Source organism: Shinella sp. HZN7 (assembly GCF_001652565.1).
In the GTDB taxonomy this organism is placed as follows: Bacteria; Pseudomonadota; Alphaproteobacteria; order Rhizobiales; family Rhizobiaceae; genus Shinella; species Shinella granuli.
In genome coordinates, this window is the sequence record NZ_CP015736.1 from 57,672 (window position 1) to 113,803 (window position 56,132).

Annotated in this window: 54 protein-coding genes, 2 tRNA genes and 1 pseudogene (2 of these 57 cut by a window edge); 34 read left to right on the plus strand and 23 right to left on the minus strand. The window is 64.4% G+C overall.

The window, feature by feature from the left end; all coding sequences use genetic code 11:
• From dapE to dapD, 3 genes are all read right to left on the minus strand, one after another.
• Positions 1-235, minus strand: the beginning of a protein-coding gene (dapE, locus tag shn_RS00280; protein WP_064328658.1) for a succinyl-diaminopimelate desuccinylase. Its footprint begins 959 nt before the window's first position; only the first 235 of its 1,194 coding nucleotides appear in the window; the start codon lies at positions 233-235; the stop codon falls past the left edge of the window.
• 90 nt (positions 236-325) lie between these two features.
• On the minus strand, positions 326-712 hold the full coding sequence (locus shn_RS00285; RefSeq protein WP_064328659.1) for a DUF805 domain-containing protein: 387 nt from the start codon (positions 710-712) through the stop codon (positions 326-328).
• Between the two features lie 3 nt (positions 713-715).
• On the minus strand, positions 716-1,573 hold the full coding sequence (gene dapD, locus shn_RS00290; RefSeq protein ID WP_064328660.1) for a 2,3,4,5-tetrahydropyridine-2,6-dicarboxylate N-succinyltransferase: 858 nt from the start codon (positions 1,571-1,573) through the stop codon (positions 716-718).
• Positions 1,574-1,760: 187 nt separating this feature from the next.
• On the opposite strand from dapD, the gene shn_RS00295 reads away from it, so the two are divergent.
• Positions 1,761-2,654, plus strand: coding sequence for an LOG family protein (locus shn_RS00295; RefSeq protein ID WP_064328661.1), 894 nt, complete (start codon positions 1,761-1,763; stop codon positions 2,652-2,654).
• Between the two features lie 229 nt (positions 2,655-2,883).
• Here shn_RS00295 and shn_RS00300 read toward each other — a convergent pair whose 3' ends face one another.
• Both shn_RS00300 and shn_RS00305 read right to left on the minus strand, forming a co-directional pair.
• The gene (locus tag shn_RS00300) at positions 2,884-3,837 is read right to left on the minus strand and encodes an EF-hand domain-containing protein (RefSeq protein ID WP_168168882.1); all 954 of its coding nucleotides are present in this window, start codon (positions 3,835-3,837) and stop codon (positions 2,884-2,886) included.
• Between the two features lie 138 nt (positions 3,838-3,975).
• Positions 3,976-4,671, minus strand: a complete 696-nt coding sequence (locus shn_RS00305) for a pyrimidine 5'-nucleotidase (RefSeq protein WP_064328663.1) — start codon at positions 4,669-4,671, stop codon at positions 3,976-3,978.
• A gap of 103 nt (positions 4,672-4,774) precedes the next feature.
• Here shn_RS00305 and shn_RS00310 point away from each other — a divergent pair, with 103 nt between their 5' ends.
• On the plus strand, positions 4,775-5,677 hold the full coding sequence (locus shn_RS00310) for an EamA family transporter (protein ID WP_064328664.1): 903 nt from the start codon (positions 4,775-4,777) through the stop codon (positions 5,675-5,677).
• A gap of 33 nt (positions 5,678-5,710) precedes the next feature.
• On the opposite strand, the gene argB is transcribed toward shn_RS00310, so the two are convergent.
• Positions 5,711-6,598, minus strand: a complete 888-nt coding sequence (gene argB, locus shn_RS00315; RefSeq protein WP_064328665.1) for an acetylglutamate kinase — start codon at positions 6,596-6,598, stop codon at positions 5,711-5,713.
• Between the two features lie 288 nt (positions 6,599-6,886).
• Between argB and shn_RS00320 the strand changes: the two genes are divergently transcribed.
• Entirely contained in the window at positions 6,887-7,600 is a 714-nt protein-coding gene (locus shn_RS00320; RefSeq protein ID WP_245337343.1) for an anti-sigma factor domain-containing protein, read from the plus strand.
• A 3-nt stretch (positions 7,601-7,603) separates the two neighbouring features.
• On the opposite strand, the gene yihA is transcribed toward shn_RS00320, so the two are convergent.
• From yihA to rpmH, 5 genes are all read right to left on the minus strand, one after another.
• A complete protein-coding gene (gene yihA, locus shn_RS00325; protein ID WP_064328667.1) occupies positions 7,604-8,257 on the minus strand; it encodes a ribosome biogenesis GTP-binding protein YihA/YsxC in 654 nt (217 codons plus the stop codon).
• 52 nt (positions 8,258-8,309) lie between these two features.
• Positions 8,310-9,221, minus strand: a complete 912-nt coding sequence (locus tag shn_RS00330) for a DMT family transporter (RefSeq protein ID WP_084437677.1) — start codon at positions 9,219-9,221, stop codon at positions 8,310-8,312.
• A 218-nt stretch (positions 9,222-9,439) separates the two neighbouring features.
• Entirely contained in the window at positions 9,440-11,236 is a 1,797-nt protein-coding gene (gene yidC, locus shn_RS00335) for a membrane protein insertase YidC (RefSeq protein ID WP_206362194.1), read from the minus strand.
• Positions 11,236-11,628, minus strand: a complete 393-nt coding sequence (gene rnpA, locus shn_RS00340; RefSeq protein WP_064328669.1) for a ribonuclease P protein component — start codon at positions 11,626-11,628, stop codon at positions 11,236-11,238. The genes yidC and rnpA overlap by 1 nt, the downstream gene beginning before the upstream one ends.
• 33 nt (positions 11,629-11,661) lie before the next feature.
• A complete protein-coding gene (rpmH, locus tag shn_RS34820; RefSeq protein ID WP_037405882.1) occupies positions 11,662-11,799 on the minus strand; it encodes a 50S ribosomal protein L34 in 138 nt (45 codons plus the stop codon).
• A gap of 418 nt (positions 11,800-12,217) precedes the next feature.
• Here rpmH and shn_RS00345 point away from each other — a divergent pair, with 418 nt between their 5' ends.
• The 4 genes from shn_RS00345 (at position 12,218) to shn_RS00360 (ending at position 17,598) form a co-directional block, all read left to right on the plus strand.
• Positions 12,218-14,224 carry a methyl-accepting chemotaxis protein gene (locus shn_RS00345; RefSeq protein ID WP_064328670.1) on the plus strand — a complete coding sequence of 669 codons (2,007 nt, stop codon included), beginning with the start codon at positions 12,218-12,220 and terminating at the stop codon, positions 14,222-14,224.
• A 241-nt stretch (positions 14,225-14,465) separates the two neighbouring features.
• On the plus strand, positions 14,466-15,911 hold the full coding sequence (locus shn_RS00350) for a HAMP domain-containing sensor histidine kinase (protein ID WP_245337344.1): 1,446 nt from the start codon (positions 14,466-14,468) through the stop codon (positions 15,909-15,911).
• A gap of 135 nt (positions 15,912-16,046) precedes the next feature.
• Positions 16,047-16,123: transfer RNA gene (locus tag shn_RS00355), tRNA-Arg, on the plus strand.
• A 227-nt stretch (positions 16,124-16,350) separates the two neighbouring features.
• Complete coding sequence (locus shn_RS00360) at positions 16,351-17,598, plus strand: alpha/beta hydrolase (protein ID WP_064328672.1); 1,248 nt, start codon at positions 16,351-16,353, stop codon at positions 17,596-17,598.
• Positions 17,599-17,652: 54 nt separating this feature from the next.
• Here the strand turns inward: shn_RS00360 and shn_RS00365 are convergent, their stop codons facing one another.
• Positions 17,653-18,288 (minus strand): DUF1236 domain-containing protein, encoded by a 636-nt coding sequence (locus shn_RS00365; protein ID WP_064328673.1) that lies wholly within the window; start codon positions 18,286-18,288, stop codon positions 17,653-17,655.
• A 121-nt stretch (positions 18,289-18,409) separates the two neighbouring features.
• The gene (locus shn_RS00370; RefSeq protein WP_064332369.1) at positions 18,410-19,216 is read right to left on the minus strand and encodes a phosphodiesterase; all 807 of its coding nucleotides are present in this window, start codon (positions 19,214-19,216) and stop codon (positions 18,410-18,412) included.
• Between the two features lie 153 nt (positions 19,217-19,369).
• Here shn_RS00370 and shn_RS00375 point away from each other — a divergent pair, with 153 nt between their 5' ends.
• The gene (locus shn_RS00375; RefSeq protein ID WP_064328674.1) at positions 19,370-20,404 is read left to right on the plus strand and encodes a proline racemase family protein; all 1,035 of its coding nucleotides are present in this window, start codon (positions 19,370-19,372) and stop codon (positions 20,402-20,404) included.
• A gap of 9 nt (positions 20,405-20,413) precedes the next feature.
• Here shn_RS00375 and shn_RS00380 read toward each other — a convergent pair whose 3' ends face one another.
• Entirely contained in the window at positions 20,414-21,442 is a 1,029-nt protein-coding gene (locus shn_RS00380; protein ID WP_064328675.1) for a tetratricopeptide repeat protein, read from the minus strand.
• Positions 21,443-21,703: 261 nt separating this feature from the next.
• On the opposite strand from shn_RS00380, the gene shn_RS00385 reads away from it, so the two are divergent.
• Positions 21,704-22,342 (plus strand): FecR domain-containing protein, encoded by a 639-nt coding sequence (locus shn_RS00385; RefSeq protein ID WP_064332370.1) that lies wholly within the window; start codon positions 21,704-21,706, stop codon positions 22,340-22,342.
• A gap of 24 nt (positions 22,343-22,366) precedes the next feature.
• Here shn_RS00385 and shn_RS00390 read toward each other — a convergent pair.
• The 3 genes and pseudogenes from shn_RS00390 to shn_RS00400 form a co-directional block, all read right to left on the minus strand.
• Positions 22,367-24,207 (minus strand): annotated as a pseudogene (locus shn_RS00390) (CHASE2 domain-containing protein).
• A 24-nt stretch (positions 24,208-24,231) separates the two neighbouring features.
• Positions 24,232-24,936 (minus strand): Crp/Fnr family transcriptional regulator, encoded by a 705-nt coding sequence (locus shn_RS00395; protein ID WP_064328676.1) that lies wholly within the window; start codon positions 24,934-24,936, stop codon positions 24,232-24,234.
• A 135-nt stretch (positions 24,937-25,071) separates the two neighbouring features.
• Positions 25,072-25,260 (minus strand): hypothetical protein, encoded by a 189-nt coding sequence (locus shn_RS00400; protein ID WP_064328677.1) that lies wholly within the window; start codon positions 25,258-25,260, stop codon positions 25,072-25,074.
• A 194-nt stretch (positions 25,261-25,454) separates the two neighbouring features.
• Between shn_RS00400 and shn_RS00405 the strand changes: the two genes are divergently transcribed.
• The 4 genes from shn_RS00405 (at position 25,455) to shn_RS00420 (ending at position 28,954) form a co-directional block, all read left to right on the plus strand.
• On the plus strand, positions 25,455-25,898 hold the full coding sequence (locus shn_RS00405; protein ID WP_064332371.1) for a DoxX family protein: 444 nt from the start codon (positions 25,455-25,457) through the stop codon (positions 25,896-25,898).
• Between the two features lie 147 nt (positions 25,899-26,045).
• Positions 26,046-26,744: an orotate phosphoribosyltransferase gene (locus shn_RS00410; protein ID WP_064328678.1), complete on the plus strand. Its 699-nt coding sequence runs from the start codon at positions 26,046-26,048 to the stop codon at positions 26,742-26,744.
• Between the two features lie 63 nt (positions 26,745-26,807).
• The gene (locus shn_RS00415) at positions 26,808-27,737 is read left to right on the plus strand and encodes a carbohydrate kinase (RefSeq protein ID WP_064328679.1); all 930 of its coding nucleotides are present in this window, start codon (positions 26,808-26,810) and stop codon (positions 27,735-27,737) included.
• 131 nt (positions 27,738-27,868) lie between these two features.
• Positions 27,869-28,954, plus strand: a complete 1,086-nt coding sequence (locus shn_RS00420; protein ID WP_084437679.1) for a glycosyltransferase family 1 protein — start codon at positions 27,869-27,871, stop codon at positions 28,952-28,954.
• A 1-nt stretch (position 28,955) separates the two neighbouring features.
• On the opposite strand, the gene pgi is transcribed toward shn_RS00420, so the two are convergent.
• A complete protein-coding gene (gene pgi / locus shn_RS00425; RefSeq protein WP_064328680.1) occupies positions 28,956-30,581 on the minus strand; it encodes a glucose-6-phosphate isomerase in 1,626 nt (541 codons plus the stop codon).
• Between the two features lie 114 nt (positions 30,582-30,695).
• A complete protein-coding gene (locus tag shn_RS00430; protein ID WP_064328681.1) occupies positions 30,696-32,396 on the minus strand; it encodes a long-chain-fatty-acid--CoA ligase in 1,701 nt (566 codons plus the stop codon).
• A 301-nt stretch (positions 32,397-32,697) separates the two neighbouring features.
• Here shn_RS00430 and shn_RS00435 point away from each other — a divergent pair, with 301 nt between their 5' ends.
• From shn_RS00435 to shn_RS00495, 14 genes are all read left to right on the plus strand, one after another.
• Positions 32,698-33,888: an AI-2E family transporter gene (locus shn_RS00435; RefSeq protein ID WP_084437681.1), complete on the plus strand. Its 1,191-nt coding sequence runs from the start codon at positions 32,698-32,700 to the stop codon at positions 33,886-33,888.
• A gap of 94 nt (positions 33,889-33,982) precedes the next feature.
• Positions 33,983-34,219, plus strand: a complete 237-nt coding sequence (locus tag shn_RS00440; RefSeq protein ID WP_064328682.1) for a DUF4189 domain-containing protein — start codon at positions 33,983-33,985, stop codon at positions 34,217-34,219.
• A 93-nt stretch (positions 34,220-34,312) separates the two neighbouring features.
• On the plus strand, positions 34,313-35,482 hold the full coding sequence (locus shn_RS00445; RefSeq protein WP_064328683.1) for a DUF3095 domain-containing protein: 1,170 nt from the start codon (positions 34,313-34,315) through the stop codon (positions 35,480-35,482).
• 197 nt (positions 35,483-35,679) lie between these two features.
• Entirely contained in the window at positions 35,680-36,876 is a 1,197-nt protein-coding gene (locus shn_RS00450; RefSeq protein WP_064328684.1) for a site-specific integrase, read from the plus strand.
• Between the two features lie 93 nt (positions 36,877-36,969).
• Positions 36,970-37,665: a hypothetical protein gene (locus shn_RS35665; protein ID WP_145925837.1), complete on the plus strand. Its 696-nt coding sequence runs from the start codon at positions 36,970-36,972 to the stop codon at positions 37,663-37,665.
• Positions 37,666-37,836: 171 nt separating this feature from the next.
• Complete coding sequence (locus shn_RS00455) at positions 37,837-38,049, plus strand: AlpA family transcriptional regulator (RefSeq protein WP_064328685.1); 213 nt, start codon at positions 37,837-37,839, stop codon at positions 38,047-38,049.
• Positions 38,050-38,059: 10 nt separating this feature from the next.
• On the plus strand, positions 38,060-38,278 hold the full coding sequence (locus shn_RS00460; RefSeq protein WP_064328686.1) for a hypothetical protein: 219 nt from the start codon (positions 38,060-38,062) through the stop codon (positions 38,276-38,278).
• Complete coding sequence (locus shn_RS00465; RefSeq protein ID WP_064328687.1) at positions 38,275-38,571, plus strand: hypothetical protein; 297 nt, start codon at positions 38,275-38,277, stop codon at positions 38,569-38,571. The genes shn_RS00460 and shn_RS00465 overlap by 4 nt, the downstream gene beginning before the upstream one ends.
• A complete protein-coding gene (locus shn_RS00470) occupies positions 38,572-41,097 on the plus strand; it encodes a DnaB-like helicase C-terminal domain-containing protein (RefSeq protein WP_064328688.1) in 2,526 nt (841 codons plus the stop codon).
• A 29-nt stretch (positions 41,098-41,126) separates the two neighbouring features.
• Complete coding sequence (locus shn_RS37555) at positions 41,127-41,246, plus strand: DUF5681 domain-containing protein (protein ID WP_371328582.1); 120 nt, start codon at positions 41,127-41,129, stop codon at positions 41,244-41,246.
• Positions 41,247-41,476: 230 nt separating this feature from the next.
• Positions 41,477-42,190 (plus strand): hypothetical protein, encoded by a 714-nt coding sequence (locus shn_RS00475; RefSeq protein WP_064328689.1) that lies wholly within the window; start codon positions 41,477-41,479, stop codon positions 42,188-42,190.
• Complete coding sequence (locus shn_RS00480; protein ID WP_064328690.1) at positions 42,187-42,534, plus strand: STAS-like domain-containing protein; 348 nt, start codon at positions 42,187-42,189, stop codon at positions 42,532-42,534. The genes shn_RS00475 and shn_RS00480 overlap by 4 nt, the downstream gene beginning before the upstream one ends.
• Positions 42,535-42,604: 70 nt before the next feature.
• Positions 42,605-43,824, plus strand: a protein-coding gene (locus shn_RS00490) for an IS3 family transposase (protein ID WP_145925838.1) whose coding sequence is annotated in 2 segments (ribosomal slippage) — positions 42,605-42,941 and positions 42,941-43,824 — 1,221 coding nt in all. Because the reading frame shifts where the segments join, the coding sequence is not laid out codon by codon here.
• A gap of 33 nt (positions 43,825-43,857) precedes the next feature.
• Positions 43,858-44,316, plus strand: coding sequence for a hypothetical protein (locus shn_RS00495; protein ID WP_064328693.1), 459 nt, complete (start codon positions 43,858-43,860; stop codon positions 44,314-44,316).
• 353 nt (positions 44,317-44,669) lie between these two features.
• Here shn_RS00495 and shn_RS37560 read toward each other — a convergent pair whose 3' ends face one another.
• The 3 genes from shn_RS37560 to shn_RS00505 all read right to left on the minus strand — a co-directional run bounded on the left by shn_RS37560 (position 44,670) and on the right by shn_RS00505 (position 46,638).
• Positions 44,670-45,164, minus strand: a complete 495-nt coding sequence (locus tag shn_RS37560; RefSeq protein WP_371328583.1) for a helix-turn-helix domain-containing protein — start codon at positions 45,162-45,164, stop codon at positions 44,670-44,672.
• A 176-nt stretch (positions 45,165-45,340) separates the two neighbouring features.
• A tRNA-Thr gene (locus tag shn_RS00500) sits at positions 45,341-45,416 on the minus strand.
• A 259-nt stretch (positions 45,417-45,675) separates the two neighbouring features.
• Positions 45,676-46,638, minus strand: coding sequence for a nitronate monooxygenase family protein (locus shn_RS00505; protein ID WP_064328694.1), 963 nt, complete (start codon positions 46,636-46,638; stop codon positions 45,676-45,678).
• Positions 46,639-47,350: 712 nt separating this feature from the next.
• On the opposite strand from shn_RS00505, the gene shn_RS00510 reads away from it, so the two are divergent.
• Positions 47,351-48,514: a hypothetical protein gene (locus tag shn_RS00510; protein WP_064328695.1), complete on the plus strand. Its 1,164-nt coding sequence runs from the start codon at positions 47,351-47,353 to the stop codon at positions 48,512-48,514.
• A 12-nt stretch (positions 48,515-48,526) separates the two neighbouring features.
• On the opposite strand, the gene ppk2 is transcribed toward shn_RS00510, so the two are convergent.
• Positions 48,527-49,408 (minus strand): polyphosphate kinase 2, encoded by an 882-nt coding sequence (gene ppk2 / locus shn_RS00515; protein WP_064328696.1) that lies wholly within the window; start codon positions 49,406-49,408, stop codon positions 48,527-48,529.
• Positions 49,409-49,554: 146 nt separating this feature from the next.
• Here ppk2 and phoR point away from each other — a divergent pair, with 146 nt between their 5' ends.
• From phoR to phoU, 6 genes are all read left to right on the plus strand, one after another.
• On the plus strand, positions 49,555-50,850 hold the full coding sequence (phoR, locus tag shn_RS00520) for a phosphate regulon sensor histidine kinase PhoR (RefSeq protein WP_084438239.1): 1,296 nt from the start codon (positions 49,555-49,557) through the stop codon (positions 50,848-50,850).
• 189 nt (positions 50,851-51,039) lie between these two features.
• Positions 51,040-52,074, plus strand: a complete 1,035-nt coding sequence (locus tag shn_RS00525; RefSeq protein WP_064328697.1) for a substrate-binding domain-containing protein — start codon at positions 51,040-51,042, stop codon at positions 52,072-52,074.
• Positions 52,075-52,245: 171 nt separating this feature from the next.
• A complete protein-coding gene (gene pstC / locus shn_RS00530) occupies positions 52,246-53,730 on the plus strand; it encodes a phosphate ABC transporter permease subunit PstC (protein WP_064328698.1) in 1,485 nt (494 codons plus the stop codon).
• Positions 53,727-55,055, plus strand: coding sequence for a phosphate ABC transporter permease PstA (gene pstA, locus shn_RS00535; RefSeq protein WP_064328699.1), 1,329 nt, complete (start codon positions 53,727-53,729; stop codon positions 55,053-55,055). Before pstC ends, pstA begins: the two co-directional genes overlap by 4 nt.
• A gap of 13 nt (positions 55,056-55,068) precedes the next feature.
• Entirely contained in the window at positions 55,069-55,884 is an 816-nt protein-coding gene (gene pstB, locus shn_RS00540; protein ID WP_064328700.1) for a phosphate ABC transporter ATP-binding protein PstB, read from the plus strand.
• Between the two features lie 48 nt (positions 55,885-55,932).
• Positions 55,933-56,132 carry the 5' portion of a phosphate signaling complex protein PhoU gene (gene phoU / locus shn_RS00545; protein WP_064328701.1) on the plus strand. Its footprint extends 529 nt past the window's final position, so the window shows 200 of its 729 coding nt (coding positions 1-200); it begins with the start codon at positions 55,933-55,935; the stop codon falls past the right edge of the window.

Below are 56,132 nucleotides of genomic sequence, written 5' to 3' on the forward strand. Positions count from 1 at the left end.
CGGGCACGACATCCGTGTGGCCGGCGAACATCAGGTGCGGCCCCTCGGTGCCGATGCGGGCATAGAGGTTCTCGATGTCGGGCATGCCGGGCTCGCGCGCCGTCATGCGCTCCACTGTGAAGCCGAGCGGCTCCAGCATGGCGGCGAGCGCCGTCAGCGCCCCGCCCTCGGCAGGGGTGACGGAGGGGCAGCGGATGAGCGTTGCAAGATTGGCGATCGGATCGGCGGAGGTCATGGACATGCGGTCACGGCACGAAAGGGAGGAAGGAGAATCGAGATTTAGCCGATCGGCCGTGCGCTGTCACGCGCCCCCGAAGCGCGCCTCTCAGTCTTTCGGCCGGTTGGGCAGGCGGCCGTAGTCGTTCGGCCCGTTCGTGCCCGGCCAGACCATGAAGGCGAAGAGCGCGAAGAAGGAGATGGCCGGGATGAACAGGCAGATGATCAGCGGCAGCGGCAGGTTCATGTCGTGCAGCCGCTTGACCGTCAGCAGGACGGAGGACACCGTGGAAACGAGCGCCACGCCGACGAAGACGAAGGACCAGAAGAGGAAGGAGGGATCCTCCTTCGGCACGATGATGATGCGGGCGAGCGCGGCCGAAAGCAGCATCAGCCAGAAGGCCCAGCCGAGCGCGAAGGGCACCCGGCTGACCCGGCCGGACCAGCCGAAGAAGAGCCAGGCGAGGCTCGGCCTCTGCTCTTCCACGACCGCCATGGCTCAATCCCGAAGCAGTTCGTTGATGCCGGTCTTCGAGCGGGTCTGCGCGTCGACACGCTTGACGATGACGGCGCAGTAGAGCCCCGGCGCCGGCAGGCCGTTCGGCATCACCTTGTCCGACGGCATGGAGCCGGCGACGACGACGGAATAGGGCGGCACTTCGCCATAGGTCACCTCGCCCGTCGCGCGGTCGACGATCTTGGTCGACTTGCCGATGAAGACGCCCATGCCAAGCACGGAGCCCTCGCGCACGATGCAGCCCTCGACGACCTCCGAGCGGGCGCCGATGAAGCAATTGTCCTCGATGATCGTGGGACCTGCCTGCATCGGCTCCAGCACGCCGCCGATGCCGACGCCGCCGGAAAGATGCACATGCTTGCCGATCTGCGCGCAGGAGCCCACCGTCGCCCAGGTGTCGACCATCGTGCCCTCGCCGACATAGGCGCCGAGATTGACGAAGGAGGGCATCAGGATGGCGTTCGGCGCGATATAGGCGGAACGGCGCACCACGCAGTTGGGCACGGCGCGGAAGCCGGCCTTCTCGAATTCGTTGACGCTCCAGCCGTCGAACTTGGAGGGCACCTTGTCCCACCAGGACGAGTCGCCCGGGCCGCCCTTGACGATCTCCATCGGGTTGAGGCGGAAGGAGAGGAGAACGGCCTTCTTCAGCCACTGGTTCACCGTCCAGGTGCCGTCCTCGCCGCGCTGGGCGACGCGTACCTTGCCGGTGTCGAGCAGGTTGAGGGACGTCTCCACCGCATCGCGCACTTCGCCGCGCGTTCCGGTGTTGATGCCGTCCCGTTCCTCGAAGGCGCGCTCGATGGTGGCGGAAAGGGTGGCGAGGTCAGGCAGGCTCATCGGAATTCCTTAAACTTCGAGGCTTATTTTCGATTGTCGGGATGCCGGAAGGTTGATTTCATCAATCTGCAAAATGCTCTAGAGCAAGTGCCGGAAAAGATGAAGCCCCTTTCCGGCAGATACTGTCGCACGGGCGCAATGGTAATCCCGTGGGGCCGGAAAGCAGGCCAGCAAGCAGGAAAATGACATGGCAAGACTGAAGAAGAAGAATCTGCGCCGCAAGGACGGCGTCTGGGATCCGTTGGCCGACAGCGCGCAGGACAAGCACCGCGCCGCCGTCGTGCCGCAGACGCCGCAATCGGCCCATCCGGCCTACCGGCTTGCCTATGTCGACGACGACTTCCTCTGCCGCGAGGAGCTGCGCCCAGTGCGCCTGCAGCTCGAATTGCTGAAGGTCGAGATGATGCTCGCCGAGCGCGGCATCAAGTCGACCGTCGTGATGTTCGGCGGCGCGCGCATTCCCGCCCCCGGCCAGGAGGCCTGGGCGGCGCGCAACGAGACGCAGCGCCTCAATCTCGAAGCCGCCTCGGTCTATTACGAGGAAGCGCGCAAATTCGCGCGCATGTGCTCGGAGAAATCCGCGGAACTCGGCTTCAAGGAATATGTCGTCGTCACCGGCGGCGGGCCGGGCGTCATGGAGGCGGGCAACCGCGGGGCGGCCGATGTCGGCGCGCCGTCGATCGGCCTCAACATCGTGCTGCCGCACGAGCAGGCGCCGAACCCCTATGTGACGCCGGAGCTCAGCTTCAACTTCCACTATTTCGCCATCCGCAAGATGCATTTCCTGCTGCGCGCCAAGGCCGTGACGGTGTTTCCGGGCGGCTTCGGCACGCTGGACGAACTGTTCGAGACGGTCACGCTGATGCAGACGGGCCGCATGGCGCTGGTGCCGCTCATCCTGTTCGGCAAGGAATTCTGGCGCAGGATCATCGATTTCGACGCGCTCGCCGCCTTCGGGACGATCGCGCCCGGCGATGTCGAGCTGATGCAGTTCGTCGAGACGGCCGACGAGGCCTGGGACATCATCGTGAAGTTTTACGAGAAGCTGGAGGCCGAGCAGGCGGCGGCCGCGCTCGGTTGATGTAAGGACGATTACGGGCGCCTGCCACCTCTCCTCCGTCATGGTCGGGCTCGACCCGACCATCCGTCCACCGGCACGTCGGGAATGTGGATCCTCGGGGCAGGCCCGAGGATGACGGCAGGGGGAGGGCGACGGTCTGCGCGAAATTTCCGCGCCTTTCGCAAAAAAAAGACGCCCCGGTTTTGAAACCGGGGCGTTCCTGGTCGGACGTGCTCGTAACGGAGGGTGTTTAGCGGTTGCCGCGCCTGCCCATCTCGTCGGCGGTGATGAAGCCGTCGCCGTTCCGGTCGCGCTGCTTGAACATCGCGGCGGCGGCGGTTTCCATTTCCGCCTTGGTCAGCGTGCCGTTCTTGTCGGCATCGGCCCGCTCGAACATGCGGCCGCCCATGCGATCGATCCGGGCGTCGCGCAGCGCCTCGCGGGCGGCCGCCTTCGCCTCGCCATCCGTCGCCTTTACCTCGCGGACGGCCTTGCGGGCATCGCGGAAGGCCTCGCGCCTCGCGTCGACCTCGGCCTTCGTCACCTCGCCGTTCTTGTCGGCGTCGAAGCGCTGGAAGGTTTCCGAGGCGCGCTGCAGCAGCTCCTCCTGCGAGACCTTGCCGTCGCTGTTGGCATCGAGGCGCTTCAGCATGCGCTCGGCACGCTCCTCGCCGCCCTTGCCGTGGCGACCCTTGCCCTTATGGGGGCGGGCATCGGCCGTGTCGATCGCGCCGTCCTTGTTGCTGTCGCGCCGTTCGAAGATCTTCTGCGCCGAGGCAAGCACTTCCGCTTCGGAAAGCGTGCCGTTCCCGTCGGTGTCGGCACGGTCGAACATGCGGCCGGCGCCCGGCAGCATGAAGGGGCCGGCGGCCCGCAGCGCCTCGCGTGCCTTGTCCTTGTCGGTGTCGGTCGCGGCACGCACGGCCTTGCGGGCATCGCGGAACGCGTCGTGGCGGGCCTTGATCTCGTCCTTCGTCACCTGGCCGTCGCCGTCGGCATCGAAGGTCTTGAAGGTGGCGGAGATGTTGGTCTTGAACTCGTCGAGCGAGACCTTGCCGTCCTTGTTCGCGTCGAGACGCTCGATCATCGCGGCATGGCGCGGCCCGTGCCGGCCCTCGCCCTTGGCGGCGAAGGCGGGGGCGGCGGCGCCCGAAAGCAGTAGGCCGGCAGCGACGGCGCCGAGGAGAAGTTCCTTTTTAGCCATGGTCATTCCTTTTCATCCATCATCGTCCCTTGGGGAGGCAGGATAGGGGGAATGCCGGCCGGCACCAGTTACAAATTGGTAATTCAAGCTTTTGACGGAAAAGGGTTTTTTCCGTGTCTGGAATGTGTCGGCTCTTGCCTAGAGCAATGCGTTGAGGAAGGCCGTCAGGTTCGAGGTCGCATAGTCGATATGCTTGTCCTCGTCCGTGCGCTTCTCCCAGGCATCGGTGAATTCGTGGCCCTCGTCGCGCGGGGTCAGCAGCACGGTCTTCATGCCGAGCGTCTTCGGCACGATGAGGTTGCGCGGCAGGTCCTCGAACATCACGGCCTGCTTCGTGTCGACCCGGTGCAGCGCCATGAACTTGTCATAGGTCGCGCCGGCCGGCTTCGGCACGTATTCGGCCGCCACGATATCGAAGACGTCGTCGAAATGGTGGAAGATGCCGAGGGCTCTCGCCGCCATCTCGGCGTGCTTGACGCTGCCATTGGTGAAGATGAACTTGCGGCCCGGCAGCGCCTGGATCGCCTCGCCGAGCGGCAGGTCGGGCGACAGCACGTCGTAATTGATCGCATGCGCCTTTTCCAGGAAGTCCACGGGGTCGATGGCGTGATGGATCATCAGGCCCTTCAGCGTCGTGCCGTGGTCGAAGTAATACTGCTTCTGCAGGGCGCGCGCGTCCTCGCGCGACAGGCCGAGCAGGGCCGAGACGTAAGCCGTCATGTTCTTGTCGATCTGGGCGAAGAGATCGACATGGTGCGGATAGAGCGTGTTGTCGAGGTCGAAGACCCAGTCACGCACATGGCTGAAATCGGCTTTGTTCGGAAGATCGGTCATGGAGCGTCTTATGGCATGGGCCTGCGCGAAGGGAAACGGAATTTTCCACGGGAGGTCGACGCCGGCGATGGATTTGGCCCGGCCCGCATGCTAGCGGCAGGGCATGGAACTCTGGATCCCCATCACCATCGCCGCCGCCTTCCTGCAGAACCTGCGCTCGGCCCTGCAGAAGCATCTTCAGGGCAAGCTCGGCACGCGCGGCGCGAGCTTCGTGCGCTTCGGCTACGGCTTTCCGCTGGCGATCCTCTACGTGCTGGTGCTGAACCGCATCGTCGGCCTCGCCTTCCCCTCGCTCAACTGGACCTTCGCCTTCTGGGCCGTCATCGGGGGGCTGGCGCAGATCTTTGCCACCATGCTGCTCGTCTATCTGTTCTCGCTGCGGAATTTTGCGGTCGGCACGGCCTATTCCAAGACGGAGCCGGTGCAGGCGGCGATCTTCGGCTTCGTGCTGCTCGGCGAGCGCATCACCCTGGGCGCGGTCGTCGCCATCGTCGTCGGCGTCATCGGCGTGATGCTGATTTCCGTCGCCCGCGCGCCGCTCTCCTGGCGCAACACCTTCGCCGCCCTGACGAGCCGCACCGCCCTGATCGGCATCGCCTCGGGCGCGGTCTTCGGCGTCTCGGCCGTCGCCTATCGCAGCGCGTCCCTCTCGTTCGACGGGCCGGGGCCGATCATGAACGCTGCGGTGACGCTCGCCTGCGTCACCACTTTCCAGACGGCCTTCATGCTGGTCTGGATGGCCTGGAAGGACAAGCGGGAAATCGTCGAGGTCTTGAGAAGCTGGCGCTCGTCCGCGCTGGTCGGCATTGCCGGGGTGCTGGGCTCGGCCTGCTGGTTCACGGCGATGAGCCTCCAGCAGGTCGCCTATGTGCGCGCGCTCGGCCAGATCGAGCTGGTCTTCACCTTCATGGCCTCGTATTTCCTCTTCCACGAGCGGGTCAACCGCACGGAAGTCGTCGGCTGCCTGCTCATCGTCGGCGGCATTCTGGGCCTGCTCTTCTGGTGAGGGGCCGGCGGCGGGAAGCCGCCGGCAGAAGCATCAGGGCACGATCAGCGTGCCGGCGCCGTGTTCGGTGAAGATCTCCAGCAGCACTGAATGGGCGGTCTTGCCGTTGAGGATGACGACGCCCTGCACGCCGGCCTTGATGGCGTCGATGCAGGTCTCGACCTTCGGGATCATACCGCCGGAGATCGTGCCGTCCTTGATGAGGGCGCGGGCCTCGGCGACGGAGAGTTCCTTGATGAGCTGGCCGTTCTTGTCGAGCACGCCCGGCACGTCGGTGAGGAAGAGCAGGCGCGTCGCGTTGAGCGCCCCGGCGATGGCGCCGGCGAAGGTATCGGCGTTGATGTTGTAGGTGTGGCCGTCGCGGCCGGGGGCGACCGGGGCGATGACCGGGATCATCTCGGATTTCGCGAGCAGGTCGATCAGCGTGCGGTCGACTTCCACCACCTCGCCGACGAAACCGAGATCGAGGATGCGCTCGATATTGCTGTCCGGATCGACCACGGTCTTCTTGGCCTTTTCGGCGAAGACCATGTTGCCGTCCTTGCCGCACAGGCCGATCGCCCATTCGCCCGTCTGGTTGATGAGCGCGACGATCTCCTTGTTGATCGAGCCGGCGAGCACCATCTCGACGATCTCGACCGTCTTCTGGTCGGTGACGCGCAGGCCCCCCTCGAATTTCGATTCGATGCCCATCTTGGAGAGCATCGCGCCGATCTGCGGGCCGCCGCCATGCACGACGATCGGGTTGACGCCCGACTGCTTGAGCAGCGCGATGTCGCTCGCGAAAGCCTTGCCCAGTTCCGCATTGCCCATGGCATGGCCGCCATATTTCACCACGATGGTCTTGTTCTCGTAGCGCTGCATATAGGGCAGGGCTTGCGCGAGAAGGCGGGCTTGGGTTTCGCTTTCGGATAGGGACATGGCGGCCTCTTGGGAATGGGTGGGCGCCTGTTTAACGCATGTTTCGTGACGATGGAATGATCCGCCGGCCATATTGCTGCCGGTGCCCGGAAAAAGACGGAACGACACGAGCCGGGGACCGCAAGATCGGTGGCGGGAAAGGGCGATGGGGAATATGATGGCGCGCTTGCGCGTTTCCATGAGCAAAAGCGAAAGGGAATGCCTATATGGAGTTGGAGGCCTGGTCCTCGCCCGGATTTCATCGAAGCCTGAGAGAGTGCATAGCCGATGACGGCGCCCGACCGAGAGATGAGAGACCCCCGCCGCGATGAGGTGATCGCCGGCGAATATGTGCTCGGGGTGCTTTCCGCCGAGGAGCGCCGCAAGGTCGAGGCGCGCCTCGCCAAGGACCGCCAGTTCGCCGCGATCGTCAGTCGCTGGGAAGAGAATCTTGCCACCTTCGAGGACGATTACGAGGCGCTGCATCTGCCGCCGCGCGCCCGTTCCCCCATGGAGCAATGCCTGTTCGGCGCGACGCCGCGGGACGCCGTGTTCTCCGGCAGGGTCGCGGGCGGCTGCTGGGGCTCGCTCGCCTTCTGGCGGGCGCTCGCCCTTGCCTCCTTCGCCATTGCGGCGGGCCTTGCCCTGTTGATCGGCGCGCTCATCGCGCCGCGCCCGGTGAGCGGCGGGCGTCTCGTCGCGGACCTGGCGGGAGAGGGGGCCGTGATCGATCTCGTCGCGCGCTATGACGATGTGAGCGGCTCGCTGCGGGTGACGCCGGTCGCCGGTGGCGGCGGCAAGGACAAGTCGCTCGAACTGTGGCTGACGCAGGATGGCAGGGCGCCGGTCTCGCTCGGCGTGCTGCCGCAGACCGGCGAGGGCACGCTCATCGTGCCGGGAGAATTGCGCGGGCGGCTGGTGCAGGGCGCGATGCTCTCCGTCAGCGTGGAGCCCTTCGGCGGGTCGCCGGGCGGCAAGGCGACCGGCCCCGTCCTCGCGTCCGGCGCCGCCCGGTTCGATTGAGCCCTATCGGGTGATGGCGGTGATGATGGCGTTGCGCAATTCATCCAGCCCGCGGCCCTTTTCCGAGGAGGTGGCCAGCACCTCCGGATAGGCGGCCGGGCGCTTGGCGATCTTCTGCAGGGTTTCCTCGACGAGGCGCGGCACGCCGGCATCCTTGATCTTGTCGGTCTTGGTCAGCACGATCTGGTAGGAGACGGCCGCCTTGTCGAGCAGGGCGAAAACCTCCTCGTCGTTCTTCTTGATGCCGTGGCGGCTGTCGACCAGCACATAGACGCGCTTCAGCGTCGAGCGGCCGCGCAGGTAGTCGAAGACGAGCTTGGTCCAGGCGTCGACCTGTTCCTTCGGCGCCTGGGCATAGCCGTAGCCGGGCATGTCGACGAGCGCCATCGGCGGCAGGTCGTCCTCGGCGCCGGAGAAGCCGTCCGGGACGAAATAGTTGAGCTCCTGCGTGCGGCCGGGCGTGTTGGACGTGCGTGCCAGGCCCTTGTGGCCGACCAGCGCATTGATCAGCGAGGACTTGCCGACATTCGAGCGCCCGGCGAAGGCGATCTCCGGCGGTCCCTCGGGCGGCAGGAATTTCATGGCCGGCACGCCGCGGATGAAGATCCACGGCCTGCCGAACAGCGGCTTGTCGTCCGGCGACGTCGTCTCGGTCATAAATCGCGCCCTTGTTGTCCGGCCCCCGGCTTCCCGGTTTTGGCCGCGAAAGTCAAGCGCGCCGCTGGCGCCAGAACTCCACACCGAGATAACACAGGAGCGCCGCCAGCACGATGATGCCGCCGACGACGGTGCGCGCGCCCGGCACCTCGCCGTGGATGATCGCCACCCAGAGCGGCGCCAGAACCGTCTCCGCCGTGCCGAGCAGGGCGGCGAGCGCCGAGGGGACGAGGCGGGCGCCGGTGACGAAGAGGGCGAGGCCGAGGCCGAAATTGAGCGCGCCGAAAACGACGAGAATGCCGAGTTCCTGGCTGCTCACGGCAAAGCCGGAGGCCTGGCTTGCCGCCACCGCGCAGGCGACGAGCGTGCCGAAGAAGACGGCGGGCGTCATGCGCACATGGGCGAAGCGCCGGGTGATGATCGTCGCGGTGGCGAAGGCGAAGGCGATCAGCAGGGCGAGCGCATCGCCCATCATCGAGACGCTGCCGCCGAGCGATTCCGAGACCATGATGGCAACGCCGCCGATCACCGCCGCGATGGCGATCCAGGTGTGGAGGGCGATCCTCTCGCGGAAGAGCAGCCAGGCCATCAGCGCGGCGATCAGCGGCACGCCGGCCTGGATCAGCACGACATTGGCGACGGTCGTATAGGCGAGCGCGAGGATGAAGGACGTGGAGGCGGTGGCAAAGCACAGCCCCACCGCGATGCCGGCAAGGCCCATGCCCCTGAACAGGTGCACGGTGCCGCGCGGGCCGTCACGCAGCAGCATGAAGCCGAGCAGGAAGAGGGCGGCAAAGAGCGAGCGCCAGAAGACGACGGTCCAGCCGTCCTCGATGGCCAGAAAGCGCGCCAGCGTGCCGCCGAAGCTCCAGACGACGGCAGAGCCGAGCACGAGGGCGGCGCCATGGCCTTGCCCCCGTCTCTGCGGAAGCGTGGGGGTGATCGGAAGCGTGGAAGCGGACATGGTGCGCTCGCAAGGGCAAGTCCGGCAAAAGGGCGAGAAGCGGTTTTGCGTTCGGGCTTGCATGAAGACAAAGGGATCGCCGGGAGCATGACAGGGATGCGCCCGCGCCGCTTCCATGCCAGCGACGGGGCGATGTCGCAAGCGGGCCTTGCAGAAAAATCGGCAAAAGAAAACCCCGGCGCGAGGCCGGGGTTCTTCGAAATCCGCTTGGGTGGCCGTCAGGATGATCCGGCTTTCTTTCCGAGCAATCCCTTCAGATTGTCGAAGAGCTCGATCTTCACGCCGTGGCGCTTCATGATGATGCCCTGCTGGATGATCGAGAGCAGGTTGTTCCAGGCCCAGTAGATGACGAGGCCGGCCGGGAAGGTCGCGAGCATGAAGGTGAAGATCAGCGGCATCCAGGTGAAGATCATCGCCTGGGTCGGGTCCGGCGGCGTCGGGTTCATGCGCATCTGCAGGAACATGGTGATGCCCATGATGATGGGCCAGACACCGATCATCAGCATGTGCGGCACGTCGTAGGGCAGCAGGCCGAACAGGTTGAAGAGCGAGGTCGGATCGGGCGCCGAAAGGTCCTGGATCCAGCCGAAGAACGGCGCGTGGCGCATCTCGATGGTGACGTAGATCACCTTGTAGAGCGCGAAGAAGACCGGGATCTGCAGGAGGATCGGCCAGCAACCCGCGAGCGGATTGATCTTCTCCTCCTTGTAGAGCTGCATCATGGCCTGCTGCAGCGCCATGCGGTCGTCGCCGTGCTTGGCCTTCAGCTCCTCCATCTTCGGCTGCATCTTCTTCATGTTCGCCATGGAGGCGTACTGCTTGTTGGCAAGCGGGAAGAACAGGCCCTTGACGACGATCGTGGTGATCAGGATCGCGATGCCGAAATTGCCGAAATAGCGGAAGAAGAAGTCCATCATCTGGAACATCGGCTTGGTGAAGAACCAGAACCAGCCCCAGTCGATCATCAGGTCGAAGCGCGGGATGGAGTAGGACGCCTCATACTGGTCGATGATCGGCACTTCCTTGGCGCCGCCGAAGAAGAGGTTCTTGACCTCGACCGACTGGCCGGGCGCGATCGTGACGTCGTCCTGGCGGTAGTCCGCCTGGTAGCGCGGACGGCCGTCCTGGAAATAGGAGAAGCGCGTCTCGTAGGGCGTCGCCTGCGGCGGCACAAGGGCCGTCGCCCAGTACTTGTCGGTGATGCCGAGCCAGCCGCCGGTCGCCTTGCCGGGCGCGACCGCCGTGTCGTCTTCGGTCGTGGAATATTTGACCTCGTGCAGGCCGAGATCGCCGAGCACGCCGATGAAACCTTCGTGCAGCACGTAGACGGACGGATCGCTCGGCTTGAAGAAGCGCGTCGCGCGGCCATAGGGCGAAAGCGCGATCGCCGCATCCGTGCGGTTCTCGATGCTGTCGGCGATCGTGAACATGTAGTGTTCGTCGACCGAGATCGTGCGGGTGAAGGTGACGTTCTTGTCGTTGGTATAGGTGAGCTTGACGGGGGTCGCCTGCGTCAGCTTGCCATCGCCCTCCTGCGTCCAGACGGTCTGCGGGCCGGGGACCTGGCCGGTCGCCTCGCTGCCGACATAGCCGATTTCGGCAAAGTAGCCGTGTTCGGTCTCGGCGGGGCTGAGCAGCGTGATGATCGGGCTCGTCTTTTCGACGGTCTCGTGGAATTCCTTCAGCTTCAGGTCGTCGAAGCGGGCGCCCGTCAGGTTGATGGAGCCGGAAAGCGACGGCGTGTCGATCTCGACGCGGGCGGACCGGGCGAGCGCGGCTTCCCGCGTTTCGGTCGTGGTCGCCGTCGACGTACCGCCCGGCAGGGCGCCGCTCGTACCGGTCGCGGTCGTCGTCGTGCCGCCGGACGTGGTCGTCTGCTGGCTCTGCGCGGCCTGCTGCGCCTCGAGCGCGGCGCGGTCCTTCTCCAGCTTGGGGTTCACATAGAGGAACTGCCAGGCCACGAGGATCAGCACGGACAGCGCGATCGCCACGAAATAATTGCGGTTCTTTTCCATCACTCTTTCCCGGGAGCAGCAGGGCGCTGCTGCTGCTTCTGTTTCTTGACCGTCGCGATCCTGTCGTTGAGACGGGCTTCAAGGGTTTTGAAGGGGGCGCTCAACACGTCCCGTCTGGCGACAACCACATAGTCGTGTCCGGGCTCCATTGCAAACCCGGCCGATAGCCGCACCGCCTCTTTCAGGCGCCGGCGCATGCGATTGCGTTCCACGGCATTGCCGTGCTTCTTGGTAACGGTGAAGCCGACGCGGGGCGCTTCGTCCGGCATCTGCCGGTCGCGCACTTCGAGAAGGAACAGCGGTCCCCTGCGTTTCTCGCCCTCGCGCACAAAAAGAAACTGCGGACGGCTTTTCAGCCGTCCGACAGCAGGTTTTTCAACAGTTTCCGTCATATGCCCGTCGCCTCTGTTCGGGCAGGCACGGCCTTAGGCCGAGAGACGTGCGCGGCCGCGGGCGCGACGTGCGGACAGGACCTTGCGGCCGCCCTTCGTTGCCATGCGGGCGCGGAAACCGTGACGACGCTTGCGGACAAGCTTGGAGGGTTGGTAGGTACGCTTCGACATTTATTTAATACCGCGGTGTGCGGCCCTTCTTGGGTTTGCGTTACGCAAGGAGCGTTGAAGTCCGGCACAGGCTTGCCCTCGCGGGAAGCCAAGCTTTCCGGACGTGCGCGGCTTATAAGGGCAAAAACGGTCGAAAGTCAATTGCGGACGCGGCGACGCGCGCGACTGTCACAATGGTTAACGGGTGACACCTAAAAGTTGCATGTGAATTGTGCTTTGTCATGTTCCCGTCACGTAACGTGAGGCGCAATCCCCGGATTTTCCGGCTTCCTCTCCCGTCCTGCTGCATTAGGAGTTGCAAATACGCTCAATATTTGGGCGGTTGTATCAAAGTCTAATTAACTTTTAGCGTTTACTTTCCTCCATGAAGGCAGGTGGGTGAATCCCGCTTGCCATCCATCGTTCTTTGGAGTGTGACGTGAAGATACGCGGCAAGATCTACCTCATCGTGGGCTTGATGGGCCTTATTTCCGTCCTCATCGGCGGCATCGCCGTCCATGTGGTCTCGGAATACAGCGATAAGCTCCGCCAGTATGAGAATGCCGCCGACCGCGCCTTCCTCGGCGAGCACCTGAACCGCCAGGTCACGGCCGTCGTCATGGAAGCCCGCGGCATCTATGCCTCCAAGGACATGGACGGCGCCAAGAAATTTGCCGAAGGCATCGCCAAGGAACTCGACGGCATCGACAAGACGCTGAACGAATGGCGCCCGATCGTGCCGGAGGCACAGAAGGCCGCGTTTGACGCCGTCGTGGCGCGCGCCGCCGAATTCCGCACCTTCCGCATGGAAACGGCCCGCCTCGGCACGACCGTCTCCATCGCCGCGGCCAACGAACAGGGCAACAACGAGGGCAACCGCGCCAACCGCAAGGCCTTCCAGCAGGAGATCGACGCCGTCGTCCAGACGGACAACGAGAACCTCACCGCGATCAAGGCCGATGTCGCCGCCTTCGAAACCCTCATGCTGATGCTCGTGCTCGGCACGGTCGGCGTCGGCCTCGCGCTCGGTGGCGGCGTTGCCTTCTATATCGCGACCAACGAGCTCAGCCGTCCGATCCAGAACGTGACCGAGACGATGAACCGCCTTGCCGGCGGCGATCTCGACACGGAAGTGCCCTATGCCGGCCGCAAGGACGAGATCGGTGAAATGGCCGCCGCCGTCGCCATCTTCCGCCAGAATGCCATCACCGTGCGCGACCTCAACGCCCAGGAGGAGATCCTGCGCGAGAAGAGCGCCGACCTGCAGTCCTCGATCGCCACCGTCGTCCATGCCGCGGCCGCGGGCGATTTCTCCTCGCGCATCAACAAGGACTACCAGAACGAGGACCTCAACCGCTTCGCGCGCAGCGTCAACGAGCTGGTCGCCGGCGTGGAAGAAGGCATTGCCGAAACTCGCCGCGTCATCGGCGCGCTCGCCGAGGGCGACCTGACGCAGACCATGGACGGCGCCTTCCGCGGCGCCTTCGCCGAGCTGCAGCAGAACGTCAACGCGACGCTCTCCACCCTCCAGCGCACCATGCGCGAGGTGCGCGCCTCGACGGATGCGATCAACGCCAATTCCGGCGAGCTGCGCACCGCCTCCGACGACCTTTCCAAGCGTACCGAGCAGCAGGCCGCCGCGCTGGAGGAGACCTCCGCCGCCCTCGAGGAGATCACCGCCGCCGTCAAGAATTCGACGGAGCGGGCGAACGAGGCGACGACCATGGTCGGCGAGGCGACGCAGAGCGCCAAACAGTCGGGCGACATCGTGCGCAATGCGATCGGCGCGATGAGCCGCATCGAGCAGGCCTCGAACGAGATCAGCCAGATCATCTCCGTCATCGACGAGATCGCCTTCCAGACGAACCTCCTGGCGCTCAACGCCGGCGTCGAGGCCGCGCGCGCCGGCGAGGCAGGCAAGGGTTTTGCCGTCGTCGCCCAGGAGGTGCGCGAGCTCGCCCAGCGCGCCGCCAGCGCCGCCAAGGACATCAAGGGCCTGATCACCAAGTCCGGTGACGAAGTCTCCGTCGGCGTCAAATATGTGCAGGAGACGGGCGCGGCCCTCTCCGACATCGAAAGCCGCGTCGTCACCATCAACGATCGCATCCACGCGATCGCCACGGCCGCCCGCGAGCAGGCGACGGGCCTCCAGGAGATCAGCACGGCCATCAACCAGATGGACCAGGTCACCCAGCACAATGCCGCGATGGTCGAGGAGACCTCGGCTGCGACGCACAAGCTGAAGGGCGAGGCCGACAGCCTGGCCGACCTCGTCGCCCGCTTCCGCACCGGCGATGCCATGCAGCGCGTGGCGGCCGTGCGCGCCGAGACCCGTCCGGTCGAATCGCCCGCCCGCCGCATGATCGGCAATGTCGCCCGCGCCTTCGGCGGCAACCGCGGTGCCGCCACTGCGGCGGTCGCCCAGGAGAACTGGGAAGAGTTCTGATCGCTGCCCCTTCGCAGCGCGCAGACGGGCGCCCTGCGGCATTTGGTAGCCGGATTCCAGCCTTCAGCGCGGCGATCGCAGGATCGCCGCGTTTTTGCCGTCTCCGCGGCAACGTTGGAAAATTTGCCGCAATCTCCTATGATTGACTGAAATACGTCGTCGATCTCCAATCACGATGCGTTCGCCGCATTGCGGCCTGTCTGGGAGTTGAGACATGGTGGACAGAGACGGGACACCGTCCTTGACCGAGAAGCCGGTGCCGGCGGTCGGCTTCCTGTCCGGCCTGTCGGGACGGCTCCTGTTGGTCACGGCCATCTTCGTCCTGATCGCCGAGGTGCTGATCTTCGTGCCGTCGGTCGCCAACATGCGCCTGCAATGGCTGCGCGACCGCCTGAACACGGCCGCCGCCGCCAGCGTCGTCATCGAAGGCCTGCCGGACCACGAACTGCCGCGCCCCGTGCAGGAAGAGACGCTGATGGCGACCGGCACCAAGGCGATCATCCTGAAGCGGGAGGACGCCTCCCGCATGGTCGCCGCCGTCGACATGCCGCCGAGCATCGACGCGCAATACGACCTTTCCGACGTCTCGACGCTCACCGCCGTCTACGATGCCTTCGACACGCTGCTCTTCGGCGGCGAGCGCGTCATCCGCGTCTTCGGCCCGGTCGGCGAATCGAGCACGCGCATCGAGCTGCTGCTCGACGAGCGGGCGCTGCGCCGGGCCATGCTCGGCTACGCACGCAACGTCTTCATCCTGTCCATGATCATTTCCGTGGTCACGGCGAGCCCCATCTTCTTCGCGCTCAACCGCCTGCTGATCCGCCCGATCCGCCGCATGACCGCGAACATCCAGGAATTCGCCGCCGATCCGTCGAACCCGGCGCGCGTGCTGGAGCCGTCCGGCGGGCGCGACGAGATCGCCGTCGCCGGCATCCATCTCGCCGCCATGCAGCAGACGCTGCAGCGCACGCTGAAGGAGCAGAAGAACCTCGCCGATCTCGGTCTTGCCGTGTCGAAGATCAACCACGACATGCGCAACATCCTCTCCTCGGCCCAGTTGATGTCCGACCGCCTGTCGGATGTCGACGACCCCGTGGTCAAGCGCGTCGCGCCGAAGCTCCTGCGCAGCATCGACCGGGCGGTGGGCTATACCAACGAGGTGCTCTCCTACGGCCGCATGCGCGAGCCGGAGCCGCGCCGCCGCTTCGTCGCGCTGCGCCCGCTGGTGCAGGAGGTTTCCGAGGTGCTGGCGCTCGATTCGCGCAGCGACATCGATTTCGTTGCGCAGGTCGAGCCGGGTCTCCAGGTCGATGCCGACAGCGAGCAGCTCTTCCGCGTGATCCACAATCTGTGCCGCAATGCCGTCGAGGCGCTGTCGCAGGACAGCGGCGCGGAGCGGCGCACCGTGCTCGTCACGGGGCTTCGCACCGGCAGCGTCGTGTCCATCGCCATCGACGACAACGGCCCCGGCATGCCCGCCAAGGCGCGCGAAAACCTCTTCGCCGCCTTCCGCGGTTCCGTGCGCTCGGGCGGCACGGGCCTTGGCCTTGCGATCGCCCGCGAACTGGTGCTCGCCCATGGCGGCACGATCGCGCTGGTGGAGAAGCCGACGCCCGGCACGCTGTTCCGCATCGAGCTGCCGGACCGCCCCGTCCCCCTCGACGCCTTCCGCCACCGCGCCTCGTAATCCGGGGTTCTGCCGCTCCCTTTGTGACGGCCCGATGAAAAAAGTACATTATTTCTGCGAAAGACGCTTGCAATAGGCCGGAGGACCCTTTAGAGAACCGCCTCGCAGCCGGGCAATAAGCCCGCCACTGCCAGCGCACCCGTAGCTCAGCTGGATAGAGCACCAGACTACGAATCTGGGGGTCAGGAGTTCGAATCTCTTCGGGTGCGCCATTCTTTTCCCATTTCCAAAAGATGCCTGCCGGCCTCCTGCGGTCGTATATCGCCGTGCTCGGCTCTTGCCCGGCATTGCCGTTCGCGTGACCGATATGCCACGCAGGGACTTTCCGTGGCGGTCCTTGTCTTCGGGCTCTCTTCAAAACCGCCCGCCGCTCGGCTAAGCAGGGATGAGCGGTGCGAGGCATGCACCGGCGAAACCAGAAAGCGGAAGGAAGCGGGGCATGATGAACCGCGAAATGCCGCGCGTATTGCGTCGCGTGATCTTCGCCGGACTGCTTGCCCTTGCGGGGTGCGCCGGCCGGCCGGAAGGCGTGCTCGTGCCGAGCGGCGAAACGCCGGCGGGCGTCTCCACGGTCGACCTCCTGGTCGCCACCACCCGCGCGCCCTCGCAGCAGCCGGGCGTCCTGTTTTCCGGTGAGCGCGGCTCCGAACTCGTGATGCGCGACATCAAGGTCTCCATTCCGCCGGACGGCAAGCGCAAGGTCGGCCAGGTGCAATGGCCGGAAAAGCTGCCGGCCGATCCGATGAAGAACTTCTCGACCGTCAGCGTGACGCCGATCGACAGCGCGCAGAAGGGCCGCGCCTGGCTCGACGGGCATCTGCCGAAGAGCCGCCGCGTGCTCGTCTTCGTGCACGGCTTCAACAACCGGTATGAGGACGCCGTCTACCGCTTCGCGCAGATCGTGCACGATTCGAAGACCGATGCGGCGCCCGTGATCTTCACCTGGCCCTCGCGCGCCAGCATCTTCGATTATTCCTACGACAAGGAAAGCACCAACTATTCGCGCGACGCGCTGGAGGAGCTGCTGCGCGCGGCGGTCGATACGCCCGAGGTCGGCGAGATCACCATCATGGCCCATTCCATGGGCACCTGGCTGGCGGTGGAAACGCTGCGCCAGATGGCGATCCGCGACGGGCGCGTGCCGAAGAAGATCCAGCAGGTCATTCTCGCCTCGCCCGATCTCGACGTGGACGTCTTCGGCCAGCAACTGCGTGCCATCGGCACGGATCGGCCGCAATTCACGCTCTTCGTCTCGCGAGACGACCGAGCGCTGACGCTCTCGCGGCGCATTTCCGGCAATGTCGACCGGCTTGGCCAGATCGATCCCTCGCAGGAACCCTATCGCAGCATGCTGGAGAAGCAGGGCATCATCGTGCTCGATCTCACGGCGCTGAAATCCGGCGACAGCCTCAACCACGGGAAATTCGCGGAAAGCCCGGAGGTGGTGCGGCTCATCGGCAACCGGCTGATCGCCGGCCAGACCGTCACGGATTCCGAGGTCGGTCTCGGTGACCGCCTCGGCGCGGTGGCGCTCGGCACCGCCCAGACGGTCGGCAGCGTCGCCAGTATCGCGGTCTCCACGCCCATCGCCGTCTTCGACCCGGTGACACGCAAGAACTACAACGACCACTGGCTGCGCTTCGGTCAATCCGTGGAGGACACCGCGGTGACCGCGACCGGCCAGTAAAATGAAAAGGCGGCCCCCGCGGGAGCCGCCCTTCCTTCACAAATCCCGTGTGGGTCAGCGGACCCAGATGACCTCACGGGTATTGCGGTCGACCAGAACAGGACGCTGGTCGACATAGATGTAGCCGTAGCTGGGGCTTTCCGGCACCTCGACGATCTGCACGGTCTCCGGGATCAAGGCGCCGGCCTCGACCGGGCCTTCCAGCACGACGGGCTCCAGCGGATGGCGCTCGACATAGGTGATCGTCGTCTCCGGAATGTCGGCGGAGATGCTGGCCGTCGTTTCGATCTCCGGTGCGTAGATGACCTGGCGGTTATCGGTGCGCACGATCACCGGGCGATTGTCGACATAGACATAGGCGAGGTCCGGGTGGTCGGGGATCGGCGTCAGCGTGACGGTGTCGTCGAAGCGCGTGTCGGCGGTCACCTGGCCTTCCAGAACGACGGGCGGTGTCGGGTTTTCCAGCACATAGACGCGGGCGTCGTCCGGCACGGCGGCTTCCGCACCGATGGCAACGCCCACCGCGCCGCCGACGATGGCGCCGACCGGACCGCCCACGACCGCACCGGCGGCCGCGCCCGCAGCGCCGCCGGCCGCGCCGCCGAGGACTTCCTTGTCGCCGTCATCCGCATGGGCCGCGGTGGCGCCGATGAGCGCCAGGGCGGCGCCGGCCATCAGAAACTTACGCATGTCATTCTCCTTCGAAAACGGGTTTCCCACCCCTTCGACGGAGACAACGTCACGTTCTTCCTTCGGTTCCGCTGCGGACGCGGCGGCGCATCACGATGTGTAACGCACGTTAACCCGGTTCTCAGGCGATTTCCGCATCGCGCCGTGCGATCTCGTAGTCCTCGTTGTGCACCTGCAGGCCGTCTTCCGTGACGACGACGATGCCGTAGGCCGCGGGTTCGTCGACCGAGAGCGAGGCGTTCGGTGTGTCGAAGGGCATCGGCTGCTGGTGCACGGGGCTCTTGAGGATCGAGAAGGGAACGCCGCGATGCGAGCCGCCGATCGTGCGGTGCACATGGCCGGCGAAGATGTGGCGCACATTGCCGTGTTTCAGCACGATGTCGTAGAAGGCATCCTCGTTGGAAAGCCGGATCGCGTCCATGCCGGTAAAACCGGTCCTGTGCGGCGGATGATGCATGAAGAGGAGGACGGGCAGGTCGCCGGCGCCGGAAAGCGCGCTGTCGAGCCAGGCCAGGCGCCTTTCGCAGAGATAGCCGGCATGGCTGCGCGGATAATCGTAGGGCGGGGCGAAGAGCGTATCGAGAAGCACCGCGCGGCAGTCGTCGAAATCGATCGCCTGCTGCACGAAACCGTTCTCGTCCGGTCGCACATGGGAAAAGGTTTCGAGGAAGCGTTCGCGATAATCGTGGTTGCCGATGGTGATGGCGGCGGGAGGCACGAGCAGCGACAGGAGATCGCGCAGGCGCTCGTAGGATTGGGTGTCGGCACGGTGCGTCAGGTCGCCGGTGAAGATCACCCGGTCGGCATCGGCATGATAGCGGTTGACGTGCTCGATGCCGGCGAGCAGGCGCTGGTAGGGATCGAGGCCGATGATGGTCGCCCCCTCGGGCACCATGTGCAGATCGGTGAAGACGATGAGCTTGGTCATGAAAAGGTCTCGCAGCGGGCAGGGCATCCGGTGATGTCCGGACGCCTTTTCGTAGCGCGCGAACCTGTCGCGTGAAAAGCTGTTGGAATACCCGGCGATCTGATATATCAGAAAGCGAAGACGGCCGAGCTGGCCGAGACGGAGCAGATCGACATGAGATGGAAGCGCACGATCCAGTTGCTGGATGTTCATTGCGAAGGCGAGATCGGCAAGGTGGCGATCGGCGGCGTGCCGAAGATCCCCGGCAACACGATCGCCGAGCAGCTCAACCACATCAACACGGTCGATGACAGCCTGCGCCGTTTCCTGTGCCTGGAGCCGCGCGCGGCGGCGACGGGCTCGGTGAACCTGCTGGTCCCGGCCAAGCGGCCGGAAGCCGACGCCGGCTTCATCATCCTGCAGGCCGACCAGGCGCATGCCTCCTCGGGCTCCAACTCGATCTGCGTCACCACGGCGCTGCTCGAATCCGGCATCGTCGAGATGAAGGAGCCGGAGACCGTGGTCGTGCTCGACACGGCCGCCGGCCTCGTCAAGGCCACGGCGACCTGCCGCGACGGGCGCTGCGAGAAGGTCAAGCTCACCATGGTGCCGTCCTTCGTCGAGGCGCTGGACGTCGAGATCGACACGCCGCACTGGGGCCGCGTGCGCTTCGACATCTCCTATGGCGGCATCTTCTATGCGCTCGTCGATGTCGACCAGATCGGCACGAAGATCGAGAAGGGCAATGCCCGCGCGCTGGTCGATGCCGGCATGGCGCTGAAGGACCTGATCAACAAGGCGATGAAGGTCGTGCATCCGGAAATCCCGGAGATCAACGGCGTCGCCTATGTCATGTTCCGCGATCGCGATCCGGACGGCCTGGTGCGTACCGCCACCACCATGTGGCCCGGCCGCGTCGATCGCTCGCCCTGCGGCACGGGCAATTCCGCCAATCTCGCCACGCTGCATGCCCGCGGCCTTGCTAAGGTGGGCGATACGTTCCGCTCGCGCTCGATCATCGGGTCGGAGTTCGAGGTGGGGCTGGCAGCCGAAACGGTCGTTGCCGGCCGCGCGGCGATCATCCCCACCATCACCGGCCGCGGCTGGACCTTCGGCCTGCACCAGATCGCGCTCGATCCGACCGATCCCCTGGCGAACGGTTTTGCCATGACGGACACCTGGGGTCCGCAGGCGGGCGAGATCGTCTGATCGCGCCCTTCACTTCGCGGCGTAGTGCTTCTCGATGGCGCCGAGGGTGATCGGGTCGATCTCGGCATTCTCTGCGCCGGCGATCAGCTTGCGCTCGGCGAGCACCTGCTTGATGGCGAGGCGCGCGTCGGCGCTGAGCTGCTCCGGCGTGTTGCGCAGGATCACTTCGAGATCGACGTCGCGCATCTCGAAGGCGGCGACGAGGCTGTTCACCGCCTGCTCGACATTCCTGACGATGCCGGTGCCGCTCTGCTGCATCAGGCCGAATTTCAGCTTGCCGTAGCTGTCGCCGCGATCGGCGGCGGCTTTGAAGTAGCCGGCTGCGGCGGCAAGATCCTGCGAAACGCCTTCGCCGGATTCCAGCATCAGGCCGAGATTGATCATGGCATCGACGACGCCGCCTTCGGCCGCGAGGCGATAGAAGGCCGCCGCCCGGGCATCGTCTTCGGCGATCAGGCTGCCGTCGTCGAAGAGCACGCCGAGATTGAACGCCGCCGTCTCGTCGCCGCTCGCCGCCGCCTTGTCGAACCAGCGGGCGGCCTCCTCGCCGTCGATCTCGGTGCCGATGCCGTCGCGATAGGCGACGCCGAGATTGTAGGCGCCGAGCATGTCGCCCATTTCGGCCGCCTTCTTGTAGTGGTTGAACTCGGCAACCGCATCGCCGCGCTGGCCCAGCATCGCGCCGTAATTGACCATCGCCACGGTATGGCCGAGCCCGGCCGCTTCCGCATAGAGCTTCATGGCGTCGAGATCCTGGCCGGCGCGCTCCAGCGCCCGGCCGAGCTGGAAGGCCATGCGCGCGCCGCCGCCGGCATTGTAGGCTTCACGGCAGGCCGAGAGCGCCGGGCCGATCCGGATGTCCTCGCGGGCGACCGGCGCGAAGGCCGTGTTGCGCGTCATGTCGTACTGGCTGCCGGCCGCGGCGTCGCACTGGGCTTCGATGGTGTCGGCCGATGCGCCGCCGGCGACGCCGGACAGGAGGACCGCGAAGAAAAGGGCGCGGCCAGCCGTCTTCATTCCATTGGATCGCATGAACATGATCCGTCTCCCTTCGTTGATGACCACACCATAGAGGGCTGGCGGACAGGGGCTGTTTCCGCGGGAACAGAAGGCTGAAGGGGAGCAGGGCATAAGGGGTGCAGACAAGGCGCGTCCGCCGCGCCTGCGACAATGCGGGCAAAGCGCCTTGCGGATTTGCCCGGGGAACTGCGTATAAAGAAGAGGGAGAGCATTTCGCGGCCGGAGGGTGCGGCGATGCTCAGGTTCAATTCCATGCCGCCGCGCGTGAAAGGCACGTCAATGCGAACGCTCAACGTTTTTCGTCCGGTCCGTCTCAGCCGCCGTCTTTTCCTTGCGGCAGGCGCACTCGCGCTCACCGGCATCGGCATCCGCGCCACCCAGGCGAATGCGGTGATCGGCAAGGCGGTGGAGATCACCGGCGAGGTCAACCGCAAGCAGGCCAATCTGCTGGAGGGCCTGAAGGCCGGCGCGAGCCTGATGGACCATGATTTCGTGACGACGGGCAAGGAGAGCTTCGCCGCGCTGGAACTCGGCGAGGACACGACCCTGCTGCTCGGCAGCGAGACGGAGCTTCTGATCGACACCTTCATCGCCGGGCAGGGCGGCACGATCGAGCTCGGCACCGGGCAGATGATCTTCGACCGGCCGGAAGGCCTTGCCAAGATCGACCTCACCGTGCGCACCGCCTTCGGCATGATCGGCGTGCGGGGCACGAAGTTTTTCGCCGGCCCGAGCCGCGGCCCCTTCGCCGTCTTCGTCGAGCACGGCCTGGTCGAGGTGTCCGGCGGTGGCGTGACGAAACAGGTCGGCCCCGGTCAGGGCGTCGAGATCGCCGCGCCGGGCGCCGCGCCGGGCGAGGTCACGCAATGGGGCGAGGCCCGCATCCGCGAAGCCTATGCGAGCGCCGGCGCCCGCTGATCGGGAAGGGCGCGCAAAGCCGCTCTAATCCAGCGTGAACAGCGCCATCGTGCCGAAGCCGCGGATCTCGTGTTCGCCGATGGCGCGCAGGCTGCGGCTGGTCTCGCCGGCCGCGCGCGGACCGACGCAGATCTGCGTTCCCAGGAACTTGTTGGCATCCTGCAGCCGCGCGGCGAGGTTCACCGCGTCGCCATGGGCGGTATAGTCGAGCTTGCCGCCCGCGCCGACCTCGCCCAGCACCGCCATGCCCGTCTCGACGCCGATGCGCGTGCGTCCGAACGCCTTTTCGAGGAAGAGGGGGCGGCGGCGCATCTCCTCGGTCAGTGCGCGGATTTCATCGGCGCAGGCGAGCGCCTTGTCGACGTGGCGGTCGAGATCGTCGGGCGCGTTGAAGAGCGCATGCACAGCGTCGCCCACCACCTTGTCCACCATGCCGCCATGGCGCGCGACGAGGGCGTTGACCTCGGAAAAATAGATGTCGAGCAGTTTGACGAGGTCGTGCGGGCCGATCTTCTGCGCCAGCGTCGAAAAGCCCTCGATATCCGTGAAGAGCGCGGTCACCTGCCGCTCCTCGCCGGCAACCCGGCCGAGGTCGGGATTGTCGATATAGCGTGAGACGACGGATTGCGGCAGGTACTGTGCGAAGCGTTGCCGGGCGGTCGCTTCGGCCCGGCGCACATGGGTGAATTGCAGGAGGCCCGTGACGAGCGCCGCGGTCGCCACGATGAGCGTCACCCCGACCGCATCGGACAGCAGCGCCGTGCGGGCATAAAGCAGCACCGAGGCGCCGAAGACGAGGCCGACCAGCGCGAGCCCCGCGACCGCCGCAAAGAGCGGGCGAAGCCGCGCCGCCGCAAGGGCCGCCGCCGCGCCGGCGAGGAAGGCGAAGCCCGCCTCGATGGGCACGAGCCCGACGTCGCGCGTCGGTATATGGTCGGTGAGGATGGCGTTCGCGATATCCGCGTGGATCTGCACGGAAGGTTCAAGCGGCATGGAGGCGCTGGTCCGCAGCCCCCGAGATTGGGCAGGCTGCTGCCGATCAGCACGACCTTGCCGGCGATCTTCTCCGCCGGCACCGCGCCGGCCACGACGTCGCCCGCCGAGAAGGTGCGCGCGCGGATCGCGTTGGCATCGCTCGCCACGAAACGCAGGCTGCCGTCCTCGTCGAGCCGCAGGATGCGCGCGTCGTGGCGCAGCCAGGCCGGATCGCCGCCGAGCACCGGCGTGCGCGCACCGGCCGCCAGCCGCGCCGCCTCCACGCCGAGCGCGGGATAGGCGGCGTTGCCGACGATCGCATAGGCCTGCACGCGGCGCACCACGGCGTCCTCGTCGCCCACCAGGAAGGCTGCCGCCGCGGCGACTGACTTGTCCTGCAGGAAGGCGCAGGAGCTTTCCGTGCCGTCGATGAACCAGAGGTCGGGCACCGCGACCGGCCGTTGCAGCGCGAGCGCCGGCACGGGATGCGGCGCGCCGTCGGGCGTCTCGCCGATCAGGAAGCCGAGGATGGTCGGAACCTTGGCGATGGCGCTGGCGAGCGCCGCGTTCGCCGGCTCCTGCGGGGCGCAATCGGTGCTGAAGATGAAGTCGAAGGCGATGGCGGCGGGCTTGGCGGCGGCGAGCCGGTCGATCAGATCGGCCGTCTCGGCCCGCGTCCAGTCCCGGTTCGGCGCGGCCTGAAACGCCTTGCGGTCGATGTCGACGACGACGATCCGGTCGCTCTCGGCGGCGGGCACGCTCTGCGTCAGCGCGTCGAAGTAGAATTCGCGCTGCCGCTCCAGCGCCGTCTCGCCGAGCCAAGACAGCGTCAGCGCGCCGGCAAGGCTCGCGACCAGGCCGGCAAGGAGGGGGCGGTATCGCTTGGGGATCATGGCCGGCCGTTCCCGGCGGCTTCAGTCGTCATCCGGCTCGGCGATGTTTTGCAGCCGGCCGATATGGCAATGGATGATGCCGTCGTTGCGGCGGATGGCGCCGGCCTCCTGCAGCGCGAGGATCGAGCGGTTGATCTTCGGCCGGCTGGCGCCGACGATGCTGGCGATCTCCGTCTGGCTGAGCGAAAGCTGCAGATTGGCGCTTTCCGGCAGTTCCTCGCCATGGATGTTGCGCAGCGTCGCCAGGAAGAAGCGCGCGACGCGGGCATCGAGGTCGTAGAGCGCAATGGTCTCGAGCTGCTCCGTCGTCTCGCGCAGCTTTGTGCAGAGATAGTGGATGATCGCCTGCGCCGCCGTCGGGTTGCGCATCAGGATCTCCAGGAAATCCCGCTTGGAGATGACGTAACCTTCCGTCGCGACGACGGCGGTGGCGTCCGCCGAACGAGGCTGGCCGTCGAGGATCGCCATTTCGCCGAGCACCGATCCCGCTTCGAGCTGGCGCAGCGACAGTTCCTTGCCCTGCGGCGTGATCAGCGAGAGCTTGATGCGGCCGGTGACGAGGACGATGAGGTAGGTCCCCTCGTCGCCGCGCTGGAAGATCACGGTTCCGGCCGACCATTTGCGATAGGTGGCGATGCCGGCGATCTCGCCGAGTGTTTCCTTGCCGAACCCTTCGAAAATCGGAAAGGAGCGCCAGAAGGCGGCGCTTTTGTTGATCTCGTTCATATCCGGATTCCCCCGACCGCGCTGACGCAACACGGAACGCGCCGCCTTGCCGAAATCTTCGCCCAGCCGATGGGCGCTTGCAACAGAAAAGAACGGTGCGTTCCGGGCAGGTCCTTGGGGTTGCCGGCAGAGTGGTCACTGGCAGATGCGGACGCGTTTTGCGATGGTCTTGCCATGCGGGTCTTCCGTGCGGATGCGCTTGGTAATGCAGGTCTGCTGGTCGTGTCCATAATAACCCTCCCCATAGGATGTGCCGGCATGGCCGGGTGCAGCGAAGATGAAGGCGGCGGCGGCGATGACGAGGGCGGTAAGGTTGGGGGGCATGGAGGCTCCGCAAGGAGGGAGGCGGGATGTGACGGTCCCCTTGTCGCATGGCCCGCGCGGCCCTCCTGTTTCGCCGGGAACAGGGTAATCGTTCACAAAAAGAGAACGATCTGTCCTCTGAATGCCTGGCTGGCTTGACGGCGGAAAGCTGGTATCTCTTCGTCAATGCAAACGCCAAGCCTCAGGAGCTTTCAATGCAACAGAACGTCGTCGTCCTTGTCGGACGCATTCTTCTCGCCCTCATGTTCATCACCGCTGGTTATCCCAAGCTGATCGATCCCTCGGGCACGGCCGGCATGATCGCCGGCGCCGGCCTGCCGGCCGCAACCGCGCTCGCCTATCTTGCCGGTCTCTTCGAACTCGTCGCGGGCCTCTTCGTGCTCGTCGGCTTCCAGACGAGGATCGCCGCCTATCTGCTCGCCGCCTTCAGCGTGTTCACGGCCCTGGTGTTCCACAGCGGCCCGATCAACGTTCCGGATTTCCCGGAAGGCGCCAACGGCCTGCTCACCCTCTTCAACGGCCTGATGATGTGGAAGAACATCACCATCGCCGGCGGCTTCCTCGTGCTCGCCGCCTTCGGTCCGGGCGCCTACTCGATCGACGCCCGCACCGGCGCAGGCAAGACCGCCACGGCTTAAGCGGAAAGACCCTGATCCTCCAGAAACCCTTCCCGGTCTCCGGGAAGGGTTTTTTGTCGTCCGGTTCCGGGAAAACCCCCGAGCCGCTGGAAAGCCGCGGCTCTTGCTGCTATGCGCACGGGCGGACAGCCTTGTGGGGAGATGCCGATGTTTTCCAATTCCTTTCCGGACCGAGACGTGATGGCGGAGCTGATGGCCCGCATGCTGTGGGAGATCAAGGCGGTGCATTTCCGCCCCGAGGAGCCCTACAAGCTCGCCTCCGGCATGGCGAGCCCGGTCTACATGGACTGCCGCAAGCTCTTGTCCTATCCGCGCATCCGTTCGGCGATCATGGATTTTGCCGCCGCCACCATCACCCGCGAGGCCGGCTTCGAGCGTTTCGACGGGATCGCCGGCGGCGAGACGGCGGGCATCCCCTTTGCCGCGCTGCTCGCCGATCGCCTCGCCTTGCCGATGGTCTATGTGCGCAAGAAGCCGAAGGGCCACGGCCGCAATGCCCAGATCGAAGGCGTGATGCCGGAGGGCGCGCGCGTGCTCGTCATCGAGGACCTCGTGACCGTCGGCGGATCCATGTTCACCTTCATCGATGCGATCCGCGCCGCCGGCGGCGTGGTCGATCATGGCATGTCGTTGTTCTACTACGGCATCTTCAAGGAGGCCGAGGCGCGCTACGCCAATGGCGGCGTCAAGCTGCACCGCATCGCCACCTGGCAGGACGTGCTCGCGGTGGCGCGCGCGGAAAAGCTCTTCGACGATGCGACGCTCGCCTCCGTCGCCTCGTTCTTCGATGCGCCACTTGCCTGGTCCGCCGCCCATGGCGGCGTTGCGGAACTGCCGACCTCGTAAAAGTCTCTGGCGCTTTTCGTCGGGATCGTTTAAATCGATTGAAAATCTCTTGGGAGGGCCGATATGATCCTGTGTTGTGGTGAAGCGCTGATCGACATGCTGCCGCGGACGACGACGCTCGGCGAGGATGCCTATGCGCCCTATGCCGGCGGGGCGATCTTCAACACGGCGATCGCGCTCGGCCGCCTCGGCGTGCCGACCGGTTTCTTCACCGGCCTTTCCGACGACATGATGGGCGACATCCTGCGCAGGACGCTCGGCGAAAGCGGCGTCGACTACAGCTATTGCGCGACGCTCTCCCGCCCGACGACGGTCGCCTTCGTCAAGCTCGTCGACGGCCATGCGACCTATGCCTTCTATGACGAAGGCACGGCCGGCCGCATGATCACCGAGGCGGAGCTCCCCATGCTGGGCGATGACTGCGAGGCGCTGCATTTCGGCGCGATCAGCCTCATCCCCGAGCCTTGCGGGTCCACCTACGAGGCGCTCCTGGCGCGCGAGCACGAAAGGCGCGTCATCTCGCTCGATCCGAACATCCGTCCCGGCTTCATCAAGGACAAGGACGCCCATATGGGCCGTATCCGCCGCATGGCGGCGATGGCCGACATCGTGAAATTCTCCGACGAGGACCTCGCCTGGTTCGGCCTTGAGGGCGACGAGGATGCGCTTGCCCGCCACTGGCTGCATCATGGTGCAAGGCTCGTCGTCGTGACGCGCGGCGCAGAAGGTGCCGTCGGCTACACCGCGAACCACAAGGTCACGGTGCCGAGCGAGCGGGTGAGCGTGGTCGATACGGTCGGCGCGGGCGATACGTTCGATGCCGGCGTGCTCGCCTCGCTGAAGATGCAGAACCTGCTGACCAAGGACCAGGTGGCCAGGCTTTCCGAAGACCAGATCGCCAAGGCGTTGGCGCTCGGCGCCAGGGCCGCGGCCGTCACCGTCTCGCGCGCCGGCGCGAACCCGCCCTGGGCAAAGGAAATCGGGCTCGCCTGAGCCGGCAGCGTAAAGGACAGCAACCTCTCTCCCGTCAAGCCTGAGCATGATGGAGGAGGGTGGAGTGAAGTCGCCAAAACAAGCCGAAAGCCCCTTCATTCCTTTGTCATCGCAGCATGGTCAAAGGGGCCATGTTCGACCACACCGCTCCAGATTCCTTTCCCCTCGCCCGTTCCGATGGACGGGCTCCGACCATCCTCGTCGTCACGGACGCCTGGCGCCCGCAGTTGAACGGCGTCGTGCACACGCTCGAAGAGCTTGCCCGCTCGATGGCGGAAGAGGGCATAGACGTCGTCTTCCTGACCCCGCAGGGGTTTACCACCGTGCCGCTGCCCTCCTATCCGGAAATCCGGCTCGCCATCACCTCCAGGCGCCGCGTGCTGGTCGAAATGGAGAAGATCGCGCCCGACTATATCCATATCGCCACGGAGGGGCCGCTCGGCATGGCGGCGCGTGCCGCCTGCCTCGAACATCGGCTGCCCTTCACCACGGCCTATCACACGCGCTTTCCCGAATTCATCAGCGCGCGCCTGCCCATTCCCGAAAGCGTCAGCTACTGGTGGCTGCGGCGTTTCCACAATGCCGGCAACGGCATGATGGTTGCGACGAAATCGCTCGCCGCGGAAATGGCCGCCCGCGGGTTCGTGCGCATCAAACGCTGGTCGCGCGGGGTGGATACGAAACTGTTCGACCCGGCAAAACGCCGCGATCTCGGCCTGCCGCGGCCGATCTTCCTGAATGTCGGGCGCGTGGCGGTGGAGAAGAACCTGCCCGCCTTCCTCGGCCTCGATCTGCCGGGCAGCAAGGTCGTCGTCGGCGACGGGCCGGACCTTGCGGCGTTGCGCCAGCGCTATCCGGATGTGCATTTCCTCGGCCGCAAGACCGGCGAGGAGCTGGCGTCCCTCTATGCCTCGGCCGACGTCTTCGTCTTTCCGAGCCGCACCGACACGTTCGGCAATGTCATGCTGGAGGCATTGGCGAGCGGCGTTCCCGTCGCCGCCTTCCCGGTCACGGCACCGCGCGACGTTCTCGGCGAGGGCGGCGCCCTGTCGGACAATCTCAAGGACGCGGCGCTTGCCGCCCTCGACATTCCCAAGGAAGTCGCCCGAAGCCGCGCCATGACCTATAGCTGGCGCGCCTGCGCCCGCGAATTCCTGGGCAATCTCACCCGCGTGCCGCGCGATGCGTTCGCGGCACGCCGTCTCAGCCTTCGATAGGTTACGTCGCCGCCTTCAAAAGCGCTGCGACAAGGCCGGCGGTCGAGGAATCGTGGCCGGCTGCGCTCTCCTTGCCTTCCACGACCGGCAGCAGGCCGGTCGCCAGCTCCTTGCCGAGCTCCACGCCCCACTGGTCGAAGGAGTTGATGTTGAACAGCGCGCCTTCGACGAAGACGCGGTGCTCGTAGAGCGCGATCAGCCGGCCGAGTGCGAACGGCGTCAGTCTGTCATAGACCATGGTTATCGACGGGCGGTTGCCGGAGAAGACGCGGTGCGGCGCGATCCTGTCGGCTTTCGCCTCGTCCATGCCCTTGGCGGTGAGCTGCGCCTTGGCTTCGTCCAGCGTGCGGCCCTTCATCAGCGCTTCGGACTGCGCCAGGCAGTTGGCGATGAGCAACTGATGCTGGTGGCGCAGCGCCTTCTCGTGGCCGTTGGCGGCGATCATGAACTCGGCCGGGATGATCGCCGTGCCCTGGTGGATGAGCTGGTAGAAGGCATGCTGGCCGTTGGTGCCGGGCTCGCCCCAGACAACGGGACCCGTCTGGCCCTCGACGGGCGTCGAATCCATCGTCACGGACTTGCCGTTCGATTCCATGTCGAGCTGCTGGAGATAGGCGGGGAACCGCGACAGGCGCTGGTCATAGGGCAGGATGGCGCGCGAGGGATAGTTCAGCACGTTGCGGTGATAATAGCCGATAAGGCCGAGCAGGACAGGGATGTTCTCGCGGATCGGCGCCTCGCGGAAATGGGTGTCGATGGCATGGCCGCCGGCGAGGAATTCGGCAAAGTTCTCCTTGCCGATGGCGATCATCAGCGGCAGGCCGATGGCCGACCAGATCGAATAGCGCCCGCCGACCCAGTCCCAGAAGCCGAAGACGCGGTCCGCGCCGATGCCGAAGGCCGAGACCTTGTCGAGTGCGGTGGAAACCGCGCAGAAATGGTGGCCGACGGCTGCATCGCCCAGCGCATCGGCGATGAATTTGCGGGCCGTCGCGGCATTGGTCATCGTCTCGATCGTTGTGAATGTCTTCGAGGCGACGATGAAAAGCGTCGTTTCCGCATCCAGCAGCTTCAGCGTATCGGCGATATGGGCGCCGTCGATATTGGAGACGAAATGCAGCCGCGGGCCGTCATGGAAGGGGGCCAGCGCCAGCGTCGCCATGACGGGGCCGAGGTCCGAGCCGCCGATGCCGATATTGACGACGTCGGTGATCGTCTTGCCCGTCGCGCCCTTGAGTGCCCCGGAACGGATGCCGTCCGCAAAGGCGCCCATGGCGTCGAGCACGGCGTTGACCTCAGGCATGACGTCCTTGCCCTCGACGAGGACGGGCGTGTTGGCACGGTTGCGCAGCGCGGTGTGCAGCACCGCGCGCTCTTCCGTGATGTTGATGATCGCGCCGGAGAACATGGCGTCCCGCTTCGCCTCGACGCCGGCCGCCTTCGCCAGTGCCTCCAGCCCGTCGAGCACGGCGTCGTTCACCGCGCATTTGGAATAGTCGAAGAGGAAGTCGCCGAGCGTGGTGCTGTAGCGGGAGAATCGCTGCGGATCGGCCGCAAAGGCGGCACGGATGTCTGTGGCGTTGGTGTCGCGGACGATGGATTTCAGCTTTTCGACAAGCGCGTTCATCGGCGTGGTCCCTGGCTTTTGACGATGCCGCTAGCTAGTCGCTTTGTCCTGTCCAAATCAAGACGGCAAACGCGACTCTACCGAAAAAATTAAATCGGTTTAACTGGCGCTCTCTCAGCCGCGGAGATCCTTGCGCAGTATCTTGCCGACATTGGATTTCGGCAGTTCGGTGCGGAATTCGATGAATTTCGGTCGCTTGTAATTGGTCAGGTTCGCCGCGCAATGGGCCTTCACGTCGACCTCCGTCAGCGCCGGGTCCTTCTTCACCACGAAGAGCTTCACCGCCTCGCCGGAATGCTCGTCCGGCACGCCGATCGCAGCGCATTCGAGGATGCCGGCAAGCGACATCGCCACCTCCTCCACCTCGTTGGGGAAGACGTTGAAGCCGGAGACGAGGATCATGTCCTTCTTGCGGTCGACGATCTTGGTAAAACCCTCCGGCGTCATGAAGCCGATGTCGCCGGAGCGGAAGAAGCCGTCCGGCGTCATCACCTTGGCCGTCTCGTCCGGCCGCTGCCAGTAGCCGGCCATGACCTGGGGGCCGCGAATGCAGATTTCGCCGACCTCGCCGAGCGCCAGCGTCTTGCCGTCGTCGTCGCGGATCTCGATGTCGGTCGAGGGGAGCGGCAGGCCGATCGTGCCGGTGAATTCCGCCCTGTCGAAGCGGTTGGCGGTCGCGACCGGCGAGGTTTCGGACAGGCCGTAGCCCTCGGTGATCGCGCAGCCCGTCATCGCCTGCCAGCGCTCGGCGACCGGCCGCTGCACCGCCATGCCGCCGCCGAGCGTCAGCACGAGTCCGGAAAGATCCGCCTTGGTGAAATCCGGATTGTTCATCAGCGCGTTGAACAGGGTGTTGAGGCCGGGGAAGATGTGTATCCTGACCTTCGTCAACTCCTTGATGAAGGCCGGGATATCGCGCGGATTGGCGATCAGCACGTTGTGGCCGCCGAGCGCGATGCCCATCAGCCCGTTCACCGTCAGCGCGAAGATATGGTAGAGCGGCAGAGCGCAGACGAAGACGAGCTGCTCCGGCCGCTGCTTGATGCGGAAGGTCGGCTCGATCCACAGCTTGATCTGCTCCATGTTGGAGAGCAGGTTGGCATGGGTCAGCGTCGCGCCCTTGGAGACGCCCGTCGTGCCGCCGGTATATTGCAGGAAGGCGGTGTCGTCAGGCGCGATGCTGACCGGCTTGATGCGGCCGCGCGCGCCCTCCGCCATCACCTGGGTAAAGGGGATATGGCCCGGCAGCGACCAGGCGGGCACCAGCTTCTTCACCCGGCGCACGACGAGATTGACGATCAGTCCCTTGAGCCCGAGCATGTCGCCCATCGTGGTGACGACGACATGCCGGACCGCGGTGCGCGAGACGACCTGCGCCACGGTGCTCGCAAAATTCTCCAGCACGAACAGCGCCTTGGCGCCCGCGTCCTTCAACTGGTGCTCCAGCTCCCGCGGCGTATAGAGCGGGTTGACGTTCACCACGACGAGGCCGGCGCGCAGGATGCCGAAGATGATGACCGGGTTCTGCAGGATGTTGGGCATCATCACGGCGACCCGGTCACCCTTTTCGAGCCCCCGCGCCTGAAGCCAGGCGGCGATCTTTGCCGAGGCCGCCTCGAAATCCCGGAAGGTCAGCGTCTTGCCCATGCTGGTGAAGGCCGGCCGATCGGCATAGTGTGCGCAGCAGCTTTCGACGAGCGCGCCGATGGAGGCGTGGCCGAGCGGCGCGATCTGTGCTGCCATGCCCTCGGGATAGGAGGCGAGCCAGAACCGGCCGGAGGGCTGGGTGGAAGGGGCTTCGATCGTGGCGGTCATGCATGCTCCTCCTCATTGCGCGCGGGGCGTCATCCGTCCCGCCGGCACCGAAAGGTCCTCCAACCCTTCGTAGGGACAAGATGATGCTTTTGAAAGGCGCCATCAAGAGACATCGCTATCTTACATTAACGTAAACGTCAATAAATGGAGGCCGTGGCCGCGGCGCTTTTCACGATTCTGCCTTGCCTGCGGCGTCTCGGCGCGCCTTCGCCGAAAAAACCGCGTATATGTTTAACATTCTTGGGCTAAACATTATCTAGGTTGCCCGGCCCCGGCATGGGCCTCAAGGGAGTAGACGCGTTTGCTGCATCAGGAACATCGCAGAAATGAGCCTCGGTTTCTCGGCGCGGCGCGCCCGAGCAGCGTCGCGCTCATATCGCCCATCTCGGCGGCGCGCTGGCTCCTTGTGCTCATCGTCTTCGCCGGCATCTATTTCTTCCACGGCTTCGTCGTGCCGGTGCTTGCCGCGCTCGTCATCGCCTTTGCCAGTTGGCCGCTCTATTCGCGCCTGCTCGCCCAGGTGAACGGCAACCGCACGCTCGCCGCCTCCATCGCCATCCTCCTGATCCTCGCCTTCATCGTCGGGCCGATCATGATCGCCTCGACCTATGCCTTCCACGAGATCCGCGACTGGATCGGCTGGGCCGTCGAGACGAACCGCACCGGCGCGCCGACGCCGGACTGGATCGGCGCGCTGCCGGTCATCGGCGGCTGGCTCGACATGCAGTGGACGCGCTTCCTCGATCACCCCGGCGCGATCGGCGAACTGACGCAGATCGTCAGCGGCGCCAATATCGGCAATATCTACCGGGTGGCGCTGGCCGCCGGCGGCAAGGCCTTCGGCCTGCTGCTCGCCATGCTGTTCATGCTGATCGCCCTCTTCTTCATCTACCGCGACGGCCAGTCCTTCGCCGGCCAGGTGGACCGGCTCGGCGAGCGCATCCTGCCGATGCGCTGGGAGCGCATTTCCCGCATCGTGCCGGCGACGATCAGCTCCACCGTCACGGGCATGACGCTGATCGCCATCGGCGAAGGCATCGTGCTCGGCATCGCCTACTGGATCGCCGGCGTGCCCTCGGCCGTCACGCTCGGCGTCCTGACCGGCATCATGGCGCTCTTTCCCGGCGGCGCGCCGCTCTCCTTCACGCTCGTCTCGATCTATCTCGTCTCCAGCGGTTCGCCCGTCGCGGGCCTGGCGCTCTTCGTCTGGGGATCGGTCGAACTCTTCATCGTCGACAAGACGCTGCGCCCCCGCCTCGTCGGCGGCCCGATCAAGCTGCCGTTCCTGCCCACCTTCTTCGGCCTCATCGGCGGCGTGAAGACCATGGGCTTCCTCGGCCTCTTCATCGGCCCCGTGCTGATGGCGCTGCTCGTCGCCATCTGGCGCGAATGGATTCGCGAGGTGGACGCCGCCGAACCGCCCTCGGCGATCATCCTCGATCCCCATGCGGAGGTGCCGCCACGGGGCGATCCGGAGCGCAATGTCGGCTGAAGGATTGCGCCAAGCCCCCCGTATCCGCTTGCACATTTCACCGCCGCCACCGTAGTCTCCGCCCGCGCATTTCGCGCAACCAGGGGGATTACACATGACATGCATGAAGCGGGCAGGGCTTGCCGCCCTCGTCCTTGCGATCACCTTTGCCGCTTCCCATGGCGCGGCGCTGGCCTGGGGCTGCATCGCCGTTTCAGAAGAGGGAACCTACGGCTACAGCTACAGCTTCGACGAGGAGGCGGATGCGCGCGAACGGGCGCTGAATGAATGCGCCAACCGCACGACGGAAGAATCCGTCTGCGAAATCACCGAATGCAACGAAAGCGACTGACAAGGCCGCCTCTCGCGAGCCCGCCCGAACCGGCGGGCTCCTTGCCGGCGAACCGCCGTCGTCTGCCCTGCGCGAATATGGTAGCCTTGCAGCATGAGCCAGCTTTCCAGCGAATCCTTCTTCCGCGCGCTTCCCGTCTTCGTCGATTTCGCAGGCGTCGCCGACAGCACGAATTACCGGGCGCTGCCGTCCGACTGGACTTTGGCGACGGCCGATATCGTCGATTCCACGGGTGCGATCGAGGCCGGCCGCTACAAGGCGGTCAACATGGCCGGGGCCAGCGTCATCTCGGCCATCCTGAATGCGGTGGGCAACAACGACCTCCCCTTCGTCTTCGGTGGCGATGGCGCGCTCGTCGCCGTGCCGCCGTCGGGTGCCGAGCGGGCGCGCAACGCCCTTTCGGCGGTGCAAAACTGGGTCCGCAACGAACTCGGGCTGACGCTGCGCGCCGCGCTCGTTCCCGTGGCCGAGGTCGTTGCCGCAGGGCTGGAAGTCCGCGTCGCGCGGTTCCAGGTCACTCCCGACGTTTCCTATGCGATGTTTGCCGGTGGCGGGTCGAGCTGGGCCGAAGCGCGCATGAAGGAAGGCCGCTTTGCCGTGCCGCCGGCATTGCCGGATGCCCATCCGGACCTCACCGGCCTGTCCTGCCGGTGGAACCCGATCCGCTCCCGCCATGGCGACATCGTCTCGATCATCGCGCTTCCCGCCGGGCGCAACAATGCGCAGGCCTTCGAGACGCTGGTCCTCGAGATCGTCGCATTGGCCGGCGGCGAGGAGAGGGAGGGGCATCCGATCGCGCCGGAAGGCCCGCAGATCGGCCTGTCGGGTGCCGGATTGTCGGCGGAAACGAGGGCGGCTGCGAAGGGAAGGCGCCTCAGGCAATGGTTCGTCATTCTAGGGCAGCACCTTCTGACCGCCAGCCTCTATCGCCTCGGCCTGACGCTCGGCCGCTTCGACCCCAAGGCATACCGGCAGGATGTCGCCCGGAACGCTGATTTCCGCAAGTTCGACGACGGCCTGAAGATGACCATCGACATAGATGCGACGCGGTTTCGGCAGATCGAGGCCCGGCTGGAGCAGGCCGCAAGCGCCGGCATCTGCCATTTCGGCCTGCACCGACAGGATTCGGCGCTGATGACCTGTATCGTGCCGACGGCGCTGCAGCGCGACCACATGCATTTCATCGACGGCGCCGCCGGCGGCTACGCCATGGCCGCCACCCGCCTGAAGAAGCAGATGTCCGGAACGACGACCGCGCCTTAGACAGGCGTCTTAGGGATTTGGAGGAGAATGGTGCCGCTTACGGGCATTGAAGCGCCGTGGCGCCGGAAAACACGTTCTAACTTTACGTCGCGAACCGCCTGACTCTCCCGGTAGGTTCTTGTTTCATTCTCAAATTGTGAGTAACTTATTGTCGCAATGCGTCGTCAGCGCAAAGGTGGACCGAAAGGGGGGCTGGTTTGGCACGTTCGCTCAACAAGCTTTCTGCTCTCTCGGTGAAGGGCGCGCGCCCCGGTAAATACTCGGACGGTGGTGGCCTCTGGCTGCATAAGGCTGAGGCCGGCTCAGGCAAGTGGGTCTTCCGCTTCACGATTTACGGCCGGCGCCGGGAGATGGGCCTGGGCTCGACGAACGACGTGTCCCTGAAGGATGCGCGCGAGGCGGCCGACAGATGGCGGGGCATCGCGGCCAAGGGGCTCGATCCGATCAAAGAGCGTGAGCGTGAGCGGCGGGAAGCTGAAAAGCGCCTCCACCTCCTGCGCGAAGTTGCCGAGGATGCCTATGAAAGCCGGAAGGCGGAACTGAAAGGCGACGGCAAGGCCGGCCGGTGGTTCAGTCCCCTTGAGCTGCATATCCTTCCCAAGCTCGGAAAGACCCCTGTCGCTGAAATCGATCAGACCAGCATTCGGGACGTGATATCGCCGATCTGGCACGTAAAGGCAGAGACAGCCCGGAAGGCGCTCAACAGGCTCGCCATCGTCATGCGCCATGCCGCGGCCCTCGGGCTGGAGGTAGACCTTCAGGCGACAGACAAGGCCCGTGCTCTTCTCGGCCAGCAGCGGCACAAGGCGGCGAATATCCCGGCGCTGCCGTGGATCGAGGTTCCCGCCTTCTATGCCTCTTTGGCCGAGCCGACTATCACCCACCTTGCCTTACGGCTCCTGATCCTCACGGGCGTCCGCTCTGGCCCGCTTCGCTTCCTGCACGAAAGCCAGATCGACGGCGACGTTTGGACAATCCCCGGCGAGGCGCAGAAGGGGCGCAAGGACAAGACGCCGGATTTCCGCGTGCCCCTTGTCGACGAAGCGCTGGCTGTCATCGAAGCGGCGAGACGTCATTCCCGCGACGGTTTCCTCTTCCCGAGCGTCAAGAAAGGCGTGATCAGTGACGCCACCATGTCCCGCCTGATGGAGCGCCGGAAGATGGACGCTCGCCCGCATGGGTTCCGCTCCAGCATTCGTGACTGGATTGCCGAGACGACGGACACGCCCTTTGATGTGGCGGAGACCATGCTGGGCCACACGGTCGGCGGCAAGGTCGAGCGCGCCTATCGACGGACGGATTTCATTGAGCAGCGCCGGAAGCTACTGGAGCGCTGGGCGAACCATGTCACCGGCAAGGGCGGCAAGCTGCTTCGGCTGGTGGAGAACGAATAGCAGGAACCCGTAGGGATAGGCCGGCCAGCCGACAAGCCAGAATGCACCGCCTGGTTTCCCTATGGCGACACGGTGCTTCGCAAGGTGATGTGGATGTCACGAGCTACAGCGATTATTGGGAAGTCAATCTGGTGGGCTAAGGATTCTTGGCCGCGTGACGCGCCTGATGGGTCTTATGTCTTCATCGGTCGGGCGGTGTGCTTGCTTGGGGAGGCCATGTATCCTGGGGAATGGAAGGATGACGACCCGAAACTCGCTTTCACAAGCCAACGAGACCCAGAGGCTTCGCGTGCATTGGCAGTATTCAACCGTTTGGGTGAAGCTGTAGCTGCGAAACATCTGCCGTTTGTTCTAAGGCGTCAGGACGGCGGTGCTTTTCTTCTTCCGCGAGAACGTGACCCAACGTCGAGCTTTTCAGCGAGTGATTGGAACGTTGATGATTTCAAGCCCCTATTCGGTCTCGGTCAAATGCGGTTCGGGGTATGGCAAACCGAGCAAGTATGGATCTATCTCGAAAAGAAGGGGTTAGATGAATTGATGAGGCTGGTACATGGCGGCTCAGCCGCTGAACAATTGGCCAACGACGTCCATCTCTCACCCTATCTGCGCATTATGATTGAAGTAGCGCGTAAATTGCAGATATCGCCCAGCAACCAGCCGAACAAAGAGAGCTTAGAGGCAGAGATACGTGCTCTTTGGGGAGAGCTTCCTTCCTCAGAGCGACTTGCATCGGCAATGGCCACCCTCCTGCGCGAACCGGCTAGCCAACTCGGAAAAGCAAAAAAATAGAATGATAAGGGATTCACCCATTTATGTGTTTTATAACAGTTGGATAGAGGCAGGGTTTGCCCCCTTAAAATGCGTATTGATTGAGAGACGGTGTATCCCATTCACCGATTGAGGGGGAGCGCAAGTCGTCGTTTGTTGCCGGCGTGAACAGATCACGGAAAGGCAACACAAATGGACAACACCTTGTTGCAAACTGCTTCGGTTGAGCGCCTGCTCACCGATCAGGAAGTAGCCGATATCTTCCAGGTGCACCGCGGGACCATCTGGCGCCGGGTCAAGGACGGAACGCTCCCCAAGCCCATCCGCATCGGCAGCATCACCCGCTTTCCCCAGTCCGAAATCGTCGCAGCCCTTGAGGCCGCCAAGCGTAAGCGCGCGGCGTAAGGGGGCGGCCATGAAAACGAAGAACCCGGCGGCGCGAGCAGGCGCCAACCGGGTCCAGAATGTCAAAGCGTTTCACAGCAGCGTCGACAATCTGGACCTTACCGAAAACACCCATAAAACTCAATCTGAAATGCTGGCGGCCCACTCCGTCATGCGTCGTTTCGGCGTGTCGTATTTCCACGCCCTGACCGTCTGCCAGCTCTCCGGCCTTGGAGGTACGGCAGCATGAAAAAGCTCACCATCACCGCCCGCATTCTTCCCGATGGCAAGCCGATGACGGTCATCGGCCGCGATGCCTGGGCCCTTCGCAATCTCATCAATGCCGGCACGGCCGGGTGTACTCCGATCGATCATCCCGGCCCGCGCTGGAGCCATTACGTCTTCAAGCTGCGCGGTTTCGGCTTCCTCATCGAGACCGTCCACGAGAACCACGGCGGCCCGTTCGCCGGCACCCACGCTCGGTATGTTCTGCGCTCCAACGTGGAAGTCCTGCGCGCCTCCGATCAGCAGGAAGCCGCTTAAATGAGCGCCGCTCTCGATGCCAGCTATATCCCTGAACTGGAGCAGGAGGTGCTTGGCGCCCTTCTCCTCTCCGGTGACGTCAAGCACGTACCCGGCTCTTTGGAGCCGGGACACTTCATTGAACCCTTCCACCGCGATTTGTTCGCCAGCATGAAGCAGGCGGCAGACCAGTATAGGTCCGTCCGGCTGGATCTCGTCCGCAATGTGCTGGCCGCGACCGTCGACATGGAGGGGGTAGAAAAGCAGCTCGGCATTCCCGTGCCGGAATACCTCGCCCGCCTGGTCGGGGGCACCGTCCGCGGCGCCGCCGGCCTGAAGGACAGCGTTCCCGCCATGATGCACCAGTGGGCGCGCTTCTCGTTGGGGCGCGAGGCCGAACGCGTGCTGCTCGCCGCCGCTGATCCGGGCACCAGCCCGGCGGATATCATTCGCACCGCGGCCCAGACCTTCGACGATGTGGCGTCCAACTTGCGGCGCGGCAAGCACCGCAAGACGCTCTTCAGCATCGGCGAGGCTTCGGAGAATGCTGTCTCGGCAGTGTCTGAAGCCATGAAGCAGGGCGGCGGCCTCACGGGCACCACGTGGGGCCTCACCGACGTAAACCGCGCCACGGGTGGAATACAGGCGGGGGAGATGACCATCATCGGCGCTCGCCCGTCTATGGGCAAAACGGCCGTCGCCCTCTCCATCGCCATCCAGGCGGCGCAGGCCGGTGCCGGTGTAGGATTTATCTCGCTGGAGATGGCCGCACGCTCCTTAGCCTTGCGTGCCCTGACCGACATTGCCTTCAACGAACATGGTTCGATCGCCTATGCCGACCTCTTGACCGGTCGCGTCAGCGAAGCCGATTTCGAAAGGATCGTCCTGGCGCAACGCAAGCTGGATGCGCTTCCGTTGATGATCGAGGATGCTTCCGGCCTGTCCATGCCCGAGATCCGCGCCAAGGTGGATCGCATGGCCGAGAATGCCGAGCGGGCCGGCACGCCGCTGAAGGTGCTGGCGGTGGACTATCTCCAGCTCATCGCGGCCTCGTCCCGCTATCAGGGCAACCGCACGGCGGAAATCACCGAGATATCGGCCGGCCTGCGCAATCTCGCCCGTGAATACAATGTGGCGGTGCTGGCGCTCTCGCAGCTGTCGCGCCAGGTCGAGAGCCGGGACGACAAGCGCCCGATGCTCTCCGATCTGCGGGAAAGCGGGTCGATCGAACAGGACGCCGATACGGTCATCTTCCTGTTCCGCGAGGCCTACTATCTCGGCAAGGCCAAGGGCAGGAACGCCGACGACGAGGCCGACCGCATGGAGAAGCTTGCGGCCTGCCAGAACAAACTCGAATTCATCATCGCCAAGCAACGGATGTCCGCGCGCGGTCTTGCCGACCGGACGGAGGCGGCCGCTCGAATTGGCAAGGATGCCGCCAAGGCGTCGAACGCGGAGATTGCCGCGGCCGCCCGTCGCCAGCGCCTCATGACGGACGCGGCGCAGCGCAGCCGCCTGGGCAAGGTGATGAACGCAGACAGCGGTGAAGCCGTCGTCAGGCAGATCGGCAACGTCTTTGCCCGGCAGGATGCTGGTTCGGAGATGATGAAGCTGAACCTTGCCACGCGGGGCGACCCGGAGGCGCGGGCCGGGCTTCGCCGTGCAGTGGTGGACCACATTCTCAACCGGTTTGTCGGCAATACCGAGGCCGGGACCAGCGGTCAGTCCCTCATCAGGGGCGAGGCCTTCCAGACGTTCGTGAAGGAAAAGGTGGGTGCGCTGCGATCCGCCGGCTTCACCGATGATGAAATCCGGACCATCCAGAACATTGCCGCCGACATTCGCCGGTCGAACCGCTCGATTTTTGCAGTACGCATTCCCGGCAGCAGCAACACCGCCCAGGATATCTACGCCGCTGCCAAGAGCGATGCGGCCGGCTCGGTTCTTTCTCGGATCCTGGGGGCGTATGCGACGGGCGGCAGCATCGTGTCCGCGGTGGGTGGGAAGATGGCGTCAGCCCTTCGCGAGGCCGGTTTCCAGAGCGTCGATGATATCCTTGCCGACGCCCTTTTGAACCCGGCGCGCGCCAAGCTCCTGTTGCAGCAGATGCCGAAGAACGTCAAAAGCGGCGCGCTTGATCGGCTGACGGAGCTTTATCGTCGCGTGCCCGTTGCCACGGCGGGAACGGTTCAGGACGATGGCGAGCGCCAGAAGAAAGCGGCTCGGCTCGGCGGCGGCAATCAAACGCACCAGTGGATTGCGCAGCGCCTCAGCACCTTCGGCGGCATGGGTGACGCTGAAATCAGCGGCGTCATGGATGCCCTACGCTCGGACCGTTCCGGAGCTACCGGCAGGCTCATGAAAGACCTCATCGGCTTGGAGCGCATGAACCTCTCCGAGGCCGATAAGGCGGCGGCTATCCGCTACATCCTTGAAGGCACGCTCGGGCAAACCCCGAACACTCCCGCCTCCCGATGGAGAGGGCAGCGCAACGGTGACGCCGACAAGGTGCCGTTGGAAATCACGGTGCCGGTCGGCGCCCGCTGAAGCCTGCCAAAACAGGGAAATAACAGGGCATGACGACGGAAAAAGAACAGTCGAAGGATACTCGGTTCAAGCGCGGGCGGTCAGGCAATCCAGGCGGGCGCCGCGCCGGTTCCCGTTCAAAGGCGCTGGTGGCGCTTGAGGACCGTTGATGTGGATCTCCTGTCTCAGCCAAAGACGGCCGGCATGGGCGTTGTAGAGGGGCCGGTCAGCGCCGGCATCGAGGCGCAGCCGGAAGCCGCCGCAAATCTTTCTGGATCTTTCCACGATCAAAGAGATTACCCTCGCTGGGGCACTGGTTCTAGCCGCCGAAATCCATAGGTGGCGAGCTCAACGTGGACCTGGTCTTCGTGCGCAGAACGTCTACGACTGGAACCCGAAGGTGAGGCGGCTGCTGGCAGGCCTCGGCTTTTTCAAGTTGCTCAAAGTTGACATTCCGCGACGGCTGCAAGTCGAGATACTTTCCGACGAAGTGACGGTTCTACAAATGATTTCAAGCACGGAACTCGACCAAGAGCTACTTCAAAAGACCATGCAAAAACTTAGTGCCGTGGCGGAAATCCTTCAGCAAGACCCATCAGTGTACGGCGCGCTTGTCGAAGCGGCCTATAACGCAAAACTTCACGCCTACCCCGAGGATTTTGAGTATGAGTTCCAGCCAATCATAAAAGGGTGGTGGGCAACGGCCAGCTTTAACTCGGAAGAAGAGGTTGTTAAGTTTTTGGTCTACGATCAGGGGGTGGGCATTCCGAACACCCTGCCAAAGTGGTCGGGCTGGGAGAAATTGCGTGCTACAATCGCCGAGACACTGGGCGATTTGGCTACCGGGTTGAAGGATGCTTCAAATCTAATTGAGGCGGCGATAGAGATGGACCGGACCTCTTTACAAGGCGGTCATGGGAAGGGACTACAAGATGTCATCCGCGCTGTCGAAACAACGCCAGGGTCCAGCGTTCGCATATTGAGCGGAACCGGCTCCGTCCTATATCATCACGGCGGACGCATTGAGAAGAAGGATGAAACACTCCATATCGGTGGCACGCTGATTGAGTGGCGCATACCGGTAGGCAATCACGAGAAGCGATCAAAACAATGACAACCAGCATCAACATCGCGCGCGATTACACGCCATACCCGGGCGGTCGTTACCCGGAAGATGGAAAAGGTAATGGGACGACATTCCGTGAAAAGTTCCTCCTGCCCATCATACGAGAGGGGAAAACAGCGGATGTTGTTCTGGATGGCGCCGCCGGCTATCCCTCTTCATTTCTAGACGAGGCCTTTGCTGGCCTGGTCCGTAACGAGGGGTTCACACCGGAGCAGGTGCTGGCGGCTTTTCACTTTGTGGCCACCCAACCGGGGTTCGGGCGCTTCATCCTCTTAGTTGAGGACTTCATACGCAAGGCCTCTCCTGAGGGAGCTCGGACGCGAGGTCATTGATGAATTAGCCCCCGAAAGGCCCGGACATGCTCCCCCACTTAGCTAAGTGGGTAGGAGTAATGTTGGTAATATGACTGGTAGCAATTTTAAGATGGAAGTTCTCTCCGGGCCGGAACGTCGGCGGCGCTGGAGCACGGCAGAGAAGCTGGCGATCATTCAAGAGACCTACGAGGCGGACGCAACGGTGAGCATCGTCGCGCGTCGGCACGGCATCCAGCCGAACCAGTTGTTCGCCTGGCGCAAGCTGGCATCCCAGGGAGCACTGACGGCGACGGCCGCCGAAGAGGAGGTCGTTCCGGCATCCGAATACCGGGCGCTTCAGGCCCAGGTTAAGGAGTTGCAACGCCTGCTGGGCAAGAAGACGATGGAGAGCGAAATCCTCAAGGAAGCCCTCGAAATCGCCGGTGGCCCAAAAAAACGGATGTTGCGCTCGATCTCTCTGCCGAGAGGGATTTTGGAATGAAGACCATCTGCGAAACCTTGGGTGTCGCCCGCTCGAATATCGCTGCGCGTGCCACGGGTTCCGCTTCCAGAGCCAGAGGACGGCCGCCACTCCCGGATCGGGAGCTGGTGGAAGAAATCAGGGCCGTCATTGCCGACATGCCCACCTACGGCTATCGGCGGGTCCATGCCATCCTGCGCCGGAATGCCCGGAAAGACGGGCGTTCGTGGCCCAACGCCAAGCGCGTCTATCGGGTCATGAAGCTGCACAACCTGCTTCTGGTGCGCCACACCGGAGCGGTCGATGATCGCCGCCACGATGGTCAGGTCGCTGTCGAACGCTCCAACATCCGATGGTGCTCGGACGGCTTCGAGATCGGCTGCGACAACAAGGAGAAGGTCCGTGTCGCCTTCGCCCTCGACTGCTGCGACCGTGAGGCAATCGCCCATGTCGCCACCACGGAGGGCATCAAGAGCCAGGACGTGCAGGACCTCGTGATCACCGCCGTCGAGAACCGCTTCGGTCGCATCAACATGTTGTCCGAGCCCATCGAATGGCTCACCGACAACGGTTCGTGCTTCGTCGCCAGGGATACCGCATCCTTGCTCCGCGACATCGGCATGGAGCCGTGCACGACGCCCGTGCGCAGCCCGCAATCGAACGGCATGGCCGAGGCCTTCGTCAAAACCTTCAAGCGCGACTACGTCGCGGTGAACCCCACCCCGGATGCCGAAACCGTCATCGCGCAACTGCCGCTCTGGTTCGAGCACTACAACAATCTTCACCCGCACAGTGCTTTAGGATATCAATCACCGCGCGAGTTCATCAGCTCGCAATCTCAAACCTGAGCATGTCCGGTCTTTTGGGGGCAACTCCAATTGATGACATGGGAAATTGCGCTCCCTGCTCTCGTTGGCGCAGGTGTCGCTCTGCTTACAAGCGCAGGCGAACGGTTAATTGCCAGATTTTTTGATCATTCAACACAGCGCGAGGCACGCTACGACGCCGATTTGGCGGCTATAGAGCGCGTAACGTTTGAGGTGAGAGACTTAGCGACCGCCTACTGGTCTCATGATGCAGAGATGCCTCGCGACAAAATAACCGAGGGTGCCATCGTAGGCCGCTTAACCTTCGTCTCTGAGCTGGCCGAAGCCCTATTCAAGCCAAAGGAGAAACTGCTTTGGGAAATGGACATGTTTATAAACCGGCTTGATGTGTCCTGCACTTTTGGCAATTTTGGTGGCCAATCGCGCAAAGCGGACGCAGGGCGTATCCGCGAGATTGAGATTGCCGCGTACCGACTGGCGCACGCCGCCCTTGTCAATCGCAGAAAGCTGTAAAGGCGCTTGAGCTTGTCGAGGTAGGTGCCGGTATCGAGCTTGGTGCCGGTGATCATATCAATCACCTCTGGGATTACCTTCGCTCCGCGCTCTGCGTTCAGCTGCACAAGGCGCTCGGACTGGCCAGTCGCCGCAGACGTGCTTGCGGTGAAACGCTCCGCCTCATTTTCAAGTCGCAAACTTTGCGACTTGCTTCGATCCCCGCCATGCGCCGTTTCCGGATGGAGCTCCAGATAGATCGCTTTCCGCCGCGCCGTCTGCGAAGCACGCTCTGCCGGCGACAGCCTACGCCGCCGGAATTGATGTCGAGGAACCCTCGCTTTTGCGCCCCGACCCTAAGAGAGTACGTAGGCTCAACGCCTAGTCTTTTTCGTTGTTTCCCGCAAATCCCGAGCGGACTTCCTTGCCGCTGCCAGGGCTATTTCGGCTCGCAACGCATCTGGTATCCTGGTGTCCGTCTGTCTCGGCGCGTGAAACGATGGCAACTGCTTAGGGGGTGAGCCAGGTTCAGCTAAGCGTTCTAGTCGCTCAACCTCTTCGGCTCGTATACGCATCAATTTCCCGCTTAGTCGGAAGTAAGGTAGATGATTGGTCCGCATTAGGTTTCGGATGTGTCTCTCGGAACAATTCCAGCGCTCAGCGAGTGAGGCAGGTGAGAACACAGCGGGCATCGCTTGCGGCGTGCTTTCGGTGTGATTTGATGCCGGTATCTCGGTTCTAGTTTCATGCCGTCCGATCGAAATCGAGCCGTCGGCGCTGAGATTAATCGTAACGCCTTTCTCGCGGGCAATATCCGCGGCGGCGCAAATTTCCTCCGCCGACCATCGCCCAAATGCTGAAAGAGCCATGGTTTTCTCCTTCTGCTGTTAAAAGCATATCATGGAGCGGTCCAGCGAAGGGGAAGTGACCGATAACGAAACCGTGAACAGCTTCCTACCGCGCTCGCAAAGGTGGGCTAAAAGGTGGACCGAAATCCCGTTCTCTCGCTGTAGCGCCTGAGAAACCAGCATTTCGAGAAAAAGAATGGTGCCGCTTACGTGACTCGAACACGTGACCCCGTCATTACGAATGACGTGCTCTACCAACTGAGCTAAAGCGGCATACCAAGCGCAGGGCAACTACTATCGCCCTACTATTTTATTCTCATTCCCACCAACCCACTGGCTTTGAACATCATTCCCGAGCGGACCCGGTAATTACGAATGATGTGCTCTACCGACTGAGCTAAAGCGGCCCTTGCCGGATCCCGAAGCGTGTCGGGACCGGAATGGGTGCGCTGATAACCGCAATGGGAAGAGATTTCAAGCGGGGAGTTTCAACTTCCGCATTTTTCCCGTGCGTTGCAGCGAAATCAGAGGGTCAGGCAGGGAGGATCCGGGCTTTGGCGGCGCGATACTCGCGTTCCAGCCGGGCGATGAGGTCCTCGACCGGGGCGACGGCTTTCACGGCGCCGATCCCCTGGCCGCAGCCCCAGATGTCCTTCCAGGCCTTCGCGCCCGTCGTTGCCTTGTCGAAATCCATCTTTGACGGGTCGGCCTCGGGCAGGTGGTCGGGGTCGAGGCCGGCGGCGGTGATCGAGGGTTTCAGGTAGTTGCCGTGGATGCCGGTGAAATAGTTGGAGTAGACGATGTCGGCGCTCGCGCTGTCGACGATCATCTGCTTGTAGGCTTCGCTGGCGCGCGCCTCGCTCGTCGCGATGAAGGGCGAGCCGATATAGGCCATGTCGGCGCCCATCGCCTCGGCTGCGAGGATGGCGTCGCCCGTCGCGATCGCGCCGGAAAGCAGGAGGGGGCCGTCGAACCATTCGCGGATCTCCTGCACCAGTGCGAAGGGCGAGAGCGTGCCGGCATGGCCGCCTGCGCCGGCGGCGACCGCGATCAGGCCGTCCGCGCCCTTGCGGATGGCCGAATGGGCGTGGCGGTTGTTGATGACGTCGTGCAGCACGATGCCGCCGTAGGAATGGATCGCCGCATTCACCTCCGGCACGGCGCCGAGCGAGGAGATGACGACAGGCACCTTGTATTTCACGCACATCGCCAGGTCATGCTCCAGCCGCTTGTTGGAGCGGTGGACGATCTGGTTGACGGCGAAGGGGGCGGCGGGACGATCGGGGTTCTTTGCGTCGTGCGCGGCAAGGCCCTCCGTGATCTCCGCCAGCCACTCGTCGAGCTGGGATTCCGGGCGCGCATTCAGCGCCGGGAAAGCGCCGATGACACCGGCCTTGCATTGTGCAAGGGTCAGCGCGGGATGGGAGACGATGAAGAGCGGCGCGCCGACGACGGGCAGGCGCAGCTTGTCCTTGAGGATCGCGGGCAGGGCCATGAGGGACGTCCTGTTATGGTTTTGACGTTTACGAAAACGTCAAAACCATAACAGCGGGCGCCTTCGCTGAAAAGGGGGCGTGGGGCGATGCTTGCGATGATGGCTTTGAGGTTTTTTTAGAGGCGCGTGCGATGGCCCGCGCCATTATCTCATGAAAACAGAAGGATGGATGCTGTTCGGCGCAAGGACGCGCCGGAGCCGGCTGGCGATGGGGTGAAGGTAAGCGCGGTGTAGCAGGGAAATGCTCGGGCGCAGCAGGCGGATAGGCGTATTCGAGGATCAGGACAAGTGCCTGTGGCTTAAGACCCCTTCCCATCGGAGGAGGGCAATCGAATATGGCACCCCCCCGTCGTTTTTCCTCCGCCGGGGAAAGAGGAGCACGGCAGGCGGCCATGTTTCGCCTGCGGTTCCTCCATCCCGCTGCCACTTTCTGTTCGGTAGGGGAGCAGCTGGGCGCGCTTCCCGGTTGCGTATGTGATCCTGCTTCCCGCGGGAAAGGACGGCGGCAAGCAGGGGCGCAGGTTATCGCCCGCCTCCAGGAAGCTGCCTGCCGCGGCGCTTATCCCCGGCCAAGCGGGGACAGTTTCGGCCGGAAGGCTTGCGCAAATTCCCGGCAAACGTTACGCAAAAGCTAACGAAAGCCGGAAAGTAGGGCTCTTTCCACAGGTGTATCTTCGCCGCATGTTGGGCGGTTCCCGCAGAAGGGTCGGATGTGAGCGGACTGGAAACGGCAATCAGAAACGCGCTGGCGCGCTCCGAACGCGCCAATGCCGAGGTTCGGGCGCGCATCTACCAGTCGGCGCGCAATGCGCTTGAAGCGGGCCTGCGCAAGCAGGATATCCGCGATCCCGAGACGATCGCCGCCCAGCGCCACCGGCTGGAAGCGACCATTCACCAGATCGAGGCGGAAGAGCGCGCCGGGCTCGTCGCCACGCCCAGCCACGAGACACGCGTGGACCCGGTCGTCGAAGCGCGGCCGGAGCCGGTGATGCGCGCCGAACGCGACGTCCGGCCGGAGCCGACGCTCGACGCCGAGCCGCGCGGCGGGACGGAACGGCGCATGGAGGCCGAACGGCCAGCGAGCAGCGATATCGGGGCCATCCGGCCCGAACGCGCCGACGGCTTTGGCAAGGGCGGCAAGCGGCCGGCTTCCGCCGCCAATGCCGCGGCTGCGGCGGAAGCCGCAGATTTCAGGCCTGAACGGGCGGCCAAGCCGCGCAAGCGCCGCGGCCGGCTGTTCTCCTTCCTGCTGGTCGTCGCCACGCTGATCGCCGCCTTCGGGGCGCTGGCCTGGTGGGTGCGGACGAGCGGCCTGCTCGAGGATTTGCGAAGCGGTGCGGACAATTCCACGCCGCCCGCGACGGTTTCGGGCGAGGACTTTTCCGGCGAGGATCCGATCAAGAAGGCGCTCGACACGCAGAGCCGCTTCACCGCCGACTGGCGTGCCGTCTTCGCGCCTGCCGAGACGGCAAAGCTCTCGGCGGGGCCGGCCGGCCGTTTCGAGGCGGTGAGCACGAACGAAGGCCCGGCGGTGCGCGTCACCTCCACCAATCCCGAGCGCGACGGCGCGGTCGAGATCGCGGTCTCGCCCGCGATCCTCGGCGAAATGGGCGGCAAGACCTCGACGATCGCCATGACGCTGCAGGCGGTCGGCGACAAGCCCGTCCAGGTGACCGTCGAATGCGATTTCGGGACGATGGGCGGCTGCGGACGCCATCGTTTCACGGTGTCGGAGCGTACCGACATCCTGTTCCAGGTGGAATTCGAAGGCTCGCTCTCGCCGAGCGAGCCGGGCAAGCTGCTGCTCAACAGCGACATCACCGGCGGGGATGCGAGCGTGAACCTCTATGCCGTCCGCATCCTGCCGGGCGAATGAGCCTGCCGCTGCCTATTTGACGAAGCCCGGCCCCGCGCCGACGATCTTCCTGTCGATCTCGCCGATCGCCTTCTCGTCCTTGCCTTCATAGTCGAGCGTCATGAGGATGTGGCGGATGAGGTTGAGGCGGGCGCGGCGCTTGTCGTTGCCGCGCACCACGGTCCAGGGCGCGTGGTCCGTATGGGTCTCCTTCAGCATGCGGTCGCGCTTTTCGGTATAGTCGCCCCACTTGTTGAGTGCGGCGATGTCCATCGGCGAGAGTTTCCAGACCTTGAGCGGATCGTGCCGGCGATCGTGGAAGCGTTTCAGCTGCATTTCCCGACCGATATTGAGCCAGAACTTGAAGAGCTGGATATCCTCGGCGACGATCATCTTCTCGAAGCGCGGCGTTGCCTTGAGGAATTTTTCATACTCTTCCGGCGTGCAGAAGCCCATGACCGGCTCGACGCCGGCGCGGTTGTACCAGGAGCGGTCGAACAGCACGAATTCGCCCGCTGTCGGAAAGGTCGCGACATAACGCTGGAAATACCATTGGCCGCGCTCGGTCTCGGTCGGTTTCGTCAGCGCGACGATACGGGCGGAGCGCGGGTTCATGTAGGACATGGTGGCGTGGATCGCGCCGCCCTTGCCGGCCGCATCCCGCCCCTCGAACACCGCCATCACGCGCTTGCCGGTCTTCTGCTGCCAGAACTGCACCTTGACCAGCTCGATCTGCAGCAGCTTCAGCGTCTTTTCGTATTCCTTGTTGTCGAGTTTCTTGTCGTAGGGATAGTCGTCGGACTTGAAAGCCTTCTCCTCGATCCAGTCGGGCAGCTTCGGATCGTCGATATCGAATACCCGCTTCTTGCCTTGGATATCGAGTTCCACGGCCCGGCTTTCGACCTTTTCCGCCATTGTCTACTCCTTGAACTAACTGGGCGCGGCTGTCGCCGTATCGCCGCAGGTGGCCACAACCGGATTGCGAATTCAAGCGCGCCGTGAAAAACATGTCATGAAGCCGCGCTATCCATGGAGAATCGATGGAGGTCGCGGAGGATAGGATGCTTGCGAGGGAATGGGTGGCGGTGGCGGATCAGCGGACGGGTCTCGGCTGGCTGGCGGCGCAACTGTGGGGCGAGCGGGTGCTGATCGCCTCGGCCGTCTTCGTCGGCTTCATGATGTGGCTTGCGGGCCTGCATCTCGGCTGGGTGTCCTTCGCCGTCCTCCTGCTCGTCGTTGCCGGCCTCTTGCGCACGGAGCGGCGCATGGTGGAAACCGGCGGCCGGACCATGGCGACCTCCGCCGCGCCGGTGCCGGAGGTTCAGCCCGCCGTCCCGCCCGTCGACGATCTTTCCGCCATCGCCGCGGTTCTCGGTGCGCTGGATGCGCCCGCCCTGCTGCTTTCGGGCCGCGAGACGGTCAAGCTGCAGAATCGCGCGGCCGAGGCGATCTTCGGCGTGATCCCGCGGGGCAGCGACCTTGCCGGCCGCATCCGCGCGCCCGGCATCCTCGACATGGTGCGCGATGCGATCGCCAGCGGCCAGCCGCGCGAGACTGAACATGCCGAGCGTCTGCCGTCGGAGACCGTCTATGTCGTGCGCATCGCCCCTCTCGCCGAAAGGACGAGCGAACCCCTCTGGCTGCTGACCTTCCGGGATGTCTCGCAGGCCCGCCGCATCGATCGCATGCGCTCCGACTTCGTCGCCAATGCCAGCCATGAACTGCGCACGCCGCTCGCCTCGCTGCGCGGCTTCATCGAGACCCTGCAGGGGCCGGCAAAGAACGATGTGAAGGCGCATGAGCGCTTCCTCGGCATCATGCATGAGCAGGCGACGCGCATGAGCCGCCTGGTCGACGACCTGCTGTCGCTCTCGCGCCTCGAACTGCGCTCCAATCTCACGCCGGACCAGACCATCGATCTCGTGCCGCTTCTCGGCCATGTGCGCGACAGCCTGCAGCCGCTCGCCTCCGATCTCGGCGTGGAGGTCGTGCTCGATGTGCCGCGCCATCCCGTCACGGTTCCCGGCGACCGGGACGAGCTGGTCGAGGTCTTCGAGAACCTGATCGAGAACGCCTGCAAGTACGGTCAGGAGGGCAAGCGGGTGGATGTGGTGCTCTCCGGCGGCGGGGGAGCGCCCGTCGAGCTCAACGTCACCGATTACGGGCCGGGCATTCCTCCCGAGCATGTGCCGCGCATCACCGAACGTTTCTATCGGGTTAACGTGGAAGCGAGCCGGTCCAAGAAGGGCACGGGCCTCGGCCTTGCCATCGTCAAGCACATCCTCACCCGCCACCGGGCGCGCCTCGTGGTGAAGTCCGAGGTGGGCAAGGGCACGGTCTTTACCGTCAAATTCTGACACAAAGGACGACGCTCCTGTCGTCCTGATAAAAATAGACAAGCAATTTCAATTGTTTGATGTGTCACAAATGTTTCGTCAAACTGACATAAAAGGAAGGGCGATCGGGGTTTAGAGAAGGGCCGCCGGTCAACGGCAGAGAGCGCGAGAACAGCGCTTCCCACACATGTCCTCTTCGGGAGAACCCAGATGAAATCTCTTAAGCTCACTGTTGCGGCGCTCGTTGCTTCCGCCGCATTCGCAGGCGTTGCCGTTGCGCGTGACCAGGTCCAGATCGCCGGCTCGTCCACCGTTCTTCCCTATGCCAAGATCGTCGCGGAGACGTTCGGCGAGACCTTCCCCGACTTCAAGACCCCGATCGTCGAATCCGGCGGCACGGGTGGCGGCCTGAAGGAATTCTGCAAGGGCGTCGGCCCGGACACCATCGACATCGCCAATGCGTCGCGCCAGATCAAGGGTGACGAAGTCGAGGCCTGCAAGGCAGCCGGCGTGACCGAGATCCAGGAAATCAAGATCGGCTATGACGGCATCGTGTTCGCCACCGATTCCGGCAATGCCGACCTGAAGCTCGAGCCGAAGGATCTCTACCAGGCGCTCGCCGCCGAGGTCGTCATCGACGGCAAGCTCGTTGCCAATCCCTACAAGAAGTGGACGGAAATCAACCCGTCGCTGCCGGACGCCGAAATCGCCGCCTACATCCCGGGCTCCAAGCACGGCACGCGCGAAGTCTTCGAAGAGAAGATCCTCGCTCACGGCTGCAAGGACGCGGGCGCCCAGGACGTCATCAAGGCCGCTTTTGCCGACGCCAAGGACCAGCTTTCCAAGTGCGTAGCCGTTCGTAAGGACGGTCTGGCTGTCGACATCGACGGCGACTACACCGAAACGCTCGCCCGCATCGCCGCCAACAAGTCCGGCATCGGCGTGTTCGGCCTCTCCTTCTACGAAAACAACGCAGACAAGCTGAAGGTCGCCACCGTCAGCGGCGTCGTTCCGACCGCCGAATCGATCGCTTCCGGCGAATACCCGGTTTCGCGCCCGCTGTATTTCTACGTCAAGAAGGCGCATCTCGGCGTTATTCCGGGCCTCAAGGAATATGTCGAGTTCTTCACGAGCGACGACATGATCGGCCCGGACTCCCCGCTGGTTGAATACGGCCTCGTAGCGGCTCCGGACGCAGAGCGCGAAGAGGTCCGCAAGGCCTTCGTCGACGGCAAGATCATGTAATTGGCTTGGGCCGGCGCGGTGTCTTTCGGGAGATGCCGCGCCGGCCGCTCCCTTTCGGGCGGTTTTCGCCCATGTCATGTTCTTCGACCGGGAATGGGGCGCCTTGTCGAACGGTCGGGGCGAGCGGTAGGCACGCCCAGGGCGGATGATCTCGCCGGGAGAATTTCCTAAATGAGTATTTCCCTTCTTCTGCTCATCGTCGCCGTGATCGGCGTGGCGGGCTATCTGGTCGGAAGCCAGCGCGCCAGCGCGCTTGCCGGCGGCAAACTTTCCAGCCTGCATTCCCGGCCGGGTTACTACGGATCCTTCGTCGCCATATGGGCGATGCTGCCCGCAGTCCTCGCGCTGCTGGTCTGGCTCGTCGCGAGCCCGATCTACATCAGTTCGACGGTGCGCGACGGCTTCCCCGACGAGGTGAAGGCCGAGTCGCAGGCGACGCAGAACCTCAACTACAACATGATCGGCGCCATCTCCCGCGGCCTGTCGCTGCTGACGCCCGAAGAGCGCACGGCGCTTTATGCCGACGGCACGACCGCCCGCACGGTCCTGGCTGCCAAGGGCGTGCCGCTCGCAGCCGATCCGGCGCCCTACATGCTGAAGGCCGCCGATGATCTCAACCGCATGACGACGGCGAGCAGCACGTTCCGGTCGATCCTGGCGCTGATCATCGCCGTCGCCGGCGGCGCGCTCGCCTACCGGTCGATCGCGCCGCGTTTCCGGGCCCGCAACCGCGTCGAAGGCGTGATGCTGGTGGCGCTGATCGGCGCCTCCTCGATCGCCATCCTGACGACGGTCGGCATCGTCGCGTCGATGCTGACGGAAGCGGTCCACTTCTTCAACGCGGTCCCGGCCGGGGAGTTCTTCTTCGGCACGGTCTGGGATCCGCGCTTCGCCGCCGCCGGCGCGACGGATTCGTCCGGCCAGTTCGGCCTGATCCCGCTGCTCGCCGGCACGCTCTATATCGGCCTGGTCGCCATGCTGGTCGCCGTGCCGGTCGGCCTCTTCGCCGCCATCTACATGTCGGAATACGCCTCGCGCCACGTCCGCTCGGTCGCCAAGCCGCTGCTCGAAGTGCTCGCCGGCATCCCGACCATCGTCTACGGTTTCTTCGCCCTCGTGACGGTCGGCCCGTTCCTGCGCGACATCTCCGCCCAACTGAGCGGCCTCGTCACCGGCAATTATTCGAGCTTCATCCAGGCGCAGAGCGTCCTGACCGCCGGTTTCGTCATGGGCATCATGCTGATCCCCTACGTCTCCTCGCTGTCGGACGACATCATCACCGCCGTGCCGCGCGCCCTGCGTGACGGTTCGCTCGGCCTCGGCGCGACGCGTTCGGAAACGATCAAGCGCGTCATCCTGCCGGCCGCCCTGCCGGGCATCGTCGGCGCACTGCTGATGACCGCTTCGCGCGCCGTCGGCGAAACCATGATCGTGGTGCTTGCCGCCGGCGTTGCCGCCCGCATGCAACTCAATCCCTTCGAGCCGATGACGACGGTGACGGTCAAGATCGTCAACCAGTTGACGGGCGATCTCGAATTCACCTCGCCTCAGACGCTGGTGGCCTTCGCGCTCGGCATCACGCTGTTCGTCATCACGCTTTGCCTCAACATCTACGCCCTCTACATCGTGCGCAAATACCGGGAGCAGTACGAATGAGCCAGGTCTCCACGAGCCCCTCGATGGCCGCCCTAGGCGCTGCCTCCAGGCCCGAACGCCGCGATATCGGCCTGCGTGGCCGCTACGCCGCCGAACGCCGCTTCCGCCTCTACGGCATGGCCGCGATCGCCTTCGGCCTCCTCTTCCTGTTCCTTCTGCTGTTCTCGGTGGTCTCCAAGGGCTACACCGCCTTCCAGCAGTCGATGATCACCATCCCGGTGGAGTTCTCGGAGCAGATCATCGACAAGGACAACGAACGCGCGACCAACCCGCAGAAGCTGGTTTCGGCCAATTATCCGGTCGTCGCCCGCGATGCGCTGGCCAGGGTGCTGGGCGTTGCCGCGGACGACCGCGCCGCCATGCGCGAGGTCAACGGCATGATCTCGGACAGCGTCCGCGTCCAGCTCCGCAACCTCGTCACCGCCAACCCCGCGATCATCGGCACCACGCAGCCGGTGACCTTCCTTGCGCACGGTGACCTCGATTCGGCCTTCAAGGGCCAGATCAACCTCGACGTGCCGGAAAAGGACCGCAAGATCTCCGACAGGCAGATCGGCTGGATGAACCAGCTCGCCGAAAGCGGTGCGCTTTCCAAGCACTTCAACACCGGCCTCTTCGTCAACGGCGCATCGAGCCGTCCGGAAGCCGCCGGCGTCGGCGTCGCGCTCATCGGCTCGCTCTACATGATGCTGATCGTGCTCGTGCTGTCCTTGCCGATCGGCGTGGCCGCCTCGATCTACCTGGAAGAGTTCGCCCCGAAGAACCGCTTCACCGACCTCATCGAGGTGAACATCAACAACCTCGCCGCCGTGCCGTCCATCGTCTACGGCCTCCTGGGCCTTGCCGTCTTCGTCAACTTTGCGGGCTTCCCGCGCTCGGCGGCCCTGGTCGGCGGCCTGGTGCTGACCCTCATGACGCTGCCGACGATCATCATCGCGACCCGCGCTGCCCTGAAAGCCGTGCCGCCGTCGATCCGTTCGGCCGCCCTCGGCCTTGGCGCATCGAAGATGCAGACGGTGTTCCACCATGTCCTGCCGCTCGCCATGCCCGGCATCCTGACGGGCACGATCATCGGCCTTGCACATGCGCTCGGCGAAACCGCGCCGCTGCTCCTCATCGGCATGGTCGCCTTCGTCGCCGACGTTCCGGCAACGCCGATGGATCCGGCAACGGCCCTTCCGGTGCAGATCTACATGTGGGCGAACGAGGCCGAGCGCGCCTTCGTGGAGCGCACCTCGGGAGCCATCATCGTGCTCCTCATCTTCCTCATCCTCATGAATGTTGGTGCAATCCTGTTGCGCCGCCGTTTCGAACGGCGCTGGTAGAAGGACCGATCATATGAACATGATGTCAGAAGCAGCAGTCGAGAAAGCGCTGGACAAGAAAATGAACGACATTTCCTACAAGATGATCGGCAAGGACGTCTCGGTTTATTACGGCGAGAAGCGCGCCCTTTACGACGTCAACCTCAATGTGCGCGAAAACACCGTGACGGCGCTCATCGGTCCGTCCGGCTGCGGCAAGTCGACGTTCCTGCGCACGCTGAACCGCATGAACGACACGATCGACGGCTGCCGCGTCACCGGCCGCATCACGCTCGACACGGACGATATCTACGATCCGGCGATCGACGTCGTGGAACTGCGCGCCCGCGTCGGCATGGTGTTCCAGAAGCCGAACCCGTTCCCCAAGTCGATCTACGAGAACGTCGCCTACGGTCCGCGCATTCATGGCCTTGCCAAGGCGAAGGCCGACATGGACGCCATCGTCGAGCAGAGCCTTCAGAAGGCCGGCCTCTGGAACGAGGTGAAGGATCGCCTGCAGGAGGGCGGTACCGGCCTTTCCGGCGGCCAGCAGCAGCGCCTGTGCATCGCTCGAGCCGTCGCCGTCAGCCCGGAGGTCATCCTGATGGACGAGCCCTGTTCGGCGCTCGACCCGATCGCGACCGCCAAGGTCGAGGAGCTGATCCACGAGCTGCGCGCCAACTTCACCATCGTAATCGTGACGCACTCGATGCAGCAGGCGGCCCGCGTCTCGCAGCGCACCGCCATGTTCCACCTCGGCAACCTCGTCGAGGAGAACGACACCGACAAGATGTTCACCAACCCGGATGACCAGCGCACGCAGGACTACATCATGGGCCGCTTCGGCTGACGGCTGTCGCCGAATCCGTGAAAACCCGCGCGCATTAAGGACAGAACCATGTCATCGACCCATATTGTCTCGATTTACGACGAAGAACTGAAATATCTCTCCCGCCGCATCTCCGAAATGGGCGGTACGGCCGAGCAGATGGTGGCGGACTCGGTCCGCGCCCTCGTCACGACGGATGCGGCTCTGGCCCAGAAGGTCATTTCCGAGGACGTCATCCTCGACAATGCCGAGCGCCAGATCAACGACAA

Bases quoted from the DNA above. Each gene is read 5' to 3' on its own strand.
- shn_RS00395 (WP_064328676.1), bottom strand. From the start codon at position 24,936: ATGAACGAGATCAACAAAAGCGCCGCCTTCTGGCGCTCCTTTCCGATT.
- shn_RS00380 (WP_064328675.1), bottom strand. From the start codon at position 21,442: ATGTTCATGCGATCCAATGGAATGAAGACGGCTGGCCGCGCCCTTTTC.
- pgi (WP_064328680.1), bottom strand. From the start codon at position 30,581: ATGAACGCGCTTGTCGAAAAGCTGAAATCCATCGTCCGCGACACCAAC.
- shn_RS00310 (WP_064328664.1), top strand. From the start codon at position 4,775: ATGGAACTCTGGATCCCCATCACCATCGCCGCCGCCTTCCTGCAGAAC.
- shn_RS37560 (WP_371328583.1), bottom strand. From the start codon at position 45,164: ATGGCTCTTTCAGCATTTGGGCGATGGTCGGCGGAGGAAATTTGCGCC.
- shn_RS35665 (WP_145925837.1), top strand. From the start codon at position 36,970: ATGTCACGAGCTACAGCGATTATTGGGAAGTCAATCTGGTGGGCTAAG.
- shn_RS00400 (WP_064328677.1), bottom strand. From the start codon at position 25,260: ATGCCCCCCAACCTTACCGCCCTCGTCATCGCCGCCGCCGCCTTCATC.
- shn_RS00430 (WP_064328681.1), bottom strand. From the start codon at position 32,396: ATGACCGCCACGATCGAAGCCCCTTCCACCCAGCCCTCCGGCCGGTTC.
- shn_RS00360 (WP_064328672.1), top strand. From the start codon at position 16,351: ATGATGAACCGCGAAATGCCGCGCGTATTGCGTCGCGTGATCTTCGCC.
- shn_RS00330 (WP_084437677.1), bottom strand. From the start codon at position 9,221: ATGTCCGCTTCCACGCTTCCGATCACCCCCACGCTTCCGCAGAGACGG.
- yihA (WP_064328667.1), bottom strand. From the start codon at position 8,257: ATGACCGAGACGACGTCGCCGGACGACAAGCCGCTGTTCGGCAGGCCG.
- shn_RS00420 (WP_084437679.1), top strand. From the start codon at position 27,869: ATGTTCGACCACACCGCTCCAGATTCCTTTCCCCTCGCCCGTTCCGAT.
- shn_RS00375 (WP_064328674.1), top strand. From the start codon at position 19,370: ATGAGATGGAAGCGCACGATCCAGTTGCTGGATGTTCATTGCGAAGGC.
- argB (WP_064328665.1), bottom strand. From the start codon at position 6,598: ATGTCCCTATCCGAAAGCGAAACCCAAGCCCGCCTTCTCGCGCAAGCC.
- rnpA (WP_064328669.1), bottom strand. From the start codon at position 11,628: ATGACGGAAACTGTTGAAAAACCTGCTGTCGGACGGCTGAAAAGCCGT.
- shn_RS00285 (WP_064328659.1), bottom strand. From the start codon at position 712: ATGGCGGTCGTGGAAGAGCAGAGGCCGAGCCTCGCCTGGCTCTTCTTC.
- shn_RS00305 (WP_064328663.1), bottom strand. From the start codon at position 4,671: ATGACCGATCTTCCGAACAAAGCCGATTTCAGCCATGTGCGTGACTGG.
- shn_RS00480 (WP_064328690.1), top strand. From the start codon at position 42,187: ATGACAACCAGCATCAACATCGCGCGCGATTACACGCCATACCCGGGC.
- shn_RS00370 (WP_064332369.1), bottom strand. From the start codon at position 19,216: ATGACCAAGCTCATCGTCTTCACCGATCTGCACATGGTGCCCGAGGGG.
- shn_RS00495 (WP_064328693.1), top strand. From the start codon at position 43,858: ATGACATGGGAAATTGCGCTCCCTGCTCTCGTTGGCGCAGGTGTCGCT.
- shn_RS00460 (WP_064328686.1), top strand. From the start codon at position 38,060: ATGAAAACGAAGAACCCGGCGGCGCGAGCAGGCGCCAACCGGGTCCAG.
- shn_RS00525 (WP_064328697.1), top strand. From the start codon at position 51,040: ATGAAATCTCTTAAGCTCACTGTTGCGGCGCTCGTTGCTTCCGCCGCA.
- pstB (WP_064328700.1), top strand. From the start codon at position 55,069: ATGAACATGATGTCAGAAGCAGCAGTCGAGAAAGCGCTGGACAAGAAA.
- dapD (WP_064328660.1), bottom strand. From the start codon at position 1,573: ATGAGCCTGCCTGACCTCGCCACCCTTTCCGCCACCATCGAGCGCGCC.
- shn_RS00470 (WP_064328688.1), top strand. From the start codon at position 38,572: ATGAGCGCCGCTCTCGATGCCAGCTATATCCCTGAACTGGAGCAGGAG.
- pstC (WP_064328698.1), top strand. From the start codon at position 52,246: ATGAGTATTTCCCTTCTTCTGCTCATCGTCGCCGTGATCGGCGTGGCG.
- shn_RS00415 (WP_064328679.1), top strand. From the start codon at position 26,808: ATGATCCTGTGTTGTGGTGAAGCGCTGATCGACATGCTGCCGCGGACG.
- ppk2 (WP_064328696.1), bottom strand. From the start codon at position 49,408: ATGGCGGAAAAGGTCGAAAGCCGGGCCGTGGAACTCGATATCCAAGGC.
- shn_RS00465 (WP_064328687.1), top strand. From the start codon at position 38,275: ATGAAAAAGCTCACCATCACCGCCCGCATTCTTCCCGATGGCAAGCCG.
- pstA (WP_064328699.1), top strand. From the start codon at position 53,727: ATGAGCCAGGTCTCCACGAGCCCCTCGATGGCCGCCCTAGGCGCTGCC.
- shn_RS00410 (WP_064328678.1), top strand. From the start codon at position 26,046: ATGTTTTCCAATTCCTTTCCGGACCGAGACGTGATGGCGGAGCTGATG.
- shn_RS00385 (WP_064332370.1), top strand. From the start codon at position 21,704: ATGCGAACGCTCAACGTTTTTCGTCCGGTCCGTCTCAGCCGCCGTCTT.
- shn_RS00320 (WP_245337343.1), top strand. From the start codon at position 6,887: ATGAGAGACCCCCGCCGCGATGAGGTGATCGCCGGCGAATATGTGCTC.
- shn_RS00445 (WP_064328683.1), top strand. From the start codon at position 34,313: ATGAGCCAGCTTTCCAGCGAATCCTTCTTCCGCGCGCTTCCCGTCTTC.
- shn_RS00365 (WP_064328673.1), bottom strand. From the start codon at position 18,288: ATGCGTAAGTTTCTGATGGCCGGCGCCGCCCTGGCGCTCATCGGCGCC.
- shn_RS00505 (WP_064328694.1), bottom strand. From the start codon at position 46,638: ATGGCCCTGCCCGCGATCCTCAAGGACAAGCTGCGCCTGCCCGTCGTC.
- shn_RS37555 (WP_371328582.1), top strand. From the start codon at position 41,127: ATGACGACGGAAAAAGAACAGTCGAAGGATACTCGGTTCAAGCGCGGG.
- shn_RS00440 (WP_064328682.1), top strand. From the start codon at position 33,983: ATGACATGCATGAAGCGGGCAGGGCTTGCCGCCCTCGTCCTTGCGATC.
- rpmH (WP_037405882.1), bottom strand. From the start codon at position 11,799: ATGTCGAAGCGTACCTACCAACCCTCCAAGCTTGTCCGCAAGCGTCGT.
- yidC (WP_206362194.1), bottom strand. From the start codon at position 11,236: ATGGAAAAGAACCGCAATTATTTCGTGGCGATCGCGCTGTCCGTGCTG.
- phoR (WP_084438239.1), top strand. From the start codon at position 49,555: ATGCTTGCGAGGGAATGGGTGGCGGTGGCGGATCAGCGGACGGGTCTC.
- shn_RS00455 (WP_064328685.1), top strand. From the start codon at position 37,837: ATGGACAACACCTTGTTGCAAACTGCTTCGGTTGAGCGCCTGCTCACC.
- shn_RS00405 (WP_064332371.1), top strand. From the start codon at position 25,455: ATGCAACAGAACGTCGTCGTCCTTGTCGGACGCATTCTTCTCGCCCTC.
- shn_RS00295 (WP_064328661.1), top strand. From the start codon at position 1,761: ATGGCAAGACTGAAGAAGAAGAATCTGCGCCGCAAGGACGGCGTCTGG.
- shn_RS00300 (WP_168168882.1), bottom strand. From the start codon at position 3,837: ATGGCTAAAAAGGAACTTCTCCTCGGCGCCGTCGCTGCCGGCCTACTG.